This is a genomic window from Bacteroides sp. 1001136B_160425_E2 (assembly GCF_015559655.1).
Classification (GTDB): domain Bacteria; phylum Bacteroidota; class Bacteroidia; order Bacteroidales; family Bacteroidaceae; genus Bacteroides; species Bacteroides luhongzhouii.
The window spans coordinates 57,672-115,342 of record NZ_JADMQH010000018.1 but is presented as its reverse complement, the minus strand read 5'-3'; the positions used below and the strand labels follow the sequence as shown (position 1 = coordinate 115,342).

The window sequence follows — 57,671 nt, the reverse complement described above, 5'->3', positions numbered from 1 at the left end:
CCACAACTATACTTTTATCTGGGGAATGGGTGGTGAGAACCTCGACTATGGCGATCAGGACTTCTCGTTGATTACAGACTTGAAATAACAAAATCCAATAGTTTTCCTAATTTAATAATAAAAAGAATTATGAATCAGTATTTGAATTTTTCTTTGGAAGGTAAAGTAGCGCTCGTTACAGGTGCTTCTTATGGTATCGGTTTTGCTATTGCTTCTGCATTCGCGGAACAAGGTGCAACTGTTTGTTTTAACGACATCAATCAAGAGTTGGTAGACAAAGGAATGGCAGCTTATGCAGAAAAAGGTATCAAAGCTCACGGTTATGTATGTGACGTGACAGACGAACCGGCTGTTCAAGCTATGGTGGCTACGATTGCCAAAGAAGTAGGTACAATTGATATCCTTGTAAATAACGCAGGTATTATCCGTCGTGTTCCTATGCACGAGATGGATGCTGCTGATTTCCGTCGTGTAATCGACATCGACTTGAATGCTCCGTTCATCGTTGCTAAGGCTGTTCTGCCTGCTATGATGGAAAAACGTGCAGGTAAGATCATCAACATCTGCTCTATGATGTCCGAACTGGGTCGTGAAACTGTATCCGCTTATGCTGCCGCTAAGGGTGGTCTGAAGATGCTGACTCGCAATATCTGCTCTGAATATGGTGAATACAACATTCAGTGTAACGGTATCGGTCCGGGTTACATCGCTACTCCGCAAACTGCTCCTCTTCGTGAGAAACAAGCAGACGGAAGCCGTCACCCATTCGATTCATTCATCTGCGCCAAGACTCCTGCCGGTCGTTGGTTGGATCCTGAAGAACTGACAGGCCCTGCCGTGTTCCTTGCTTCTGAAGCTTCTAACGCTGTCAACGGCCACGTTCTTTATGTAGATGGTGGTATCCTTGCTTATATCGGAAAACAGCCGAAATAATGTAAGATAGAAGAGATTCCGATAAGGTGATAGAATGGCAAAGAGCATCCTCTTTTCATCTGTCACCTTATTTTTTATCATTCCCTTTGCAGGAGCTATAGGACCGACTTGCTGGATATATATACCCACCGTGGTGAATCTATATATCCAATACGGTGGACATATATGGCTGGCACGGTGGATCTATATATCCAACAGGTGCGGATATAATGGCCTCTATTTGCAAAATATATATTATTCATTCAATGTAGACTAATTATGAAAAAGATATTAATTCTGTTTGCTGTAGCCTTGATAGTGTTTGCTTCTTGTGCCGACAGTAAACAGTCAATGACAATCACAGTGACCAATCCGTTGGCTCTTGAACGGGTGGGAGAGATGGTTGAAGTGCCGATGAGCGATGTTGTTGCCAAGTTGAAACTGGCAGATACAGCGCAGATTGTAGTGCTTGATGTTGACGGTCAGCAAGTGCCTTATCAGGTGACGTATGACGAAAAGGTTGTTTTCCCCGTTGCAGTAGAAGCGAACGGGACGGCTATTTATACTATTCAACCGGGTACACCGGCACCTTTCGATGTCGTTGCTTGCGGTAAATATTATCCCGAACGTCTGGACGACGTTGCCTGGGAGAATGATCTTGGCGGATTCCGTGCGTATGGTCCTGCTTTGCAAGCCCGCGGAGAGCGTGGTTTCGGCTACGACCTTTTCACGAAGTACAACACAACAGAGCCGATTCTGGAATCTCTCTATGCTGAAGAACTGAATCCTGAAAAGCGTGCCAAGATAGCTGAATTGAAAAAGACAGATCCTAAAGCAGCTTCCGAACTGCAAAACGCTATCTCTTACCATATCGATCACGGATATGGCATGGATTGCTATGCCGTAGGACCTACGTTGGGTGCCGGTGTTGCTGCTCTGATGGCGGGTGACACTATTATTTATCCATATTGCTATCGTACACAGGAAATTCTTGATAATGGCCCGTTGCGTTTCACGGTGAAGCTGGAATTTAATCCGCTGGTAGTCCGTGGAGACTCAAATGTAGTGGAAACACGTGTGATCTCTCTGGATGCAGGTTCTTATCTCAACAAAACGATTGTTTCATATACCAATCTGAAAGAAGCAATGCCGGTGACTACCGGACTTGTGTTGCGTGAACCGGACGGTGCGACTGTGGCAGATGCTGCCAATGGTTATATCACTTACGTAGATCCTACAACAGATCGTAGTGGTGCAAACGGCAAGATATTTGTCGGTGCTGCATTTCCTGCACAGGTGAAAGAAGCGAAAGTGGTTCTTCTTTCTGAAAAGGAAAAGAAAGAACGCGGCGGAGCCGACGGTCACGTATTGGCTGTCAGCGAATATGAGCCGGGTTCTGAATATACTTATTACTGGGGTTCTGCCTGGGATAAGGCTGCTATCAAGACTCCGGATGCCTGGAATAAATATATGGCTGAATATGCGCAGAAGTTGCGCACTCCGCTGACGGTGGCATATTAATGTGCTGAATTGCTTATACGGTATACGGTTAAGAAAGAGGAGCGATCTCCCAATTTCGGGCACGAAACAGGCTTTAAACTACAAAAGCCGGGGCGCAAGACCTCGGCTTATATTTTTTTCTTCTTATCAGGGAGCTTTTTGGCTCATTGGAGACTTTCTTTTCAGGAGTCTCTGTTCTTTTCGAAGTTTCCGTTTCCTCAAAGGTTGTTATTATAACACCTTGAATTCATACCCTTCCTCTTTCAGGAATTCAATGGCACGAGGAAGTGCATATTGCAGGTTACCATTATTCCAGGACTTCAGTGAATCATGGAAAGTGATGATGGAACCGTTGCGTGCATAGCGCTTCACATTGTTCAATACTTGTTCCGGACGCATTCGCTTACTATAATCACGAGTCACGAGATCCCACATGATAATGCGGTAATGATAGCGCAAGGTATAATACTGCCGGAACCCCATGTGTCCGTGTGGCGGACGGAAGAGGTCGGAATGAATAATTTCGTCTACCTTTCTGGCGTTTGCGAGGTAATCCGGATTGGAATATTCAAATCCACGGATGTGGTTGAAGGTATGGTTGCCGATGCGGTGTCCGTGTTCTACCACCATCCGGTATTCATCCGGGTGCTTGCGTATATTGTCGCCTACCATAAAGAAGGTAGCTTTAATATGATGCTTTTCCAGTAGTTCCACTACCCAGGGAGTTACTTCGGGGATAGGTCCGTCATCGAAAGTCAGATAGACTGCCCGTTCGCTCGGGTCCATCCTGAAGATGGCTTGTGGATACAACGCCCGGAAAAGCCAAGGTGGTTGTTCTATAAACATGAGAGTCTGTGTTAAACAAGTATTAAGTAATAAGTATTAAGTATTATCCGTGTGGCAAACATATCGAAAGCTATGATAATACTTACTACTTACTACCTAAATATTTAATATTTATTTCCCTTTCATTCTCGTCACGTACTCGTTATAAAGTTGGTCGAGTTGTGTAGAGTAATGTTTTGCGAGTTCTTCTGATTTGTATTTTTCCATTAAGCGGACTTCGGCGTCAAGCAAGCTGGCGTTGTACACGAAGTTTTCGCTGGCGATGGCAAGCTGGCTGTCACTTAGGCTAAGATACCAGATCATGTATTCGAGCGATTTGTTGGCAAGCTCGTCGATGATCTTGTTGGCTTTTTCGTTCTGTCCCAGTTGGTAATAAGATTCTGCCATTTGGAAGGCGCCGTTTGCCCAGTCATACGGTACGTTGTATGATGGAATCATCTTTTCAGCGTAGTCGAGTGCGGCAAGTGCCTTATCCTTCTTGCCTTCTTTGATAAGCTGGCCTACGAGTTGTGTGAAGATACGGCGGTGCGTGTAGCACATACGCATCACGTTCTCGTCGATATAGATACCCGGCTTGTCGATACCACCGAACTTGAACTTGTTCATCAGGTTGTCGTACATCTTTTCGCTGTCAATCTTGCTGTCCAGTTTGTCTGTATCGAATGGCGTGAAACGGTAGGCAAGACCCTCTTGCATAAAGTGGTTACCCATACCCAGATGGTTTTCGCTTCCTACGGTGATTGCCATATAGATAGGACGTTCCCAGTTAGCGTTAGCAAGCATTTCGAGCATCATCAGTTCACTCTTGTAGAGGGCGCGTTTCGGGTTGCCGTTGGCGTCTCTAAGGGTGATTGTCATGTATTCGGGGATAGAGTCGCCCAAAGCTTCCGGTATCTTCATGCCGGAGCGGCGTACGGCTTCTTTGTCCACCTTCATTACGATGCTGTCCGTAGGGATCAGCGGCAGTTGGATATCTTTTCCTGTCTTTTTGAGAAGCTCTTTCAGTTGGTCGTTCTTGCCTAGCATCCAGCGGTTGATGATTTCCTTCAGTTCATAAGGATTCTCACCGAAGATGGAGTGAACGAGTGACAGTATAGTAGTGTCTCCCTGTGCAGCCAGTTCGTTTGCCTGTTTGAAATAGCTGTCGATGAAGGCTTTCATTTCCGTACGGATAGGGATATATTCGTTTTGTCCTTCCACATATTCCACACGGTCCCAAGTGATAGGAAGCGACGGAGAATCGTAGGCCGGACGTTTCATTTGGTCAATATACCAGTCTGTTTGCAAGTAACTTAGGTTACAGGTGCGGGCATCTGTACGGAAGCCTTCCGTTTCCTGGTTGTACCACAATGGGAAAGTATCATTATCACCATTGGTATAAATAATCGGATTCCCTTTCTCTTGTAAGGTCATCAGGTAGTTTTGTCCGAAGTCACGGGCAACGAAGCGTCCGCTACGGTCGTGGTCATCCCAGGTCTGTCCCGCCATCTGGATGGGGACGAACAAACAGAGCACTGAAGCCAGTACGGCTGCCGGAAGTTCCTGCATCTTGCAGTATTCTCGCAGCATACGGATGATACCTGCCACTCCCATACCTACCCAGATGGCAAAGGCGTAGAACGAACCGGCATACGCGTAATCTCGTTCACGGGGTTGTGCAGGGGTTTGGTTAAGGTAGAGCACGATGGCGATACCTGTCATAAAGAACAGGAAGAAGACCACCCAGAATTGCTGGATACCCCGCTGACTATGATAAGCCTGCCAGAAGAGTCCGATTAAGCCGAGAATCAGCGGCAGACAGTAGAATACATTGTGACCTTTATTGTTTTTGAGATCCTGCGGAAGCAGTTCCTGATTACCTACCAGCAGGTTATCGATAAACGGAATACCGGTGATCCAGTTACCGTGTTCAATTTCTCCGCTACCCTGTATGTCGTTCTGCCGTCCGGCAAAATTCCACATGAAGTAACGCCAGTACATGAAGTTCAACTGGTAAGAGAAGAAGAATTTGATATTTTCCCATTGGTTAGGCATATTCACCATCACCATTTCTCCACACTGGTCGTAAGGAACGTCATGCCCTTTGATGTCTACCCATTGCTTGTAGAGCGGTGCGTGTGACGAACTGTACATACGCGGGAAAAACATATTCTGTGCATATTCATATTCCACACGTCCGGGAAGTTCGATATAAGAGTCTTTTTCGTCGGGAGAAGTCTTTTCCTTACGGACAAACTTGCTTCCGGCTTCCGATTGGCGTGGAATACAATAACCGTCCTTCACGTCGAGTGCCACTTTCGAAGAGTAGGCAGGACCGTAGAAAAGCGGACGGGTTCCGTATTGTTCACGACCGAGGTATTCGCCCAGTGTGAATATATCTTCCGGTGAGTTTTGGTCCATCGGAGTGTTGGCAGTAGAACGGATAACGATCAGTGCGTAAGAAGAATACCCGATTACGATCATCATGGTGCACAGCAATGCCGTGTTCATGGTGCGGGCGGTGATACGCCATCTCTCTTTGATTTTAGCCTGTACACCCGGAGCAAGATAAAGTCCCAGTGCGGCGATAATCAGAATACCGATGATGATACTGCTGGCTCCGTGTCCGTAGAATGGGATACCCAGCAAAGCGATCGTCAGGATAAAGGAGATAGCCATGCGGGCTTTGTTCTTTTCGGTGTAACTTTCGTATACACCCCAGATCAGAGCGGCCGCAAGCAGAATGATATAAACCACTACGCCCGAGTTGAACGACATTCCGAGTCCGTTGACGAACAACAGTTCAAACCAGCCGCCTACTTTCACGATACCCGGTACGATGCCGTAAAGCACGGCTGCAACGAGCACCATTGAACCTAATAGCGCAATTAACGAACCTTTGGCGGTAGCATTCGGAGTTTTCTTGTAGTAATATACCAATACGATGGCAGGCAGACAAAGCAAGTTCAGCAAGTGCACACCGATACTCAATCCGGTCAGATAGGCGATGAGGATGATCCAACGGTCGCTATGAGGCTGGTCGGCTACATCTTCCCATTTCAGAATCAACCAGAAAACGACAGCGGTAAACAGGGAGGAGAAAGCGTATACTTCACCTTCTACAGCCGAGAACCAGAATGTGTCACTGAACGTATAGACCAGTGCGCCCACCAGTCCGCTACCCATAATTGTGATAAGCTGTCCTTTAGTGATATTGTTTTCGTCCGTGATAATCAGTTTGCGTACCAGGTGGGTGATGCTCCAGAAAAGGAACAGAATACAGGCGCCACTCATGAGGGCACTCATGTAATTCACCATTTTAGCAACAGTTGTTACGTCGGAAGCAAATTGAGAGAACAGATTCGCCACTAGCATGAAGAAAGGTGCGCCGGGCGGGTGTCCGACTTCCAGTTTATAGCCGGTGGTTATGAACTCCGGGCAATCCCAGAAACTTGCGGTCGGTTCTATTGTCAGGCAGTAGACGGTTGCCGCAATGATGAATGTAAGCCAACCCATAAGGTTGTTTACGGTTCTGTACTGTTTCATTAGCACTATCGTAGTTTATTCGTTAAAAACAAATTATGAGGTCGCAAAGATAGTGATTTGTAAGGATAATGAGGAAGAAAGTAAGAAATATTAAGTAACGGAGAGGTGATTTACTATCTCTTTCGATTTATTTTTCTACTTTTGCTTACTGACAATAAATGCTTGTGAAGTAATGGACAAGGACGTAAAGCTGGAACAAGAATTCGATCTGGTCTTCAAGGCACACTATTCACTAGTGAAGAAGTTTGCGTTGATGCTCCTCAAATCAGGGCAGGACGCGGATGACATCGCGCAGGAGGTTTTCACACGACTATGGGCCAAACCGCAGATTTGGCAGGACAACCCCGGGATAGACAAATATATCTATGCTATGACCAAACATGCCATTTTTGATTTTCTCAAGCATAAGCGCATAGAGCGGTCTTACCAACAGGCACAGATGGAAGAAAACCTTTTCAAGGACTTGTCTCCGTCGGATGACACGTTGGACGCCATCTATTATAAAGAAATACGATTGGCTCTGCAAATGGCCGTTGAACAGTTCCCCGAGCGCCGCCGGCTGATTTTCGAGATGAGTCGTCTTCATGGAATGAGTAATCTGGAAATAGCGGAAAAGCTTGATATTTCAGTGCGTACCGTAGAGCGTCAAATCTATCTTTCCTTGCTCGAACTAAAAAAAATCGTATATATTTTGTTTTTTCTTCATTTCATTTGAGTACTCTTCATAGTTGTGTCGTGCTATATATAGATTCACTACTAATAGCACAACGATATGAAGAATTATTTTCGGCAGATACTGACCTCGTTCACTAAGAATAATTATTCGGAAACCATCCGGCAGAATGTCTACGGATGGTTGACGGACAAGGAGCATGCCGTAGAAAAGGACAAAGCCTTAAAAGAAATCTGGGCGGCGGCGCACGCTATGGGCGAAGTGTCTCATGTGGAGAAAGAGCTCGAACGATGGAAGCGGAATAACGGCTTTCACACAGTCTCTACGCTTCCTGCAACTTCTAATCGTAAAATCCGGATATTGCGTCTTTGGCAGTCCGTAGCGGCTGTTCTGCTGTTGATTGCCGTTTCTCTTGGTTATCTGGTGATGCAGGCGGAGAGAACGCAGAATGACCTTATACAGGAATTCATTCCGGTGGCGGGAATGCGGCATCTTTCTCTTCCGGATGGCAGTCAGGTTCAGTTAAATTCAAAAAGTACTTTGTTATATCCGAAACAGTTTACCGGAAAAGAGCGGTGCGTTTACTTGGTTGGTGAAGCCAACTTTAAAGTAAAGCCCGACAAGAAACACCCTTTCATTGTAAAGTCGGATGATTTTCAGGTGACTGCTTTGGGAACGGAATTCAATGTCAGTGCCTATCCCGAGAATCCGGAAGTCAGCACAGCATTGCTGTCGGGCAGTGTATTGGTAGAGTGGGGAAATCTGACCCGGCGGACCGTATTGCGGCCTGACGAACAGTTGACGTATGACAAAGAGAATCGTCGGTTCCGGGTGGTGCATCCCGATATGGCAGATGTCACAGCCTGGCAGCGGGGTGAACTGGTATTCAACGAAATGACAGTGGAAGATATTATACGCGTACTGGAACGGAAATACGATTATACGTTTGTCTATAGTCTGAATCAATTGAAGAAAGACCGATTGAGTTTCCGGTTCAAGGATAAAGCACCTCTGGCGGAAGTCATGGATATCATTGTCGATGTGGCGGGCAATTTGAAATTCAAGATAGAAGGAGATAAATGTTACATCACACGGAAAATAAATCAATAACTTAAAAACACAATTACCGCCCATGAGAAAAAAGTATCCGGAACAGAGCGCCACTCCATCCCGGATATGAAATAATCAACTTTTCTGCATCAGAGTGTTATGCTCTGTTGATCTGATCTACGTGAATAACAACCTAGTTAACAAACTAATACTTAAAAGTTAATGCTACAAAATTACACATTTATAGCGGATAAGCGAGGTGTAAGAAGAAGTTTTCTACTCTTTTTCTGCTTATTTTTGCTACAAGTAACAGCTTTTGCTCAAAATGACGTGCGGATTACCATCCGTGAAAACAATATCACCGTCATTGAAGCATTGAAGAAAGTGGAAAAGCAGTCGGGACTGTCCATCGGATACAACAACTCGCTGCTGCGTGACAAACCTGCCCTCAATCTCAATCTGAATAAAGCCGGATTGGATTATTCTCTCTCTACTATCCTGAAAGGTACAGGCTGTACCTACGAATTGAAAGGGAAATACATCAAGATTATCCCTCAACCGGTACAAGAAAAACCATCTTCCGATAAACAAATCAAAGGAAAAGTGACGGACGAAACGGGTGAGCCGCTTATCGGTGTCAATATCCAGGTGCAAGGTTCTGCCAGCGGGGTCATTACGGACATTGACGGACACTATTCTATCGAAGCTCTGGCAGGCAGTATACTCAACTTTACCTATGTGGGTTATACTTCCCAAAGTGTAAAGGTCACGGACAAGAACGTGTACAATGTAGTACTTGCTGCCGCAGTAGAACAACTTAATGAAGTAGTTGTGACTGCTCTCGGCATCAAGCGCGAGCAGAAAGCCTTGAGCTACAATGTGCAACAGGTGGAAGCGGACGAAATCTCCGGCATTAAAGATGCTAATTTCATCAACAGCCTGAATGGTAAGGTGGCAGGTGTTACTATCAACAGCAGTTCTTCCGGTGTAGGTGGAGCCAGCAAGGTAGTGATGCGTGGTGCGAAATCTATCGAACAAAGCAGTAATGCGCTTTACGTCATCGACGGTATACCGATGTATAACTTTGGTGGCGGCGGTGGAATGGAGTTCGACTCACGGGGTGCTACGGAGAGCATTGCCGACATTAATCCGGACGATATCGAGAGCATCTCCGTATTGACGGGTGCCGCAGCAGCCGCACTCTACGGTAGTAATGCCGCCAATGGTGCGATTGTTATTACTACCAAGCGCGGGCAAGTAGGCAAGTTGCAAGTGACGGTGAACAGCAATACTGAATTTGCCCGTCCTTTCGTGCTTCCTGAATTCCAAAACCGCTACGGGACGGGAAGCCGTGGGAAAGACGGAGGTTCTACCATCCTAAGCTGGGGAGCGAAGTTGAATGACGCCTCCCGCACCAATTATGAACCGAAAGATTTCTTTGATACAGGACTGATCTTCACCAATTCTGTCACCCTTTCTACCGGTACGGAGAAGAACCAGACCTTCTTTTCGGTGGCGTCGGTCAACTCCGAGGGCATTGTTCCCAACAATCGTTATAACCGTTTTAATTTTACTTTCCGCAATACGACGAATTTCCTGAATGATCGAATGAAACTTGACATAGGAGCTAGCTACATTATTCAGAACGACCGCAACATGACGAATCAGGGGATTTATTCCAATCCCATTGTACCTGTTTATTTGTTCCCGCGTGGCGATGACTTCGGACTTGTCAAAGTGTTCGAACGTTGGGATCCGGCACGCAAAATCAATACGATGTTCTGGCCGCAGGGCGAAGGTGACTACCGTATGCAGAATCCTTACTGGATTGCTTACCGTAATCTGCGTCTGAATCAGAAGAAGCGTTATATGCTGTCTGCTCAATTGAGCTATGACATTACCGACTGGTTGAATATATCAGGACGTGTACGTGTGGATAACACACACACCAAGTATGAACAGAAACTCTACGCCAGCTCCAACCTTACGATTACGGAAGAGAGTACGCAGGGACACTATACCATCTCCAAGCCTGACGAAACACAGACGTATGCTGACGTGCTTGCCAACATCAACAAGCGTTTTGCCGACTTCTCGCTTGTAGCAAACGTGGGTGCCAGCATAGTGAACAACAGATACGAAGATTTAAGCTATCGTGGGCCGATTCGTGAAAAGGGAATACCGAACGTGTTTAATGTGTTCGACCTCGACAACACAAAGAAGAAAGCCCGTCAAGATGAATGGCAGGAGCAGACGCAATCTGTTTTCGCCAGTGTGGAAGTGGGTTGGAAGAGTATGCTCTATCTCACACTGACCGGGCGAAACGACTGGGCTTCGCAGCTTGCCAACTCTTCTACGTCTTGTTTCTTCTATCCGTCCGTAGGTCTTTCGGGTGTTATCTCCGAAATGCTGACTTTGCCGGAATTTATCGACTATATGAAGGTGCGCGGCTCTTTCAGTTCCGTTGGTATGCCTTATCCCCGTAACCTGACGTCGCCTACTTACGAATACGATGAGGCCAACCAGCAATGGAAACCCAAGACGCATTACCCTATCAAAGACCTGAAACCGGAGCGTACCAACTCATGGGAACTTGGGCTGGATATGCGTCTTTTCAAGGACTTTAGCCTCGGTTTCTCATGGTATTTGGCGAATACTTTAAACCAGACCTTCGACCCGAAAGTCTCCGTATCTTCCGGTTACAGCAAGATTTATCTCCAGACAGGATATGTGCGCAACTCCGGTGTGGAACTTTCATTGGGTTACGGACATACATGGAACAATAATTTTCATTGGGAGAGCAACTTCACCCTTTCCCACAACAAGAATAAGATAATAGACTTAGTGACCTATTATATCCATCCTGAAACGGGATTGCCTATCACACAAAATCGTTTGGATGTAGGAGGATTGGGCAGGGCACGCTTCATTTTGAAGAAAGGGGGAACATTGGGTGACCTCTATACGCAAAGTGACCTGAAACGGGATAATAGTGGCATGGTGGAGATTGACCCTTCCGGTGCGCTGACCACTGAAGACAACCTACCCGACATTAAGCTGGGCAGCGTATTCCCGAAAGCCAATCTGGCATGGAGCAATCGTTTCGAGTGGCGTGGAATCAGTCTAGGTGCACTCTTTACGGCACGTATCGGAGGTATTGCTTATTCTGCCACACAGGCGGCAATGGATCAGTATGGAGTCTCCGAACGTTCGGCACAGGCCCGTGATAATGGAGGTGTATTGCTTAACGGACGTACTTTGGTAGATGCGCAAACGTATTACAGCCTCATCGGTAACAGTAGCGGATTGCCGCAGTATTACACTTTTAGCGCCACTAACGTGCGTTTGCAAGAAGCTAGCGTGGGTTATACCATTCCACGCAAGTGGTTGGGAAATGTGTGTGACATCAATGTCTCTGTGGTAGGCCGTAATCTGTGGATGATTTATTGCCGTGCACCTTTCGACCCTGAAGCTGTAGCTAATACAGGCAATTACTATCAGGGCATCGATAACTTCATGCTGCCGAGTACCCGTAATATCGGCGTGAATGTGAAAATAAACTTTTAATCCATTAAATCGGATCGTATGAAACAAGTGAAATCTTTTTTAAAGATATTTTCCCTGGGACTTCTTCTGGTTGGCGGAGCAGCCTGCACGGCTAACTTCGATGAAATCAACCGCAAGGAATACGAAGTGACTAAGGGGGAGCAGGGACGTGAGAACTATAACATAGGTTCTACTTTGCGAGGTTTGCAAGGGCTGGTGGTTCCCACCGAAGAGCATCTCTATCAGTTTATCGAGGCGTTGGCGGCAGGTCCGTTTGCCGGATATTTCGGAACTACGCTCGCGCGTACAGATAAATTTGAAACTTATAATCCGTCTGTCGACTGGCAGGACAAGACGTTCGGTGATATTTTCACCCAGTCTTATCCGCTTTACCGTGCTTTGCAGGATCAGAGCGACGATCCTGTGGCGCTGGCACTTGCTAAACTGCTGCGGGTATCTATTATGCACCGTATGACGGATATGTATGGTCCCATTCCTTATAGCAAGGTAATAGATAAGCAGGGCGGTGTTTCGCTGAACGTGCCTTATGATTCGCAGGAGGAAGTCTATGCGCAGATGCTGAAAGATCTGAACGAAGTGACGGATGTATTGAAAGAAAATCTCTCACTGGGCACTGAAGCATTCCGCAAGTTCGACGACGTTTATTACGGCGACCTTGGCAAGTGGTACAAATACGCCAACTCTTTGAAGTTGCGTATGGCCATCCGCATGGCTTATGTCGATCCTACTACGGCACAACAGGTGGCACAGGATGCCGTAGATGCAGGAGTGCTCACTGCCAATACCGACAATGCCCAGATGACAGTGGAAGAAAATCGTGCCTCGATGGTGTTCAACGGTTGGTCCGACCATCGGGTAGGAGCCGATCTGCTTTGCTACATGAACGGTTATCAGGACCCTCGCAGGGATAAGATGTTCACTCAAGTGGAAATCACGGAAACAGTCGGTGGTAAGCCGATAAAAGTATCTGGTTTTGCTGGTATCCGTATAGGCATCGACGTGGCGAACAAGGAAAGCGTGATAGACCGTTATAGCAAACCGATTATTTCCACCTCCAGTCCTTATCTTTGGATGACGGCCGCCGAAGTCACGTTCCTGCGTGCTGAAGGCGCATTGCGCAACTGGTCGATGGGCGGCGACGCCAAAGAGCTGTATGAAGAAGCAATCGCTCTTTCTTTCGAGCAGTATGGGCTTCCCGCCACGGATGCCATTGCTTATGCTGCCAATGCCTCCAACACACCGCAAGCCTACACTGACCCTGTGGATGGAATCTATTCAGCCGGAGCCGTCAGCAGCATTACTGTTGCCTGGCAGGAGGGTGCCGAATATGCCGAGAAGAATCTGGAGCGTATCATTACCCAGAAATGGATTGCTATGTTTCCTTGTACGGTAGAGGCATGGAGCGAATATCGCCGTACAGATTATCCGCATTTGCTGCCCGTGGTGGTAAATAGCAGTGGTGGCACTATCGATGACAGTAAGGCTAAGATACGCCGCCTGTGGTACCCGCCTAGTGAATATTCCGGTAACCGCCAGTATATTCTGGAGGCCGTCGGCTTGCTGGGTGGCCCTGATAATGGCGCTACTTCTCTTTGGTGGGACAAGAAACCAAGACAGTAGAGGCACGAGACTGGATATGAGATTTAGAAAACAAGAAAATATAGAAACTAAAACAAGAAGATATGAATATGAGAATTTCCATTGCTAACATCTTCACTCATCTGTTCCTGCTGCTGGTATTGCTTATCACCGCTTCGTGCAGCGACTGGACCGATCAGAAAGCCGTTGATATTGACCCGCAGCATGCCAAAGAACAGAATCCAGAACTTTGGGCGCGTTACATGGAGGCGCTGCGTACGTATAGACAAAGCAAACACTTTGTCACTTACGGTAGTTTCGACAATAGTGCCGAAAAGTCGAAGAATGAAGGTGCTTACCTCCGTTCATTGCCCGATTCACTGGACATCGTAACGCCGGCACATCCTGAAAGACTGACTTCTTATGACTATGAGGATATTCTCCTGTTACAGGAAAAGAGTATCAAGGTGCTCTATTTAGTGGATTATACGGCTCAAATGCCTGCCTTGACCGATGCTGCCAAACTGGGTGCCTGGTTGGATAAGGCTGTTGCTGCCGCTTCCCAGTTGGGGATGAATGGGTTTGCCATTAAAGGTACTCCTCTTTATGGAGGAACGGAAGCTGAACAGGCTGCCCGTCGTGAAGCAGCCCAATTAATCGTCTCCAAACTCTCTGCCGCCGTAGGCGATGGCAAACTGTTGGCATTTGAAGGTGATCCCGCCTTTATTGATGCCGCTGACCTGAATAAGCTGGATTATGTAGTATTGAATACTGTTACGATTACTTCTGCTGTGGATTTAAAGCTCTATGTGGCAGGCGTGATAGAAAACTTCTCAATCCCTAAAGAGAAACTATTGCTCTCCGCCAAGATCAATGAGAAGCTAGTGGATGAAGAAGGTGAAAAATTGGATGCTGTTACCGAGATGACAAACCGTGTTGTTTCTCTGGGGCCTGTAGGCGGGCTTGCTATCTATGCTTTGGGTGATGATTACTATCATACGAAGATGAATTATGAAACTAGCCGGTTAGCCATCCAAATAATGAACCCATCCAAATAAGGGGGTGTAACTAAGAGATTATTTATTGTGAAACCTGTAAAACACTATAATGATATGAAAAATAACCCATTTAAATACTTCGTCTTTCTGATGCTGTCACTGCTGATGGCAACAATGGCGGGGTGTACTGAAGATGATATTTCTATGCCTGCCGGGCAGTTGCCGGATGAAACGCCGATGAATAGCGTCGGAGGGCAGTTGTACAGTGGAAAAACATTTTCTAATAAGATTACTGTCAGCATGTACGAAGATGATGGAGCTGTAACTGAAGAGATATGTTATGCACTGACAAAGCCTGCTACAACGGCTGTTACGGTAAAAGCCATCCCGTCTCCGGAGCTTGTGGCTAAATATAACAGTGACAACGAAACTGATATGAAAGAATTTCCTGCTGCTAACGTAACTTTGGGAAATGGCGGTTCGCTTACTGTGGCTGCTGGAAAGAAAGAGTCCGGGAATATTAGTATAACTCTTTCTCCTGATGGATTGGAGCCTGAAACACTTTATTTGTTAGCGATTGCTTTGACACAAAATCCGGTAGGAGTAGATGCACAAGAGAATAAACAAGTAATTTATTACAGAGTGAATTTCCGTGAAAAGACTACTATGTGTGAACCTGATAAAGAGGGACAAACACAAGAAATCCCGCCACTAATGTCTGGTGTAACTACAGTGTTTTATGTAAATACAGAAACATATAGTCCTTTAATAGCTGGCGTATTGGCAATTAGAGATGAGGGAGTATACCCTCTTCCTCCTTATAGTCGCTTGGGGCATATAGTAAACTTGAAAAGGGCAACGATAGGTTACGATGCTGTTAGCCAGCGTGCTTTGCTCGCATCAGGAAGTGACCTGTCTTACGTATTGGAACATAGAGATAAATACATTCGCCATCTTCAGGAAATTGGCAGTAAAGTTTGTATTTGTATTGAGAATGGTGGTAAAGGCATCGGCTTCTGTAATATGAATGATGCGCAGATTGCTGATTTTGTCTATCAAGTGAAAAGTATAATAGAACGTTACTATTTGGACGGTGTAAACTTATGGGATGATGATAGTAAATATGGTAAGGCAGGGATGCCTGCAATGAATACTACTTCATACCCCAAACTGATAAAAGCTCTTCGCGAGGCTTTACCGGACAAGTTGTTAACGCTGGTTGATAAAGGAGAGGCTACGGAATATTTCTACGATGTAAATAAATGTGGGGGAATCGAAGCTGGTAGATATCTTGATTATGCATGGCATGGTTACTTTTCGCCAACAGAAGTGGTAGAAGCTATTACCCCTAATCCGGAGGGTATCCAAGTTTATAGCAAATATTCACGTAAACCTATTGCCGAACTGGATCCTGCTTGTTATGGAAGTGTAAATATACCTTGTTATTCTGACAATAATCTCACTATAAGACAGCTTGCTGCAGAGAATATAGCAAAATGGAAGGCTGCAGGATATAAAAAGAGCAGCATTATAGTTTATGGAGGTGACCTTATCGGTACTGAATATGGGGGCTATGAACAAGCTGTTAAGGTTATGTTGACTGAGTATAGTTTTCAGTCATTTATGGATGAGGGTGATAGCTGGAATTTTGTAAATGATGAGCTTGTATGGGGAAATGCTTTTTATGGGGCAAATTTTCTGGATTATCAATTAAAGTTTGGTCCTGATAAGAATCCTTACAGAAAAGACTGGTAATTTTTCCTTTGAATATTATCAATAAATACTTTTTCCATAAATAAAGGAAAAACTCGTTCTTTGACATATTGAAATTACCGTTGATAGTTGTCATTTGCTGTGGATTCTTTTCGTAAAAATGTAACTGCAATCTAAACTTATTGATTACTTTTGACCCCGATATATAATATGAATAGTTTGAAGCTATTTATAACAGACATACAAGATGGAACAATTGCAGATAATTCAAAATAAAATATATGAGTTTAGAGGTCAGAAAGTGATGCTTGACCGTGATTTAGCAGAGATGTATGGAGTGCAGACAAAAGTGCTTAATCAGGCTGTCAAACGAAATATAGAACGTTTTCCTTCTGACTTCATGTTTCAGCTTTCGAGTGAAGAAACCCAAGATTGGAGGTCACAATTTGTGACCTCCAATGCTATAAAAATGGGACTAAGACGTAATCCGTATGTATTCACAGAGTTGGGTGTAGCCATGCTTAGCAGTGTATTGAACTCTAAAGTTGCCATTCAAATAAATATGGGGATTATGCGTGCCTTTGTTGCCGTTCGGCAAATGATAAATCTTCCGAAAAGAGATAAGCTTGCAGAACTTCAAGTCGAAGTTGAGGAGCTGAAAGGTTATATAGAAGAAGTATTTGCTGATTATAATGATATTAATGATGATACCCGTATGCAATTGGAACTTATAAATCAGACTTTAGCCGAATTGCAGGCGCAAAAGAAATTGAAAGAAAGACCAAGTAATCCTATTGGTTTTATTCAGCATAAGAAACTGAAAAATGATGATCAGGAATAGAGAATAGTATAGTAAAAGCTTTAATAGTATATCAGACGGTAATTTCGATATGTAAATTTGCCGTCTTTTTTTGTGTTCGGACGGCTATATAAATAGGGCACATAAGTGATTTATGTTTTTGATTAAACTTAATATACGAACTGGTATGAAAACAAAAAAAATACTTCGAGGTATGCTTACTGTCATTTCACCGGCTATCATAACTACGGCCCTGTTGTTATGTGCCACCGGCTGTGATAATAAAGACTATAGCAATGCTTCCCCTTTCGATAATGTCGTTTATCTGGATGCAGCCAAGCTAAAGGACGTGTCCAATTTTACTTTTAACCGTACCATAGAGACGGGACAAAAGGAAATTTCCGCTTTGTTGGCACGTCCTGTAGGCGAGGATATCAATGTAGGTATTAAAGTAGACGCCTCGCTGGTGAATACTTATAACGCCCGCCTTGGTGCTAATTATACCATGCTTGATGCCAAACATTATAAGCTGTCAGCAGGTCAGACTGTTATCCCGCAAGGTGAGATTAGTTCCAAACCTGTCACTATCGACTTCTCCGGTCTTACTGACCTTGAAATTGATGCAGGCTATTTGCTCCCCATCACTATCGACCAGGTGTCGGGTGGCATGGGTACACTAGGTGGTTCAAAGACTATTTGTTATGTGGTACGTCGTTCCAGTGCCATCACTACGGCTGTCAACTTGAAAAACAATTTCTTTGAAGTACCGGGCTTCGATAAAGATAGTCCTACGGCTGGTGTGGTGAACAACATGAAGCAACTTACTTATGAGGCTATTATCCGTGTAAATGACTTTAAGAATGGTACAATTGCAAGGGAAATATCCACTATTATGGGGATTGAACAATATTGCCTATTCCGTTTGGGTGACGCAGGCTTCCCGGCGCAACAACTGCAATTCTCGTGCAATGAGATTAAATTCCCGAACGCTGACAACAGTAAACTGTTGCAGGAAGGCGAATGGTATCATGTGGCTGTAACGTTCGATACAGAAAAGAAAGTGGCGGCTATCTACGTAGATGGTCGTGAACAGAGCCGTATTGAAGATTATGGTAAAGGAGAAGCTATTAATTTGGGTATGCAGAAGCAGGGTGACTTCAAGTTCAAGATCGGTCATTCTTATGGTGAGATGACGGACTTCTCCCGCCAGCTCGATGGTGAAATCTGCGAAGTACGCATTTGGAACGTAATGAGAACCCAACAGGAGATCTTCAACAATATGTATAACGTAGATCCTACTACTACCGGACTTTGTGCTTACTGGAAATTTAACGAAGGGCATGGTGACATTGCCGAGGATTACACCGGACATGGAAATGATGCTCATGTACATACATCGCCGGCTGTATGGCCGCAAGGCATTGAGGTGACGCAGAAGAACAAAGAATAGTTTTGGAATAAGAGAATAGAATGATAAAATGCCTCGCCAAGCAGAAATGTGAATTGCATTTCTATGACTTGACGGGGCATTTAGTTGCTTTTTTTTCATTAGTCATAAACTATAAACGTAACTTGCGTTTATAGTTTATCCTTACTCAAGCATAACTTTCCTGTTGGAGAAGAGCAAGTTTACTATTAAGACAACGGAAGTTTACTATTAATAGCTTGGCTGTTAGGTGTTAACACTTGTAATATCAGCTGTTAATGGTTGAGATTTCAGGTATTAATATTCGGGTTGCTGTATACATATGTTTGGGATATTGAGTATGTGTATCCCTAGATATACATACTACACTACAGAAATAATAAGGGGATAACCGTAAAAAGAGTAAATACTGATATCGAACGTTTAGTATTATTCAAAAGTGATTGGTTTATTTGTAGATGCAAAAAAGAACAACTATTTTTGTCTTACCTAATAAACAGTAACCTATGTCTGTTGATGTTATAAAGCAGGAACTATTGTCGAAATTGAAGCAGGAACATTGCTTCTGGTCGTACAATGAAGATTCAATCAAAGATATTCCGGATGATATGCTGATTGAAAAAACGTTGTTGCATCTTGATTTAGAGGAAATTAATCAGCTTTTTCTGGTTTATCCTTTCAAGAAAATCAAGCAGGTATGGCTGGATTATCTCATTCCACAAGAGGAATATCTCTATACGTTGAACCGTTTTTTTGCATGGTACTATTTTAAAGCAAAGAAACCGGACGCTTATATAAAATCTATGGCTACTCGTCACCTAAATAAAATACTTCTATGAAAGGATTAGCTCCACACACACTGCAGATTTTTGAAGCGGTTTCCCAATTGGATTGCATAAAACCTTATCTTCTGGTCGGTGGAACTGCCTTGTCTTTACAAATCGGAACTCGTCAGAGTGAGGATTTGGATTTTATGAAGTGGCGTACTTCCAAGATAGAGAAGATGGAAATAGCTTGGTATCAGATAGAGAAAGAACTAGCTACGATTGGAGAGATTCAGCATAAAGATATTCTGGATATAGATCATGTGGAATATCTTGTGTCAGGAGTGAAATTTTCGTTTTATGCTTGCCCTAAATATTCTCCGGTAAGTGAGCCGGTAAACTATCTTAAAATCCGGTGTGCCTGTCAATGATTTAATATCTTTGGCTTTAAGCTACTCCGGACACAAGCTGAAGTCCAAGAACCTTTTGGCAATGCTTACTAATAGCAACCGCTTTACGAGGGATTCCCATTTTGAGCAGCTTGAACCTGTTTATGATGTGACTGCACAAGAAATAGAGGACTATATAAAGAATTGTTTGCTCTAATTTGTTTGCACGAATCTACCAATGAACTTTTTTACATAAATAGATTCCTTTAATGATGGTGATGATGCTCTCCTAAAACCCGATGAGGCAATGTGCCGTGTCCCAATAGTTCGATGGGGCAGTTGAAGTTTCTTTCCAGCCATTCGGTAGTGACGCCCGTGTCCGGATGGTAATCCAGTGTTTCATTGACACAGGCGATGGATTTTACCTGTTGCAATACAGTGCCGATGTCGTGACTGACAAGGATAATGGCACATTCTTTATTGATTTCAGCCAATAACTCATAAAGGCGTGCTTCGAAACGCTTGTCGATATACGTGCTGGGTTCATCGAGAATCAATACTGCAGGGTCCGAGATGATGGCACGTCCTAACAGGGCACGTTGCAGTTGTCCGCCGCTTAATTGTCCGATAGAACGGCTCTCAAGCCCCTCAAGTCCCATGCGGGCGATAATCTGTTTGCCTTTCTCTCTTTGTTCGGGAGTGAACCGGGAGGTGAGTGACTTCTGTATGCTCAAGCCGGACAGGATCACTTCTTCCACGGAAATAGGGAACTTCCGGTCTATGGTGCTATATTGCGGTAGGTAACCGAGGAAAAGCTGGGATTTCGCGGAAGAACTTTGGTGGGAGTTTTTGGCAGATGTTTCTGTCGAAGTCCCTTCCGTAGATGTTCTTATGGGAGCCTTCTCGGGAGTATGGAATATAATTTCTCCTCCGGTTGGTTTCAACAGACCGAGGATGCACTTTATAAGTGTTGTTTTGCCGCCTCCGTTCGGACCTATAATACCTAGAAAATCCCGTTCGTAGATGCTTAGATTAACATCGTGGAGAACAGTGCGACCGTCATATCCGGCGGAAAGATTCTTTATTTCGATTATTGGTTTCATTATTGGAAGTGGCTTGATTGGTTCTTTCTTTATACGTTTATTTGGTGGCGGCTTGCGGCGCAAGGGCTTTGGCTACGTTCAGCATCTCTTCCTCCCAGTCATAACTTAGCGGGTTGATAGGGACCACTTTCGTCCCGGTTTGCTGTGCGATGGTTTCCGCATTGCGTTTGTCAAACTCCGGTTGGACGAAGATAACGCGTACGTTTTCCGCCTGACATAGGTCTATCAGGGCTTTCAGATGAGCGGGAGAAGGTTCTTTGCCTCCTTCTTCGATCGAAATCTGATGTAACTCATAGTCGCGGGCGAAGTAGGAGAGGGCCGGATGATAAATCATGAAGGCTTTGGCTGCTTCGGGGGTGGAGAGTTGATGGCGAATCAGGCTGTCGGTGTGCTGGATGCGCTGACAGAGAGAATCGTAACGGTTTCTGTAGTATGGTTCGTTTGCTTTATCCAGTTGGCTGAGGGCCTTGTAGGTATTTCCGGCGATGATTAAAGCATTACCGGTAGAATTCCATACGTGCGGTTCTACGGCGTGGATATGGCCGTCATGACTGTTATGTCCGTGGGCATGGTCATGCTCATCATTATTGAGTATGAGGTCGATTCCTTTGGAGGTGTCGAACACTTGGATATGGGGAGTATTGTTCATCAGGCGGTCCATCCAGGTTTGTTCGAAACCGATGTATCCGATGCGGAAATAGGCTTTGCTGTCTCCTAAAGAAACAAGTTGCTGGGGGATAGGATCGTATGTCTCAGGGCTGGAACCTTTGGGCACCATGCTGACTACTTTGAATTTATCTCCGGCAATAGCCTCGGTGAAATAACGTTGCGGTTCCAACGTGACGGTTATCACCGGCTTTGTCTCGTCATCGTTACTTGCTTGGGAGGAACGTCCTGTGCAGGCTGCCATCAGGAGGCAGGCACCAAGAAGGATAAGTGTTCTCATATCTTTTAGTTGTTGTTTCATGATTTTTTCTGTTTCGGGTTTTCAATCTTATCTTGTTTCTACTCTTGTTTTCGGGCCCGTAATATTTCCCGTTTACCACCCGGAGGTCCGGGAAGGCGTTCTACTATGAATCCGGCTGTCTGCAACATTCGGCGTACTACACCTTTGGCACAGTAGGTGGTCAGAATTCCGTCTTTATCTAATAAAACATAGAGGCGGTTGAATAGTTCTTGCGACCACATTTCCGGTTGCTTTTCCGGGGCGAAGGCGTCGAAATAGATTGTATTAAACGGAGAATTGAATGTTGAGTATTGAGGAATGACTGCATTGTTGTTGGTGCTGTTCATTTTTGACTCTTCCTGCTTTCCCATTATCCATTGATTGACGTCCGTTTCTATTTTCCGTAGGGTGAAGTGTGGCGTAAGCTGCACGTCTTTTTCCCAGGGCGATGTATGAAGCAGCTTAAACAATTCGATAGCCGATTGTTGTTCTTCTTCATCCGGGGTAAATTGCTCGTCGGTTGTTGTCTGCTTCCGATGTATGGTAAGCAGCTCATCGCTGGAGATATATTCTAGCTGTTCTACTGTCTGCCAGTCCAGCGGATAGAGTTCCAGTCCTGTATAGTGTATCTTTCGTCTGCTTCTTTCCGCTTCTTCAAGGGTGAGCCAAGCGTTGAGTCCTGTCCCGAAGCCGATCTCAAGAACACGTGGAGTAGCAGCAGGAGAGGCTTTCAGCCCCATATCGATGAAAATATGTTGAGACTCCGTGCGTGCCCCTTTCGTCGAATGATAATGCTCATTCAATTCCGGAACAAACAGAGTAGCGCTCCCGTCATCGGTTTTCTCAATTATTCTTTTCATCACCCAATCTTTAATACTTAATACCTAATACTTAATACTTTAAAAAAACACCTACCCTGCCATAGCATCCCAGGCACTTTCGAGCACATACAGGAGGAGGATATAACGTATCAGTTTGCCGACAAACATGGAAACGATAGTCAGCCATATATTGCTTCGCATAAATCCCAGTGCAATGGCTATCACTTCCCCAATGGCAGGAAGAAAGGTAAAGAATGCCATCAATGCCCCTTTTCCTTGCAGGAACTTCACCATTTTGTCTACCTTTTCTTTCTTTACCTTGAAATATTTCTCAATCCAGCTAATTTTGCCCAAACGTCCCATGTAGTAACAGGTCATTCCGCCCACTGTATTGCCGAGAGTGGCGGATATCAGACAGGCTATCGGGGGCAAACCGAGTTTCACCAGTGCCACCAGCACCAGTTCGGAACTGAAAGGCACAATGCTCCCGGCCAATAAAGCCGAAATGAATAATCCCGGCAGTCCCCATTCTATGAGGAGTTGTATCATTGAATTTACGAAAGTGTCCATATATTAAAAGCGAATAAGAGGATGAGGCCGACCAGTGAAATTATAAAGAACACATTCGAACTTTTACTATTGGTCAGTACAAAGAAATGTCCGATCAGGATGCTGTTGCTTATGATAAGCAAGGGCAACAGAGCACTGCAATATGTCGGTTGTAAGGCAATCAGCAGGAACAGGAAGAGCGTCAGGTCTATCAAAAACTGGAGATAGGCACGCGTGCGTATCTTATCCTCAAATCCGGCAGCGATGCAATGGACGGCACTGACGATAAACATCACGAGCAGATAGCCGAGTATAGCCAATTCCCAAGGCTGAAGGATTTGCAAATTGAAGACTTCTCCGAAGGCTAATAGCTGGTTGAAAGGGCGATAGAACAACTCCATCTCATGATAGAAGAAGGCGTGTCCGAACAGCATCCAGTAGGGTAGCATCCATCCGATCAGCGCACCGCAAAAACTACGTGGGGTGAGCGACTGGAAGCGGTAGGCTTCGAGCAACCAAAGTGCCGAGAGGATGGTGAGCTGTGGGAAAAGAATGCTTCCTGCTCCGATAAAGAAGAAGGAATAGAATAAATAGCCCGCAGCTTGTGCTTGCTGATAGCTTTTAAACAGAAAATAAATAGAAATGAGAGTGCCCAGCGCGACAATGTCTCCTGTGTATAGTAAATGCATTCCCGGACAGACGGTGACCAGCAGGAAATAAATAGCTGTCTGCATGGAGGCCCTCATACGGATAATGCTGAACTGGTTGTTCAGCTCTATCAGAAAGTAGCCGATGATTGCGTAAACCAGGAAGCTGGCAATTCGCTCTGCCCATCCCGAAAGTAGTAAATCGCGGGTGGATTGCAAGAAAGAAGAGCTGTTTTCGACTGCTGTTGAGGCTATGGAGCCGGGAAATAAAAAGTAAGTCAACACCCAGCATAAGGCGCAGATGAAGATAACGGCAGGCAGGGTCCACCGTCCTGCCGTCACTTGACTTTGTAGTCTTTTATTTCTCATTTGTCTGTCAGTTCTTTTGCCGTTCGGCGGGCATATATCATCGCTTTGTAGGATCTGTATACCGTGCAAATAGGAGATTTATACCTGCCGTGGCGTATCATTGTAGGTTGTTTTTTACAAATCGAATCCGATGTCGCGGCGGAAATACTTCTTGTTGAAGTCGATCATGTCTGCCACTTTGTAGCTCTGTGCCAGTGCTTCTTCTTTTGTTGCACCGTAAGAGCAGACGGCAATTACACGTCCTCCGTTTGTCACCACTTGTCCGTCTTTCATGGCTGTTCCGGCATGGAAGATGATGCTGTCGGTGGCGGCAGCCTGTTCCAGTCCACTGATAGGGAATCCTTTTTCGTATGCTTCGGGATAACCGCCGCTGACAAGAATGACGCAACCGGCCGAACGCGGGTCCATCACCAGTGTCTTCTCGTTCAGGTTGCCGGCTGCTGTGCCTTCAAGCAACTCTACGAGGTCGCTCTGGATGCGGAGCATCACGCTTTCTGTTTCCGGGTCGCCCATGCGGACGTTGTATTCGATAACCATCGGTTCACCTTTCACCTTGATAAGACCAAGGAAAATGAAACCTTTGTAGGTGATCTTTTCTTCTTTCAGACCATGGATGGTCGGTTCGATGATGCGTGTGCGTACTTTCTCCATAAATACTTCGTCAGCAAACGGAACCGGAGTCACGCTACCCATACCGCCTGTGTTCAGCCCTTTGTCGCCTTCACCAATACGTTTATAGTCTTTAGCTACGGGGAGGACTTTATAGTTTTCTCCGTCTGTCAGTACGAATACAGAGCATTCGATGCCGCTCAAGAACTCTTCAATCACAACGGTTGCCGATGCGGAACCGAACATGCCGCCGAGCATTTCTTTCAGTTCTTTTTTGGCTTCATCGAGCGTAGGAAGGATGAGGACTCCTTTTCCGGCACAAAGGCCATCAGCTTTCAATACGTAGGGAGCTTCCAACGTTTCGAGGAAGGCAAGACCTTCTTCGATGTTTTCGGAAGTGATGCTTTTGTAGCGGGCTGTCGGGATGTTGTGACGCATCATGAAGCCTTTGGCAAACTCCTTGCTGCCTTCCAGTTGTGCTCCTTGAGCCGAAGGACCGATCACGGCAATATGCTTTAGCTCCGGTCGGTTTTGGAAGTAGTCGTAGATTCCTTCTACCAACGGATCTTCGGGGCCTACCACTACCATTTGGATGTTCTCTTTCAGAGCAAAAGCACTGATTGCTTCAAAATCGGTTGCTTTGATGTTGACATTCTCGCCTACGGCAGTTGTTCCGGCATTTCCCGGAGCAATGTATAGTTTTTCAACTTTCGGACTTTGGGCAATTTTCCATGCCAGTGCATGTTCGCGGCCGCCCGAGCCTAGTAATAATATCTTCATCTTTGTATTGTTATAAATTTATACTGTTATCTATGATTTGTATGGATACGATGGGGTTTGTTAGTTTTATAAGTTCTGCTCAAAGTACCGGGTGATTTTCTCATGCAGATGTACACGGTCACGTCCTGCTACGTTGTGCTTGTGGCACGGGTAGATAAACAGATCAGGATAAGTGCGGGCATCTACACAGGCTTTCATGAACGACAGAGTGTGTTGTGGCACGCAGGTGTCGTCATGGTCGTCGTGAATAATCAGCAGGTGGCCTTTCAGTTGGCCGGCAAGGTTTTTCAGATTACATTCTTTGTAGCCTTCCGGATTGCTTTCCGGTGTATCCATATAGCGTTCGCCGTACATCACTTCATAATACCCCCAGTCGATTACCGGGCCTCCGGCAACGCCTACTTTGAATATTTCCGGGTAACGAAGCATCAGGGCGGTAGTCATGTGACCTCCGAAGCTCCATCCGTGTACGCCGATGCGCTCACTGTCTACGTAGGGGAGGGATTTCAGGAATTCAACGCCTTTTACCTGGTCCTTACCTTCTTCGATGCCGAGGCGGCGGAAAGTGGCATTTTCAAATGCCAGTCCACGGTTGCTGCTGCCACGATTGTCGATGGTGAACATGATATAGCCTTTGCCTGCCATGTATGTGTCCCATCCACGTGCGCCGTTCTGCCATCCTCCGGTGACGCATTGTGCGTGAGGACCTCCGTAGACGTATATGATGACGGGATATTTCTTGCTCGGGTCAAAGTTGGCCGGCTTCATCAGGCGGTAATGCAGGTCGGTGGTGCCGTCTGCCGCTTTGATTGTTCCGGTTTCGATGCTTGGCATCTGGTAGCCTTTGTAAGGGCTTTCAGCTGTCAGGAGGTTGACTGTTTCTTTGAAGTTTCTGGTGTCTACCAAGTTGATGACGCGAGGCTGGTCTTTTGTTGAATAACGGTCGATAAGATAAGTGCCGGAAGCGCTAAGCATACCGCTATGTTCGCTCTCCTTGCAGTTCTCGAATGGTTGGCTTATCTTTCCATTGCTCACGTTTACAGCGAAATGTCCGCTTTTCAAGCCTTCTACGGCTGTGAAGATGATTTCTTTACGCTTTGTGTTGAATCCCAGGACGTCGCTGACCAGCCAGTTGCCTTTGGTTAATTGTTTGGCTTTGCCGGTCTGGAAATAAGTACCACCGTTGGCGCTGCTATAAGTTTCACCTTTCATGTTGGCTGCATCGGCATCGAAGAGATAAAGATGGTTGTAGCCGTCACGCTGGCTTTGATAGATGAACTTGGTAGAATCCCACGGTAAAAACACGATTGCGTTCTGTGGTTCCACGTATTTAGGATGCATTTCTTCGTAGAGAACGCCCATCGGCTCTCCTGTCTCTGCGTTATACTGGCAAAGTTTGGCGTGATTCTGGTCACGGTTTATTTCAATCAGGTAGAGGCTTTTTTCATCCGGTGCCCAGCTGATATTGGTAAAATAACGGTCTGTGGGATCACCTGCGTTCAGATAAATGCTTTTGCCCGTAGCAGGGTTGTAAATGCCCACTTTTACCTGATGGCTCGTCATTCCTGCCATCGGATAACGTACATTGTTCACTTCACCTACGCGTGCAGTGATGTCTACAAGCGGATATTGTGTCACCATGCTCTCGTCCATACGGTAGAAAGCGAGCAGGTTGCCTTTCGGGCTCCAGAAAGTGCCTTTGTTGATACCGAATTCATTGCGGTGCACCGTTTGCCCACAAACGATACCTTCGGGTTCATTAGTTACCGCTTTTTCGTTCACATACAGATTGTTGCCTATCGTGTAAGCCACGTTTCCACTGGCTGCGCAATAGTCTTCATTAGCCGCTCCGTCTTTTGGCTTGAGAGTGCTGACAACTTGATTGTTCTTGAAGTCATATACAATGAACTTTCCTCCTATCATGAAAAGCATTTGTGTTTTGTCTGCCCATGGGAAACGGACGGAATACAAGTGTGATAACTTTCCTGCCTTGTTCTCTTCAAGCACTTTGTTGATCTGTTCACGAGTGATAACCATTGTTTCTTTCCCCGTTTTGGGTTGGATAGAATAAAGGGTATCTACGCCCGGCTTGATACATTCGTCACCCCACCATTGCAGTCCGTACAGGTTGTCTGCATAGCGGTAACTCTCGCCACCCGGAATCAATTCTTCCAGTGTCGGCTTTTTGGTTTCTTGTGCCATAACATTGAATCCGATTGGTAGTGCCAACAATAAAAGCATGGCTCTTTTTCCAATTTTACTCATTGCTCTTTTCTTTATTATTTGTTTTTAAATCCTTCTATTTTTACTCTGTCCAAGGGAGTCTGCTTGATTTGAATGGCAGCACTCAACTTGGCAAAAGCGGTGAATAGGTCGTCAAATTGCTTCTCGTAGCTTTCTCTGTCGGAGGATATGTCCTCTTCCAAGTATTCAATCCTTTTCCTCAATTCTTCCAATTCCTGTTTCGGAGCATGGGAGAGCAGGTATTGACGCATGTGGACGAAGGCATCCATAATATTAATACTGACTTCAATAGCACGGGGACTTTTCAGAACTCCAGATAACATTGCTACACCTTGTTCTGTAAAAGCGTAAGGCATTTTGCGAGTACCACCCCAACTTGATATTCCATTTTGGAATATCAAGTTGAACTCGTCTTTATTTAATTGAAACATGAATCTTGCAGGAAATCGTTCGATGTTTCGTTTAATGGCTTTATTGAAGTTACCTGTGGTAACTTCATACATCTCCGCCAAATCAAAGTCCAACATAACTTTTTGACCTCTGATCTCATAAATTTTATTTTCAATGATAACAATGTCGTTCATTTTTTCTTTAATTGGTTGCTATCATAGATAGCTTATTGGCGAAAATGTTATTTGAACTTGAGGTTGCAATTTGTGACCTTAAGTTGGTTATCAGGGTGTTAATGAGTGTGTGATGTTATAATGTGTCATTAACTATTGAATGGTTTATTCCTCTTCCTTCTTCGGAATCCTCGGCTCCCGGTTCCCCCTAAATTCTCTTGGCCCTCTTGAATCTCTTCCTCCGCGGAATTCTCCCCGTGGCTTTCTATCTCTGTCACCACCTTTGAACTCACCACCTTCTCTGCGCGGCTTGTATTCTCCCTCTCTGCGAGATTTGGATTCACCATCCCGACGCGGTTTGAACTCACCTTCGCGGCGTGGCTTAAATTCTTTTCTTTCTTTGAATCTTGGAGCCTGTTCTCCTTCAGCCTCTTTCTTTTCTTCTCCCTCTTCCTGGCTCTTGAACTCTTTGTATTTTCCGTCAAAAATCTCATATTTGCGGAACTCACACTCCAACGGTCCATTAAACAAAGGAACCTTCTGACTTGCTTTCAGACCAATCTGGTCGAAACACTCTTCCCGATAAGAAAGCACCCATGCCTCGTTTCCTACAAACGCATGTTTCAGACGTTCACCGATCATCTGATAAAGTCCAAGCAAATCATTAGTGGAAATACGTTCACCATAAGGCGGGTTAGTGATGATAATCGACTTCTCCTGCGGTTGCTCAAACTGCTGGAACGGTTGCAGCTTCAACACGATGTCTTTCGATACACCGGCAGCTTTTATATTGTGAGTCGCAATCTCATTAGCTTTCGGATTGTTATCGTATCCGTAAATCTTATGAGCAAATTCACGCTCCTGACTGTCATCATTGTAAATCTCATCGAACATATCCGCATCGAAATCTACCCATTTCTCAAAAGCAAACCCCTTACGGAATACTCCCGGAGCGATATTCTTGGCAATCAGTGCCGCTTCGATAGGGATAGTGCCCGAACCACACATCGGGTCGATCAGGTCACATTCTCCGCGCCATCCGGTCATTAGAATCATGCCGGCAGCCAATACCTCATTTAACGGGGCTTCTACTGCCTCTTGGCGATAACCGCGACGGTGAAGTGATTCTCCGGACGAGTCTAAAGACAACGTACAGGTAGTCTGTGCAATATGAATATTCAGAAGTACATCCGGATTGTTGATGCGTACCGACGGACGTTTTCCTGTTTTATCACGGAAATAATCCACAATCGCATCTTTCACCTTATACGAAACGAATTTCGAATGGCGGAACTCATCGCTGAATACTACTGCATCGATAGCGAACGTCTTGTTCACATCGAGATATTCTTCCCATGGAATAGCCTGTATTTGATTATAAACCTCATCGGCATCTTTGGCTGTAAAGTTTTTAATTGGTTTCAGGATACGGATGGCGGTGCGAAGGCAAAAATTCGCCTTATACATCATACGTTTATCTCCTGTGAATGAAACCATGCGACGTCCTATTTGAATATCGTTGGCTCCTAATGTTGTCAGTTCTTCTGCAAGTATCTCTTCCAGTCCCTGGAAAGTCTTGGCTATCATCTCGAATTGTTCGCTCATATAGATTCTTTTGATTTTATTTTTTTGCTTTAGTTTGTACGATTCTTGCTCCTGCAGGAACATTCTCCGTTACCCAGATATTACCGCCTACGGTTGCGTCACGCCCGATGGTGATTCTTCCCAAAATAGTGGCGTTGGAATAGACAATCACATTGTCTTCCAGGATCGGATGGCGGGGGATTCCCTTGATTGGTTTTCCGTCGGCATCCAGCGGGAAACTCTTGGCTCCCAGAGTGACGCCTTGATATAGCTTGACGTTATTTCCGATAATACTCGTGGCACCGATAACGACACCTGTACCGTGGTCGATAGTGAAGTGAGTGCCAATCTTTGCGGCCGGATGGATATCAATTCCCGTTTCGCTATGCGCCATTTCCGTGATGATGCGGGGAATCAAAGGAACACCCAGTTCCAGCAATTCATGCGCGATACGGTAATTGCTGATCGCTTTAATGGCCGGATAGCAGAAAATCACCTCTCCATAGCTTTCGGCAGCCGGGTCACCGTTATAGGCGGCTTCCACATCGGTTGCCAGTATTCTTCTCATGGCGGGTAACTTACTGATGAATTTAGCAGCAAGACGTGCAGCCTCTTCCCGTTTCGAGTCGGAGCAGACGTTACATTTTCCCTCTATGGAAGTGCTAAAACATAATCCGGCGAGGATTTGCTCACAAAGTAAATCAAACAATTTTTCAATGTTGACGCCGATGTGATAATTAATTGTCCGGCTGTTAATAGTAGAATTTCCGTAATATCCGGGGAAGAGAATAGAGCGTGAAAGCTCAATAATTTCATATAAGACTTTAGCAGAGGGCAGTGGTTCGCCATCTTTGTGCTGATGAAACAGTCCTTTATAAGATTCGCTTTCCGATAGCTCATCGACTGCCTGTGTCAAAATGTGGGTGAAGTTCAGTGGACTCATTAGGTCAGTTGCTCATATTTATATGGGCACAAAGGTATTAAAAAAATAATAAAATTCGCTGGGATTCAGGATAAATAATGTATTTTTGTCACATTCAAAACATGACATGAATAAGGGGGACTGATGAATCAGAGGACTGCTATGAAACTATTTGGGCTGTTAGGGCTGTTGATGTTGTTGAGTTGCGGATATGCTGATAGACACCGCAATAGCTCTTTGTGCGAACAGGTGTTGATTGATTCTCTGGAAGTTCGTGTACAGGACTCTTTGTTTTCCAATGTACATTATTCCCGCTCACAGGTGCTTGACGCACTGACACAAGCACAAGATTCCCAAGCTTATTATCGTCTGCTTGCCCTTTATGGGAAAACATTCTTTGTCTCTTCCGATTTTGATTCTATACTCTATTACAACTGCCGGGTAAAGGAATTTTCCCGGAAAGCTTCCGAATGTCCTCAATGGAATGATGTGTTATCCGATGTTTATAATATCGAAGGTAACGTGTGGATGCAACTGAACCGTCCTGATTCTGCAATTATCGATTATAAGAAAGCCTACGAATATCGCCTGAAAGGAAAGAAACTGCACCTGCTCCCGGATATTTGTATCAATACTGCTGATGCCTACCTGCATCGCAGTGACTTGGCACACACAGCTTCGTATTATCGTCGTGCCCTGTTTCTCTGTGATTCGCTGAACTTGTCCGAACACGCGAAATTCCCTGTCTACTACGGATTAGGGCAAACTTACATGGAACTGCGGGATTTCGATTTATCCAATTATTACTATGAATTGGCCGGACAGTATTTCGACGACATGAACGTGAGCGAACAATGGACTTATCTCAACAATCGCGGTAATCATTATTATTACCGGAAAGACTATCAGGAAGCTTTGAAGTATATGCGCAGAGCCAATGTGCTCGTCTCTTCTTATCCGCAGATGGTGTTTGAACAGAATTTTATCAAAGTAAACCTGGGAGAATTGTACTTGCTGACTGACAAACTGGACTCCGCACAGGTCTGTCTGGATGAGAGTTATCGGTTCTTCTCCGATATACAGCATAATTCGGCCGTACATTACATCGAAACCCAGATGATTGAACTGGCATTGAAGAAAGGAAATATAGCTCAAGCGAAAACAATGATCGCCCGGACTGCTCCTGTCGGGCATCTTGACGCCAATATGCTGACTATACGCAATCAGTATCTGCAACATTATTTTGAGCATATCGGTGATTACCGCCATGCCTATGAATATCTGAAACGTGATTGTCATCTGGATGATTCCATTCGTAGCGAACGAATACAGATGCGTGTTGCCGAACTGGATATGCGCTATAGGCAAGATACAATCGTACTTCGTAAAGAAATACAGATTCAGCGACAGGCAGGAGAGATGAGGGTGCTCAAATTGAGCGTATCTATTTGGGTGCTTGTCTGCGTGCTGCTTGTAGTGGGAGTAGTGGTGGTTGTCTGGTATATGCGTAAAAAGAGGGAGTTTCTTCGTCAGCGATTCTTCCAACAAATCAACCGTGTTCGCATGGAGAACTTGCGGAGCCGTATTTCTCCTCATTTCACTTTTAATGTATTGGGACGTGAAATCAACCAGTTTAACGGCTCGGAAGAGGTAAAACATAATCTGATGGAACTGGTGAAGTATCTTCGTCGAAGCCTCGAACTTACCGAGAAGTTGAGTGTATCCTTGCAAGATGAACTGGATTTCGTGCGTACATATATCGAATTGGAGCGCGGGCGTGTAGGGGAAGAGTTTGTAGCGACGGTCACAGTGGAGGACGGATTAGATGCAACCCGCATTATGATTCCTTCTATGATTGTACAAATTCCGGTAGAAAATGCGATTAAGCATGGACTGGCGGGAAAGGACGGAAAAAAGGAACTAAGTGTATATGTTTCCCGTGAAACAAATGGGATTCGCATGACGATTACTGACAACGGACGCGGATATCTTCCGCAAGTGGCTTCTGCCACACGGGGGACTGGCACAGGACTGAAAGTGCTTTATCAGACCATCCAATTACTGAATACAAAGAATAAAAGTGATAAAATACGTTTTGATATAACCAATAGAAGCGATGGACAAACCGGTACGCAAGTGTCGGTATATATCCCGTTTCGTTTTTCTTATGATTTATGATGGAGACAGAAGAAAAGTATAAGGTAGTCATCGTTGACGATGAACGGACAGCGATTGATGCTTTGCGCCGCGAGTTAGAGCCCTATCGTGAATTTGAAGTAAAAGGAATCGCAGGGAATGGTGCAAAGGGTAAAAAGATGATTATGGAGTTGCATCCGGATTTATTGTTTCTCGATGTGGAGCTTCCGGATATCTTGGGGCTTAACTTGCTAAGTGAAATTAGAGAGGATATTTTGTGGGATATGAAGGTGGTGTTTTACACTTCTTATGATAAATACTTGCTTCAGGCATTGCGTGAGTCGGCTTTCGACTTCTTGTTGAAGCCTTTTGAAGCGGAAGACCTGAAAGTGATTATGGAGCGTTACCGGAAGGCGATGACCTCTGCTTCGCTTCCTCTTTTGCCTTCTTTTGCCTCTTCTATCAGTGCATTAATGCCACAACAGGGCATGTTTATGATTAGTACAGTGACGGGTTTCAAGCTTTTACGCCTGGAAGAAATCGGCTTTTTTGAATATCTGAAAGACAAGCGTCAATGGCAGGTAGTCTTGTTTAATCAGACTCGTCTGAATTTGAAACGGAATACAAAAGCAGAAGATATTATCAGTTATTCACAAGCTTTTGTACAGATTAGTCAATCGGCTATTGTAAATGTTAATTATCTGGCAATGATTGATGGTAAATGTTGTCAACTCTATCCGCCTTTTCACGACAAAAACGATCTGATTATTTCCCGAAGTTATCTGAAAGAACTGCAAGAGCGTTTCTTTGTTTTGTAATGTAGACCTCATATAATGAAATACGCCACTTCTTCAGCAGAAGCGGCGTATCCTTTTGTTAGAATATTAGAATGAGAGAGAGAGTTTATGTTACATATTTGTATTATCCATCGTAACGGTCATTTCGGGTACCAGTACGTAGGCTTGTTTTTTAGCGTTCCATTTATAATAATTGGTAGTGACGGTCTTGCCTTCGTATGTATAGTTGATACGTAGGTCTTTTTCCCATTTGTCCTTGTTGCTGTTCCACTTCAAGGCTTCACTTTCAATCATACGTTTATTGTCATCGTACTTGTAGTTGTATTTCATGTAGTTGGCAAGTGTGTTTCCGTCCATTTTGTAAACGGTCTGTCCCACTGTCATACCATTCTCTTCGATTGGATTATAAATCAATTGATTATCGTAGCTACGTGCAGAAGTAGCAAGCGATACAACAAGAAGAGCTGCAGATAAAACGAACATTTTTAAAGATACTTTTGCTTTCATGGCTATTTAAATTTTTGAGTTATACTTTCATTTGTCTACCAAACGTGTAGGTTTTACGCTGCAAATCTACATATTAATTTGGTATTTATGCATATTTGGAGATAAAAGATTGTCAAAATGTCAATAGGTGAGGCTGGGAATAGGTTGCTTTTTGCCAAGATTGGTGACAAAAAAATATCCGGCAGTCAATCTGCCGGATATAGAATGAATCACTTCGTCGAAAAAGGAATCCTTTTTATAGCTTTCTGGATAATGAGTTAAATAATATTAATGTGCTTCAAGCCAGTTTTTACCCCATCCGCAATCTGCTTTCAAGGGGACGTGCATACGGTATGCTCTCTCCATTTCTTCAATGACAATTTCTTCTACGCGCTCTTTTTCGTTGACGGGAACGCTGAAGTTTAATTCGTCATGTACTTGCAGAATCATTTTGGCTTGTATTCCTTCGGCCTGGAAACGTTGATAGATACGTGCCATAGCTACTTTTATAATATCTGCCGCACTTCCCTGGATAGGGGCATTGATGGCATTTCGTTCCGCATATCCGCGTACAACGGCATTGCGGGAATTGATATCCGGCAAGAAGCGTTTTCGGTGGAAAATTGTTTCCACGTAGCCTTTTTCCTGGGCCACCTGAATACTTTTGTCCATATAGGCTTTTACTCCCGGATAAGTTTCAAAATAACCGTCGATTAGTTCTTTGGCTTCTTTGCGGTCTACATTCATCCGTTCGGCAAGGCCGAATACGGATATGCCATAGATAATACCAAAGTTGGCTGTCTTGGCTTTGCGGCGCATGTCGGAGCCTACATTTTTCAGGTCAATCTTATAGATTTTGGCAGCGGTGGCAGCATGAATATCGTGATTGCTAAGGAAAGCGTCGATCATATTTTTATCCTCGCTGAGGTGCGCCATGATACGCAATTCGATCTGCGAATAGTCGGCAGAGAAAAAGAGGCAGCCTTCATCGGGGATGAATGCTTTACGGATTTCTTTCCCATTCTCGTCGCGGATAGGGATATTCTGTAAGTTCGGGTTGCTTGAACTAAGGCGTCCCGTAGCGGTTACAGTCTGGTTGAAAGACGTATGTACCCTTCCTGTGCGTGGGTTGATAAGTAGGGGAAGCGCGTCGATGTACGTGCCCAATAGCTTTTTCAGTCCGCGATGTTCCAGAATCTTTTCTACCACAGGATGTTTATGCCGGAGGCTTTCGAGCACTTCTTCCGAGGTGACATACTGTCCGGTCTTGGTCTTTTTTGCCTTTTCTACAATCTTCAGCTTGTCAAACAAGACTTCGCCGACTTGCTTGGGGGAAGCGATGTTGAAGGTCTCACCGGCCAGTTCGTAAATCTCTTTTTCGATTTGCTCCATCTGGGCGGTGAAATGAGCGGATGATTGTTGCAGTGCTTCCGTGTCCAGCAATACTCCGTTTCGTTCGATATTGACCAATACCGGGACAAGCGGCATTTCTATATCATAGAATAAACGTTCGGCGTCATTCTCTTTCAGCTCTTTCTCCAATACGTTTTTCAGTTTTAGAGTGACGTCCGCATCTTCGCAAGCGTACAGATATACATCTTTCGGGTCGAGGTCGCGCATGTTCTTCTGATTCTTTCCTTTGGGACCTATCAGTTCGTCAATATGGATAGTCTGATAATGCAGATAAATTTCTGCCAGGTAATCCATTCCATGACGGAGTTCCGGTTGAAGAACATAGTGAGCGATCATCGTATCGAAAAGCGGACCTTTTACTACTGCACCATAATTTTGAAGAACGATCATATCGTACTTGATATTCTGTCCGACTTTTAACGAATTCTCATTTTCGAAGACAGGGCGGAACTCCTTTACGATTTTTAACGCTTCGTTCCGATCTGATGGAACAGGAACATAAAACGCTTCATTTTCGGCAATGGAAAAACTCATTCCGACCAATTCGGCATCCATTGGTTCGGTTCCGGTGGTTTCCGTATCTAACGAGAGAATTTTCGATGTAAGCAACTTTTGAATAATTTCTAGTCTTTTCTCCTCTGTATCAATAAGTTGATAGTTGTATGAATGCGATTCTAACGTCTCTAGATTCGATTTTTTTGCTTCATTCGGCTCATTGGACGTGAAATTCGCAAACAAATCGCCTTGTATTCCGCCTCCTTCTTCGGGAAAAAGTGGAAGAGGAGAGGGGGCGTTTTTTCCGGTGGCGACTTTACTTCCGGGAGCGGAGGTTATTCCATTTCCGGAAACCTCTTTTTTTAGTACCCGGTCGATGAGCGTTCTAAATTCCAGTTCTTCGAAAATATTTCGGAGTGAATCTTCATCTGCTTCTTCGCGGACGAGAGAGTCCATTTCAAGTTGGATGGGGACATCAATTTTAATCGTGGCGAGGAATTTCGAGAAAGTAATCATTTCCCGGTTCGTTTCCACTTTTGTTTTCAGTGCACCTTTCAGTTGGTCGGTATGCTCTAATAAGTTTTCGATGCTTCCGAATTCAGAAATTAGTTTTTGGGCAGTCTTTTCTCCTACTCCGGGACATCCGGGGATATTATCCGAAGAGTCGCCCATCAGTCCGAGCATGTCAATCACTTGTGCCGGAGACTGAATGTCAAACTTGGCTTTCACTTCCTCAACACCCATCACTTCGAAACCTCCTGTATGCTTGGGACGGTACATAAATACCTTGTCGCTTACCAGCTGCCCGTAATCCTTGTCGGGAGTCATCATATAAGTGGTGATGCCTTGACGGCCGGCTTCGGTGGCAAGTGTACCTATTACGTCGTCGGCCTCGTAGCCTGCAACTTCCAGAATAGGGATGCGGTAAGCACGTATAATATCCTTTATAATAGGTACGGAAAGGCGGATCGCTTCCGGAGTTTCCTCACGCTGTGCTTTATATTGTTCGAAAGCTTCGTGGCGGAAGGTAGGTCCTGCGGGGTCGAAGGCTACTCCTATATGAGTAGGATTCTCTTTTTTCAGCACTTCTTCGAGGGTGTTTACAAACCCCAGTATAGCTGAAGTGTTGAATCCTTTGGAATTGATTCTTGGGTTCTTAATAAAGGCATAATACGCCCGATATATCAGTGCATAAGCGTCTAAAAGAAATAATTTATTACTTGAATCCATAGATTTAATTAATTTTTCATGGTAAAAGTACAAAAAAATACGGTATTCAGCGTTTTATTATTACTTTTGTGCTCAAATTGTGTAATTAATGGACAGCATCTCACTCATCAGAACTCCGATTGAAGCAGAACTGAGAGACTTCAAAGAACTTTTTGATAGTTCTCTCTCCAGTTCAAATGCATTGCTCGATAGTGTCGTATCTCACATACGGCAGAGGAATGGTAAGATGATGCGTCCTATTCTTGTTTTGCTGGTGGCACGTCTTTATGGTGCTATATGTCCTTCCACTCTTCATGCAGCTGTTTCATTGGAGCTCCTTCATACAGCCAGTTTGGTACATGACGACGTCGTGGATGAAAGTACCGAACGTCGTGGACAACTCTCGGTGAATGCTATCTTTAATAATAAAGTAGCCGTGCTGACGGGCGACTATCTGTTGGCAACCAGTCTGGTACATGCCGAACGGACGAACAGTCACCGCATTATTCAATTGGTATCTACTCTTGGACAGGATCTTGCTGACGGTGAGTTGCTTCAGCTTTCAAATGTAAGTAATCATAGCTTTTCTGAGGAGGTTTACTTTGATGTAATCCGTAAGAAGACTGCCGCTCTTTTTGCCGCCTGTACGAAAGCTGCCGCTTTTTCGGTAGGTGTAGGGGAAGAAGAAGCCGAACGGGCCCGTTTGTTGGGCGAATATATTGGTATCTGCTTTCAGATAAAGGATGATATTTTCGATTACTTTGATAATAGAGAGATTGGCAAACCGACAGGTAATGATATGCTTGAAGGTAAACTGACATTGCCCGCTTTGTATGTATTAAACACGGCAAAAAACGATGAGGCGCAAGAATTGGCAATCAAGGTAAAGGAGGGTACGGCTACTCTCGATGAAATTGCCCATTTGATCTCATTTATCAAAGAAAACGGGGGTATTGAATATGCCGTTCAGATGATGAATGCCTATAAGCAAAAGGCTTTTGATTTACTGGCTTCTTTGCCGGAATCTGATATTTGTGTAGCTCTCCGGGCTTATTTGGATTACGTAGTAGACCGCGAAAAATAATTACTTACGGTACTTGCCCAAAAGTGAATAACACAACAGCAACCGGTCCCAATCTTCTATTTTTCCCGATTTCATCGCTTTTCCTAAAAGGAAGCTCTTGTCTATTTCTTCAGCTGTATGAAGATCCAGGGAACATAATTGGGCTGCTTGTCCTATGTACTTCCAAGCTTGTTCCTTGCTGATATGCCCGCATGTTTGGGAGGCGCGTGCCAAGCTGACAAGCAATCCCATGTCCCATCCGATGATCCCTTTTTCTAAGTCATTTATCCATATAATCGGATCCCTTCTTTCCTCTGTATATTTCACGAATTTGTATAGATTCTTTCCTTGCCGGATGAAGCGTTCTACTCCGAAAAAACGCTTTTGGATGATGCTTTCGAACTCGTTGATGTTCTCTGTGGAGAGTAAGTAGGGGAGCATAATCTGGTAGGAGACCCTGTCTCCTTCGTTAATCAGGAACTGGAATAATCCGGTGACGGACTCGGTGTCGGTGCAGTGGAACTCTTCTGTCAGTAGTCTGGATAGTTTCTGCGGATGAACTCCGGTTTCCATGGAGTTGAGATAGAAGCCTTGCAGTCCGGCCTCCATATACCCGATGCGTAGCCCCTTCTTTTTCTCTGTTCCGAGGATAAGGTTCCGAGGGTTGTGATTGAATCGTAAGGTTCTCGTGTAAGCGTCCATCCTTGATACCTCCATAAAGTTCATGAAAAGCGTGAGAACTGTTGCTATGTATTGTCCTGAGGCTTCGGCAAGCCGTTATGAGTACACAAGCAACAGTCCCACGCTCCATTCGATATATAACAGAATTATATACATGAAGGTGCGTGAGACCCGTTTGCTTATTACCATTCATAACTTTGAATTTTGCCGAATTCCAGGAACTGGTAATAAATGAAACGTTCTCTAATATAACTAATTAGCTATATTTTCATCGCTAAACCTTTTACAAAGATAATTATTTTTCCGGATTGTTCAGTAACTATCTTTAGATTTTCTTAAATAAAAAATACCGCGTCGATTCCCGTATATACGGGAGTCGCGCGGTAAGGCGTATTTGATTGCTAATGTAGCCTTTAACTTTTAGAAGAACTTGATTTCTTCACCTTTGATGTCCGATAGTAGGAGGTTGGCCAAACGGCTGGTTCCCAGGCGGAACAGTTGGTTGTCAAGCCATTCTTCGCCTAATAGTTCTTTTACAATAGTATAGTAAATAATTGCATCATTAACAGTGTTGATTCCACCTGCCGGTTTGAATCCAATCTTGTTTCCTGTCTTCTGGTAGTATTCTTTGATAGCTTCACACATCACATAAGCGGCTTCCGGCGTGGCGGCAGGCTGCTGCTTTCCGGTAGATGTCTTGATGAAATCTGCGCCCGAATACATGGATAGGATAGATGCTTTCTTGATGTTGGAAGCACTCTTTAATGCGCCTGTTTCGAGGATTACTTTGAGGTGTCGTTCCTTGCAAACTTCTTTTAGTTCCTGTATTTCTTCACACATTCCTTCGTAGTCTCCGCTAAGGAATTTGCCGATGGAAATCACAATGTCTATTTCATCTGCGCCGTCTGCAATAGCCAGTGCGGTTTCTGCTACTTTCACTTCAATGAATGTCTGTGAAGAGGGGAAACCTCCTGATACACAGGCAATATTGACTCCATCTACTTCCAGCGTGTTCTTTACGACGGCTGCAAAGTTGGGGTATACACAGATGGCAGCTACGTTTTTCAGATCAGGATATTCGTCGTCAAACTGATTGACTTTTTCGGTAAAGTGCATCACACTTTCATCGCTGTCCGTACTGTTCAGTGTGGTCAGATCAATGCAGTTGAACAGGAATTTCTTAACGTCTTCCGTGTTGTTTTCCGGCACTTTTTTCTCAATCAATTCAGCTACGCGAGCTTGAATATCTGCATCGCTCAGATTGGTATTATACTTTGCCAATGCGGCCTTGTACTTGTTGGGCTGTGAGTTATTCTCTTCCATGATCTTTCAGTTTTGGATTGTTGATATGTCTTTTATTATCTCGTTTTGTTTTTTTCTCCATGCTTTTCCGGAAAGCGTCAGTGATGTCTACTCCCGTCTGGTTGGCGATGCAGAGAAGCACCCATAAGACGTCTGCTATCTCTTCATCTATATTGTCTTTTTCTCCTTCCTTGAAGGATTGATCGCCATATTTGCGGGCCATGACACGGGCCAGTTCTCCTACTTCTTCCGTCAGGACTGCCATATTGGTCAACTCGCTGAAGTAACGGACACCGTATGTTTTCACCCACTGGTCCACTTGTTTCTGTGCTTCTTCCAGAGTCATTTTTTTATTGATTAATGATTAGTATAGAATATCTATTCCTTGTTTTTGGTATCCATGCATATAGTAACAGGACCGTCGTTTAAAAGTTCAACTTTCATGTCTGCTCCAAAGGTTCCTGTGCCTATTTCTTTTCCCAGTGCGTCGCTTAAATCTTTGCAGAATTGCTCGTAGAGTGGGATAGAGACATCCGGTTTGGCGGCTTTGATATAAGAGGGGCGATTTCCCTTTTTGGTAGAAGCGTGTAGAGTGAATTGGCTGATAACTAAAATCTCGCCTCCATCTTCTAGAATAGACTTGTTCATCACCCCATTTTCATCGTCGAAGATACGTAGATTCACTATCTTTTTGCAGAGCCAGTCGATGTCTTCCTGTCCGTCTGCTTCTTCGATGCCAACTAATATCAGCATCCCTTTTCCGATGGACGATTTGCAGTGTCCTTCGATTGTTACTGATGCATGGCTTACTCGTTGTATAACTATTCGCATTGTTATTTATTCTATTTCGTGGTTAGGAAAGGCAAATTTACAAAATTCGGAAGAGAAAACGGTGTATTGGCGGGAAAATATTATAGGGTTTTGCCGAAAGCTTTAATGGTTTATTGTTTAGGCGCAGATTACATGGATAACGCGGTTTGGTAATTTAACCGTGAAATCCGTGCAATCTGTGTAATCCGTGCCTGAAATGATAGAAAGATAACTCGCTCCACTCCGCCGGCTTCTTATTAATCTTCTGATGATTCGTTGCTTAATCCCGTTTTTACAGTCTTAGCTTTCGCTTCTCCGATGATAGCGGCAATCTCCTCAAAAGAGGCTTCTTTTATTCGTTTTACGCTCTTAAACTCTTTCAAAAGTGCTGTTTTTGTCTTTTCACCGATCCCTTTGATAGTATCCAATGCGGACGCAACTTGTCGTTTGCTGCGTTTGTCGCGATGAAAACTGATGGCAAAACGGTGAACTTCGTCCTGAATCTGTGTCAGCAGACGGAATAGTGGGCTTTGTTGTTTGATACCAATAGTCTGCGGAGGAAATCCAAAAAGCAGTTCCGATGTGCGGTGGCGGTTATCCTTTGCTAGTCCGGCAATAGGGATGGTCAGATTCAGCTCGTCTTCAATGACTTCTCTAACGACCTCCATTTGGCCTTTTCCACCATCGGTGATAATCAGGTCGGGTAGAGGGGAATTCTCTTCGATAGCGCGTTGATAACGCCTTCTGACAACCTCTTTCATGGAAGCATAGTCATCAGGCCCTACAACCGTCTTTATATTGTATTTCCGGTAATCTTTCTTTGATGGCTTGGCCTTTTTAAATACGACACAGGCTGCCACGGCGTCAGAACCTTGTATATTGGAGTTGTCAAAACACTCGATTTGCAGTGGTGGCCTTTCCAAATGTAACTCTTGCTGAATTTCTTTCATTAAACGCATGTTTCTTTGTTCCGGATTCAGCTTTTCTGCCTGTTTCAGGCGGTCGGCCTTGTACTGTTTCACGTTTAGAACCGAAAGATCCAGCAATTTCTTCTTATCTCCTCGCTGTGGAATGGTAAATACGACATTGTTTAACTCCAAATCGAGTTCAAAAGGCACTATAATCTCTCTGGACTGGCTTTTATAGCGTTCCCTCATTTCGATAATACCAAGCGTCAAAAGCTCCTCTTTTGATTCATTCAGCTTCTTTTTATATTCGAATGTGAAAGCCTGATTGATGGCGCCGTTTGTAATGTGCAGATAATTGATGAAAGCAGAATTCGACTCGTCTTCTTCGATTGAAAATACATCGATATTGTGCAATACAGCGCTTACTACCTCTGATTTGGAGCGGTAGTTCTCTATTAGAAGATATTTCTCTTTCACCTTCTGTGCCTCTTCAAACTTCATTTCGGCTGCCAACGTCTGCATCTTTTCCAGCAGCATACGACTGATGTCTTGTGTATTCCCTTTCAGGATTTCCTTGATTTCATCTATGTTTTTGAGATATTCTTCCTGTGATTGCAATCCGATGCATGGCCCGGCGCAGTTTTTTATATGATATTCCAGGCATACATTAAATTTGCCCGCCCGTATGTTTTCCGGACTTAGGTTTAAATTGCAAGTGCGCAAGGGATATAAATGCTTTATCAGGTCCAGCACCGCATACATCGATGGAATGTGGCTGTACGGGCCATAATAAGAAGAACCGTTTCTGATAACCTTCCTTGTTTTGAAGATTCTCGGGAAGTACTCATTCTGCACGCAGATAGAAGGGTAGGTCTTGTCGTCCTTTAATAGAACGTTGTAGCGTGGTTTATATTTCTTTATCAGATTATTCTCCAGCAATAGCGCATCTTCTTCCGTATTGACAACGATATAGCGGATGTCAGCGATTTTGCTGACTAGTACTCGTGTCTTTCCCGGCTGATGCTCTTTGCTGAAATAAGAATAGACTCTTTTCTTTAGATTTTTAGCCTTTCCAACGTATATAATCGTCCCTTCCGTATTCAGATATTGGTAAATACCCGGTTTCTCGGGAAGGTTGGCTACAATTCCTTTCAAATATTCATTGGTTCTGCTTTCCGGTTCTGCATTCATAATTGTTAGGTATGAGAGATCGCTAGCTGCTTACTTTTGACACATTCTCTGCAAATAGACGCAAATCCTTTATAAAGTCAATACCGATTCTACTTCTATGTCGTCTCCGAACATTGATTTTCCATTCAATTCTTTCAGCTCAATGATGAAGTTTACATATACCTTTTTAGGCTTTAGTCTTTTCACCAATTCGCAAGCCGCTTTCATCGTGCCTCCTGTTGCCAGCAAATCATCGTGTAATAGAATTACGTCATTCTCATCCAGTGCGTCTTTGTGAATTTGCACGGTGTCTTTTCCGTATTCCTTGTCATAGCTTTCTTCAATCGTCTCTGCCGGTAGCTTGCCGGGCTTGCGAATAGGAATGAAACCTGCGTTCAGGCGGGTGGCTAAAATCGGTCCCATGATGAAGCCTCTTGATTCTATTCCTACTACTTTGGTGATCCCTTTGTCCTTATACATATCAAACATGATGTTTGATAATTCCTGCAAGCACCAAGGGTCTTTGAATAGAGTGGTGACGTCGTAGAACAGGATTCCGGGAATCGGAAAATCGGGTATTTCCCGAATGCTTTTGATTAGTGTTTCTTTGCTCATAATCATTGAATTATATCGTTTCTTTAAATGTTTTGTTTCACGTGAAACGTTGCCGCCTATCGTCCCGAAAGTACGAGCAACACGTTGATGTCGCTTGGAGAAACTCCCGGGATTCTGCTCGCTTGCGCAATTGTTTCCGGATCTATCTTTACCAGCTTTTGCCGAGCTTCGGTGGATAGGGACTGAATGGTAGAATAATCAAACTTCCCTTTGATTTTTATACTTTCCAGTCGTGCCAGCTTTTCAGCAATCATTCGTTCTCTGTCAATGTATCCTTGATACTTGATTAAGATTTCGGCAGCTTCGAGAATCTCTTCTTTCCGATCCTGATCCGAACTTGTCGCTTTCTCCAGTTCCCGTTGAAACGCCGGAACGTGTTCTGCTATATTCTCAATTGTCACTTGCGGACGGTTTAAGATTTCTATCAACTTGCATCCCTGACGTAGGGGAGTTGTTCCTATCTTTACGAGAGCATCGTTAATTAATGCCGGTTTCATCGAATAGTTGCGCGCGAAAGAAACGATTTGTTCCACAGCTTCCTGCTTGCTTCTTACCAGTTGATAGCGATCTTCCTTGGCCAATCCAAGCTTAAATGCTTTTTCTGTCAGGCGCATATCTGCATCATCCATACGAAGCAAAATACGATATTCTGCACGGGAGGTAAACATACGGTAGGGCTCATCCACACCTTTGGTAACCAAATCGTCGATTAATACGCCAATATATGCTTCGTCGCGGGCCAAAGTAAATGCCTCTCCACCGTGGCAGTTGATATGCGCATTGATGCCGGCTACCAATCCTTGTCCTCCTGCTTCCTCGTATCCGGTAGTGCCGTTCACTTGTCCGGCAAAGAACAGGTTTTTGATAATCTTCGATTCCAACGTATGTTTTAATTGGGTCGGATCGAAGTAGTCATATTCGATAGCGTATCCCGGACGATAAATAACCAGATCTTTGAAAGCCGGGATCTGCTTCAGTGCTGCAATTTGTATTTCCATCGGAAGTGAAGAAGAGAATCCGTTAAGGTATAACTCTTGTGTGGTTTCTCCTTCCGGTTCCAGAAATAACTGGTGCTGGTCTTTATCGGGGAAAGTAACAATCTTGGTTTCGATGCTCGGGCAATAGCGTGGCCCGATACTTTGTATCTGTCCGTTGAACAGGGGAGAATCCGGCAAACCTTCACGCAAAATCCGGTGTACTTCTTCATTAGTGTAGCATGTCCAGCATTGAAGTTGCTTTAAGTGGTGCGTACTGGTATTCATGAAGGAGAATTTATGGAAGTCGCATTCGCCGGCTTGTGTTTCCATTTGGTCAAAATGAACGCTGCGCGCATCAATTCGTACCGGAGTACCGGTTTTCATTCTTCCGTAAGTGATACCGTGGCGGGCGATGGATTCGGTCAATTGGTAGGAAGCCGGTTCGGCCATTCTTCCTCCCGGTAATTGGTGGCGTCCTATATGCATTAATCCGTTGAGGAAAGTTCCTGCGGTGAGCACAATACATTTTGCTTTGAAGGTGACACCCCATGCAGTAACCAATCCGGTAACTTCACCGTTTTCAACGAGCAGTTCGCATACTGTATCTTGCCAGATATGAAGGTTGGGCGTATTTTCCAGTCTCTCTCTCCAGGACCAAATGAACTTAGCCCGGTCGCATTGGGCGCGGGGGCTCCACATGGCAGGGCCTTTCGAGCGGTTTAGAATTCGGAACTGAATGGCTGTTTCATCTGTCACCAATCCCATCTGTCCACCCAGTGCATCTATTTCACGTACAATTTGTCCTTTGGCGATTCCTCCTACAGCCGGGTTGCAACTCATCTGTCCAATCTTGTTCATGTCCATTGTGATGAGACAAGTTTTGGAACCTAAATTAGCTGCGGCTGCCGCTGCCTCACAACCAGCATGTCCGGCACCAATTACAATTACGTCGTACTTAAAATCCATTCCTATCTTATTTATTATCAAACGCTGCAAAGTTACGGAAAAGTTGCGAGACTTGTATCTTCAAGCTGTTTTTGCTTCTGAAAATCCGGGGAGGAATCCGGCTTGACTGAAAAAAACGCCGTAATTTTGGATTAGAAATATGCAGATTGTTCGAAAATAGGCTGTTTATTGCCTTTTGTGTTTTTATATTTTTGAATGGAATGGCAATATATTGTATTTTAAATCCCCTGTTTTGCTTTCTTTTTGTTAGTTGCACGTTTGCCCGATTATGAGTGCAACTAGAGAGTAAAAGGAACGATTTGTAGAAAATACGGATTGCTGTGGGAATAAACCTGAGATTTACATTCAAAATCTACCCTACGTCTTGACATAAGTCAAAAAAACAAGCCTAAATGTGTTTTTTTGTATAATGGCTTTTGTTGTTTTCGCAAACAGCTATACCTTTGCAGTGTAGTTGTGAAACTACTTATATTTTAGGTATTAGAAAAAGGTAATAATTAAAAGGTATTAGTTTATAAAATTGAGGTATTAGATTTTAAGATTAGTTTTTAGGAAAAAGATTGTTTTGATTAGGTATTAGGAAAAAGACGTTTTCAGGTAAAGAGTAAATGAAAGATGAAGAAAAAGAAGAATCCCATTTATGGGGATTCTTTAAAGGTGGGGCGGAATAATTCGCTCTTTTTTTGTACCCTTTGCTCTCGTGAATAATAGGTTCACCGGTAATAATATACATTCGGCTGTCTGATGAGATATGACGATGCAGGATATAGTTTTATGCCAATATATTTTCTTTACTGAATGTTTGTTCATTCTCTTCACATGAGGATAAGTATCAAGCTATCAACTCTTTCGTGTGATTACTCTAAGAAATATGCTTCTTTCACATCTTCACAGTCGTTAGCGTGAAGGATGTGCCGCATCTTTTCCATTCATGAAGATACGCGGATGCAACGCTGCTTCTTCTTCCGAAGAAGCATTAGGATTTTCATACCAATCAAACACAATAGCCATTACTTCTTATCAATTTAAATGTGTAACTTCATCATAGGACAACTTTAATCGGCTATTCGGACGACTGGAATCGGCTGTTCAGTCAACTATTGTCAGCCAACTGGACAACTCCAGTCGGCTTCTCCTAAACAAGTACTAAAGATACGACAAAGTAACGACTTATCCGCATAAGAAAGCTTGTTTTTCATTTCAGGAGAAAATAAACTTTTTCTTAGTTAAATACTTGCAAACCCCATATCCCATGTTATACCTTAGCAGCATCAACCGGTCGAAAAAACAACATTTATTCATTTAAAAAGAAGAAAAATATGAAGACATTAGAATATAACTCGAAACGTTTGGCAAAAAGAATACGAGCATTGATGAAAGAATCGTCAAACGTCATCGTTTCACCGAATACGTCAAAGGAAGAGCCAAAAATGCAAGAAGTGCATGAGCAGGAAGCACATAAGCAACCCGTCCTTCTGACACAACAAGTGATTGACTTCCTGAAAGCACAATATGACTTCCGCTACAACCTGCTCACCGAAGAAACCGAATTTCGGCCATCCGGCCAACGAGACGTTCCTTTCTGCCGCATAGACAAGCGAGAACTGAATACTTTCTGCCTGGAAGCCCACAAAGAAGGAATCAACTGCTGGGACAAGGATCTTCAAAGATATATCTACTCTACCCAAGTGGAAAGTTACCACCCTTTCCGACTTTATATGAACGAACTACCTACCTGGGACGGAACAGATCGGTTAAAGTCCTTAGCGAAGCGAGTATCCGACATTCCTCTATGGATAAAAAGCTTTCACACCTGGATGCTCGGACTTGCCGCCCAATGGCTGGGAGTGAATCAAGCACAAGCGAACAGCGTAGCCCCGATACTTATCAGCGAAGAACAGGGACGCCATAAATCCACTTTCTGTCGCATGCTGATGCCGCCACAACTGGCCCGTTATTATTCGGATAATCTGAAACTAACCGCACAAGGTAATCCCGAACGTCTCCTAGCCGAGATGGGATTACTAAACATGGACGAATTTGACAAATACGGAGCGCAAAAGATGCCGTTACTGAAAAATCTGATGCAAATGTCCAGCCTCAATATCTGCAAAGCCTATCAGAAAAATTTCCGGTCGCTTCCCCGTATCGCTTCTTTCATCGGAACGAGTAACCGGACGGACTTACTGTGTGACCCGACAGGCAGCCGCAGATTCATCTGCATTGTAGCGGAACATGATATTGACTGTACCGGAATTGAACATTCACAAATCTACGCCCAATTGAAAGAAGAATTGCTTGCAGGTGCCCGCCACTGGCTTAATAAGGAGGAAGAACATGCTTTGCAATATCATAACATGGCATACTATCATGTCAACCCTATAGAAGACATTGTACGCAACACATACGCACCTGCCACGTTGAACGAACCGGATTGCTTGTCACTCTCCGCTGTTATTATTCATCAGGAATTAAAAAAGAGATTTCCCGCCGTGCTTCGCAACTGTACACCTATCCAACTGGCGCAAATTCTGACCGCAGCAGGTATCAGCCGACAGCATACGAGATTGGGTAATGTGTATTTGGTGAAGAAGGTGAAAGGCTGTGAAGAGTGAGAATGATCCTGTTTGTTCACATTAGATATCTGTGAATAAGGTAGTTGTATCTTTGTGACGACTGTGAATAACAGCATATGTCATTATAATCAGAAAGTAATAAATAATCAAGCCTCGGACATATTTTGATTGGTAATGACTTTAGTTCCAATAATGTTGTTACTAATCGAAGTATTTCTTGTTTTATATTCTTCTTTAAAGCTAGTCTTTATACCTTGTTGCATTTTATTTTCTATTTTGTAAGCCGGCAAGGTCTGCGTTTCTGAAAAAAACAATATATTTGCATCCATAATTATCGCAAAAGTAAGTAGTTACGGCGGTTTTTGTGAATTCTGTTCTCTTTTTTCGCAGGTAATGTGACAGTATGAACGATAAAATTGACACCATAGTAGCGGGAGTAAACCGGAAGGATGAAAAGATGTGGGGCGATTTCTACGATCGTTTTTATGCTGCTTTATGTGTTTATGTTTCCAAGATATTGCCGGTTCCTGATGCGGTCGAAGATTTGGTACAGGAAGTCTTTATTTCTATATGGGAGGGGAAACGTACTTTTTCTGGTATTAAAGAGCTTACCAATTATCTTTATCGCGCCTGCTATAATAACACCTTATTATATATACGCAATAATCAAATCCATGATACCATATTGAGTTCTTTAGCTGAAGAAGAAAGCGTGGAGGACGAGGATATGATTTATGCATTGACGGTAAAAGAAGAAATTATCCGCCAACTGTATTGTTATATTGAAGAACTTCCTGCCGAACAGCGCCGGATTATTTTAATGAGAATCGAGGGATATACATGGGAGGAGATAGCGGAACGTTTAGAAATAAGTATCAATACTGTTAAAACTCAAAAGACACGCAGCTATAAATTCCTTCGTGAGAAGCTGGGCGACTCTGTTCATTCTATTATTCTTTGTTTATTTCTCTAAAAAGATAAAAAAGTCAATTTGATACATCTTTGTCTTTTTATTGATTACTTAAGATTTATTTCCTTTGTTAAAAACAAACGGATTCCTTTAATAACGTGACATAATGTTATATTTTCGCCCCTAAAATCCTCTCCTTTATATTCTTATCTCAAAAAAATATCATCTTTTTGTCACCCTTTTCTGTGAGTTATGTATATCTATAATAAAGCAAATTAAACAGTTGTTTAATTTAAAAAGGGAAAATAAGATGAAGAAGTTCGAAAATGTATATCAAGATGCCGTTTTAATGAAGAAAGCTCTTTTAGGAGAAGCTAATGAATCGGAACAGCAAGAGCTTGAAAAGCGATTGGCGGAATGCCCGGACTTGCAAAAAGTGTATGAACAATTGCAGAATGGCGAGACATTAGGAGTTGCATTTGAAGAATATAAAAATTATTCATCAAAGAAAGCCTATGAATCTTTCCTTCAGAAAATCGGACAAACGGAACAACCGGAGGTAATAAAGAAGCCCCGTATTTTCCGGATTTGGTGGTCTATTGCAGCAGCTGTTGTTTTTTTAGTAATCGGTTTATCTTTCTATATGTCGAATTATGTTTCGACTGAAGAGGAAAGCAGACCATTGATTCAGCCGGGAGTTCAACAGGCACAATTGACTTTACCCGATGGTAGCATTATTGATGTGCATAAGAAAGAAATTAACGTAATAGTAGACGGTGTCCAGGTAAAATATAAGGAAGGAGTGCTGTCATATAAACCGACCGCCACAACACAACACACACAGAAAAGCGTCGAAGAAAAGCCGGTAGAATCAAATGAACTAGTCATACCACGTGGAGGGGAAAATACTGTGGTCCTCGCCGATGGAACAACAGTTCATTTGAATGCTGGTTCCAAGCTGACTTATCCGGTACGCTTTATTGGCAAACGCAGGATTGTAGCTTTGGAAGGTGAGGCCTATTTTGATGTTGTGCAGGATGAATCTCATCCGTTTGTGGTACAAACTCATCTTGGAGAAGTGATGGTGCTTGGTACGGCATTCAATGTGAATGCTTATACCGATGCTTCCGTTTGTTACACTACATTGGTACATGGAAAAGTACAATTCTCTGCACCGAATGTCGGAACGGTAACTCTTCAGCCGGGTGAACAAGCAGTAGTCTCTGCCAATAGAACAGAGAAACGTACCGTTGATCTGGATGAATATATCGGTTGGGTAAACGGTGTGTACAACTTTAAAAATCGTTCTTTAGGGGAGATTATGGAGACATTTGAACGCTGGTATGATATACAGGTTTATTATGAAACGCCGGAACTGCGCGATATAACTTACAGTGGTAGTTTGAAACGTTATGGAGCGGTCAATTCTTTCTTGGATGCTTTGGAACTGACAGGCGATCTGACCTATAAAATCAGTGGCCGGAGAGTATTGATATACGATGGAATGAAAGAGTAAGAATAAATAGAATATTAGGTAAAGTTTAATCATTAATTTATGAGAGAAAAACGATGGCTACTATGTTTTTTAGTGGCAGTGTGTTGCACATTTAGCACATGGGCTCTACCGTCACAGGATAAGACGGTAACTTTGAATCTGCATAATGTCTCTATCGAGACAGTTTTGGATGCAGTGAAGAAACAAACAGGAGTGAATATGTTGTATAATTCACAAATGTTTAAAGGAGTTCCTCCCGTATCAATTAATGCGAAAAATGAGAAATGGGAAGTCGCTCTGAAGTTGATTTTAAATCCCCAGGGATTTGATTATGTGGTGAAAGACGGTATTGTTGTTGTTCGTAAATTGCAGACCGAGAAGCGTGACAATCGTATCCGTGGTACGGTTATTGATTCGAATAAGGAACCGATACCAGGTGCCAGCATCATTGTGAAAGGTACTCGTACAGGTACTTCTACAAAGATCGAAGGTGAGTTTACTTTGGATGTTAAGGATGATAAGGTGACTTTGGAAATCTCTTTTATTGGTATGAAAAAGCAGACTCTTCAGGTGGATGCTACCCGTCGGAAAAGTCTTGAAATTACTTTGGTTGATGATGTGAAAACACTGGAAGATGTGGTTGTGACCGGATATAACAATGTTCGTAAGACCAGTTTTACCGGTAGTTCTACACAGATATCAGGAGATGATCTGCGTAAGGTTTCTCAGACAAATATTCTGGGTGCTTTGCAATCATTCGATCCCTCTTTCCGTTTGATGACAAACAATCAATTTGGTTCCGACCCAAATGCTTTGCCGGAAATGTATATCCGCGGACGTTCAGGAATAGGAGTGAAAGAACTAGATAGAGACCAACTGTCTAAATCTAACTTGGAAAATAATCCGAATCTTCCCACCTTTATTATGGATGGCTTTGAGGTTAGTATAGAAAAAGTGTATGATTTGGATCCGACTCGTATTGAGAGTATGACTATACTAAAAGATGCTGCTGCTACGGCTATTTATGGTTCTCGTGCTGCCAATGGTGTCGTAGTAATTACTACTGTAGCTCCAAAACCAGGAGAAATACGAGTATCTTATAATTTCACAGGTACATTAGAATTGCCTGATTTACGTGATTATAATCTGGCTAATGCCTCTCAAAAATTAGAAATTGAGCGATTGGCAGGTTTGTTTGATAGAGAAAACAATATGAACACTTCTCAGGGAATGAATGCTTATTATAAAAAATACGCATTGATTCAAAAGGGGATTGACACGGATTGGATGTCATTGCCTTTACAGAATGCCTTTGATCATAAGCATAGTGTATATATAGAGGGAGGTACTCCTAATCTCCGGTATGGGGTAGATGCTTCTTATAATGGCGTGAATGGTGTGATGAAAGGCTCAATTCGCGATCGGTATTCTATTGGATTTTCGTTAGATTATCGGGTAAAACAATTACAAGTAAAGAATACAGTTTCTTTCGGACATACAAAGTCTAAAGAGTCACCTTATGGTTCATTTAGCGATTATACACGCATGCAACCTTATGAGGCTCCTTATGAAGATGATGGAACATTAAAGCAAAAAATGAGTTATTCAGTATCACCAAGCTCACGCACTTCGAATAACCCATTGTATGAAGCCACATTGCGGAATTATGAATGGAATGCTTACGATGAATTAGTGAATAATCTTAGCTTGAACTGGTATTTGAATGACTATTTGACGGTGAAAGGACAATTTAGTGTTACTAAAAAGTATGCTAGCAGTGAGAAGTTTTATGATCCGCTTTCATCAAAGGTAAGTGTCTATGGTGAGAGTGATGATGCATATTTGGCAGGTGATTTATATACGGAAAAGGGTGGAAGTTTAGCTTGGAATACAAATGCCTTTTTGTATTATACTCGCTCGTTTCATAGCAAACATAATATAAATGTTTCTGTGGGATGGGAAGCTGCTTCAGACAATATGGATAATACAATAGCTCACTATCGGGGATTCCCTTCTGGTGAATTCAATTCATTGAATTACGCTGCTGAGATTTATAAAAAACCTACCCGTACAGAAAATACGACTCGCCGTATTAGTACATTGGCTACTGCGAATTATACATGGAATGATATTTATTTGGCGGATGCTTCAGTTCGTTTTGATGGCTCTTCTGAGTTTGGAGCAAATCAGAAGTGGGCTCCGTTCTTTTCAGGTGGTCTGGGAGTCAACATTCATAATTATGCATTTTTAAAAGGAAATAAAGATATTAATAAATTGAAAGTCAGAGCATCTTATGGGCGTACAGGTAAAGTGAATTTTCCAGCCTATGCTGCAACGACAATGTATCAGTCGTTATTCGACGAATGGTATATAACGGGATATGGCGCTGTTCTTAAAGCATTGGGTAATAAAGATCTGACTTGGGAAAAAACAGATAAATACAATGTAGGTATAGAGACATTATTCTTTAACCAACGCTTAACAGTTGAGGCTGAATATTATTATGAAAAGACGATTGATTTGATCAATGACTTTGGCTTGTCTAGCACTTCAGGTTTCTCTTCCTATAAAAATAATATGGGTGAGATTCTAAATAAAGGATTTGAATTGCAATTACGAGCAGATGTTTTTCGTGATCGTAACTGGACAGTGTCTTTATGGGGAAATATGGCCCATAATACGAATGAAATACTCAAGATTTCAGACTCTCAAAAAAAATACAATGAGCGTGTAACTGCATTTTATCAAAAAGAGATAAATAACCAGTTGAGTATTAATAGTTCATTGTCGGATGCCAATTATTCAGTTCCTATTCCACAATATGCTGAGGGCGAGTCGTTAACCTCTATTTGGGCAGTGCGTTCTTTGGGCATTGATCCTACTACAGGTAAGGAAATATTCCTTAATCGTGACGGCAGCGTGACGGACAGATGGGATGCAAGCCAAGAAGTTGTGGTCGGAAATACAGAGCCTAAATTTAATGGTTCATTCGGTCTAAATGTTACTTATAAAAATTGGAGTTTATTTGCATCCTTCTTGTATGAATGGGGCGGACAAGAGTATAATCAGACTTTGGTGGATAATGTGGAAAATGCAAATATTAAGACAGGAAATGTCGACCTGCGTGTGTTGACAGATCGTTGGCAAAAGCCTGGAGATATAGCACAATTCAAGAATATTAAAGACAGCAATCTGACTACTTTACCAACTTCTCGTTTTGTACAAGACAAAGCTTTGTTGCATTTAAACTCATTAACGGTTAGTTATGATTTTGATCGGGAGTGGATTAAAAAGCACTTGCGGATGAATATGCTTCGTTTGGAGGCAAATACGAGTGATTTGATTAACTGGAACTCGATACGTCAGGAACGAGGTTTAAGCTATCCGCGTTCATGGAAAGTGAGTTTCTCTTTAAAAGCACAATTTTAAGGAAAGAAGAAGATGAGAAAGATATATTATACATTATTTTCATTAGGGATAGTAGCTATGGTGTTTTCTTCCTGTAGCGATTGGTTAGATGTTCGTCCGTCGGATGAAATCAAAGAAGAATTCTTGTTTGAAACCGGAAACGGATATCGTACAGCTTTAAATGGTATTTATCGTAAATTGTCTACACAGGATCTATATGGACAGAATCTTAGTTGGGGGATTGTCGATGCACTGGGCGAAGTATATGATTATGACATAGTGTCAGATGTAGGAGGAGGTAAAGCCATGAAGAAAGTATCGAAGCGTCTTTTTAAAGATATAGAATTGGTACCTACCACCGATGCTATGTGGGAAGCTGCATGGAATGTTGTTGCCAATTGTAATAATTTGGCCCAACAAGTGGAGGGGGCAGATACGACTCTTTTCTATAAAGGAGAAGAGGAGCGTAATATGATTTTGGGAGAGGCTATTGGTTTACGTGCATATATACAGTTTGATTTATTACGTTTGTATGCTCCTGCTCCGTCTACTAATCCTGGTGAACGTACATTTATTCCTTATGTTGAAGAATATCCCGCGTACGTGAATAATAAGCAAACTGTTGCGTATTGTCTTGACCATGTAATTAAAGATTTGCAAAGAGCGCAAGAGCTTTTGAAGTCCATTGATGAGGCAAAATCATTTAGAGTTTATGAACGTTTAGAGTATATTAACGATGGTGAAGACCGATTTTTGGCAGAACGTGGTTACCGCTTGAATTATTATGCAATTACTGCATTATTGGCTCGTGTTTATTTGTATGCCGGTAATTTGGATATGGCATATAATGAAGCTATGAAAATAATTAAAGTACAAAAGGATGAGGGCTTTTTTGATTTTACTGATGAATATTATATCCCGAAAAATAGCAACATTAAATTTTATGATGACATCATTTTCACGTTGTATACAACGGAGTTAACTGATTGGGAACTAGAAATAAATTATAGTTCAGAGGCACAGGCCGAGTATAATCAGAGTTATTTGTGTTGGCCTACGGAAAAAGTCAAAGATATTTTTGGAAACGAGCAGAATGATGATTATCGTCTGTTATATCAGTTTGAAAAAAAGTATCGTGGATACCGTACATTAAAATATCATAAGCAGGAAGAAAAAAGTTCCGGTGGAAGATGGGGGAATCCTATGATACCGATGATACGTATGTCTGAAATATATTATATTGCGGCCGAAGCTATTTGTGATAAGAATCTAGCTGAGGCACGAGGCTATGTTAAGACAGTAAAAGAAGGTCGTGGTTTGACTGTTGATTTGTCAAGTCTGGATAAGAATGGACTCATAAGTCTGATTCTGAATGATGTACAACGTGAATTATTGGGGGAAGGGCAAGTCTTTTTTATGTTTAAACGTTTGAATCGCCAAGTTTTAAGATATTCGGGCACTGGCTCATCGTCTAAGAAAACCCCTATTCTTCCGACAGAGGAAAACTTTGTTCTTCCATTGCCGGATTCAGAAAGTAATATAAAATAAAGTATAGCATTATGAACAGTAGAAATATATTTTTGATTATAATAGGATGTTTGATTATTACATTCTTCTCTTGTGAAGAAAAAGGACTTTTGGTTAATGCCAATGATGTGTCCTATATCATCTTTGAAAAGGACATGATGACAGATACAACGACCACTTCCTTTACATTTTACGAGGAAGGTGAGGATGCGAAAGTTGATTTGGATGTACAGATTTATGGGAAGTTAAGGGAAGTAGATACTAAATTTACTGTTGCTGTGGATGAAAAAGGCACTACAATTCCCAAGGGATATTATGTCTTGCCTTCTGAATGTATGATTGAGGCAGGAAAATTGAAGGGTACAATTACAGTAACTTTGAAAAATTTTCCAGATTTGAAAACATCTACTAAATTATTGGCTATAAAAATAAATGAAAGTGGAGATATTAGACCTGGAACTTATAGATATTCAAAAGCTATCATATCTGTAACGGATCGTTTGTTTAAACCGGATTGGTGGTCGGTGAATGACAGAGGAAATGAAACTCGTTTTGAAAACACAATTGAGAAGTATTATTTGGGAACATATTCGGAAAAGAAATATAAGATGTTCTTGGAAGAGTTAATAAAAGATGATGTTGTCTTTAATGGAAAAGATATGCAGGTAATGCGAAAATATGCTTTACGATTAAAGAATACATTGAAAGAACTTAAGGCAGCAGGTACTCCGGCTTTGGATGAGAATGAAAATGAAATAACTGTAGTTGTTGCTGGATAAAATAATAGAAATAGACGAAATATGAAAAAACTAATAATATTCAGTTTGTTACTGTCTATAGTAGCAGGATTTTACAGTTGCTTGGATGACAAGAATAATTTTGATTATAAACAGGTGAATGAATTGGACGGTGCAATATCTAATATGGATGAGTATGGATATGAAGTTACCGTAGGGGAAGAACTAACTTTTTCTCCAACGTTTAAGTTTACCATAGATAAAGAAAATCCGGATGTCAGTTATGAATGGTATTTGGACGGTAAGAAGTTAGATGTAACTACTCCTTCATACACTTTCTCCTCGGATAAATATGGAATTTATGAGCTTACGTACTCGGTTGTCGATAATAAAACAGGTGTTAAATTCTCGAAATCTACAAAGATAACAGTAACATCAGCTTATCTGCAGGGATGGGCGATATTATCTGATATAGACGGGCGTTCTGCACTTTCTTTTATTAAAGTGAAGACAGTGAAGAAGCTGTATTATAATTTGTATGGAGAGGAAGCTTATAAAGATTCTGTTGTGTATGAAGAAGTAGAAAAGGACATTGTTCCTAACTTAGGAACAGAACCTTATTGCTTACTTGAAAGTACAGGATATTGGGATTTGGCATTTCAGGAGGTAAACAGTGGTGAAGAAGTACTGTATGATGAGCTTGTTGTAATGCAAGGTAGTAAATGGGTGGAGTTAAACGGCAATTCGTTGATGAGGTCTGTATATACAGAAGAGGAATTTAATGAGAGCATTCCTGATGATTTTTCTCCAGTGAATGCTGTTATGACTTATTCTTCTAAATTCTTGTTTAATAAGAATGGTTATATATACTATAACCAAAGAGCTGTTGCAAATGATTTTCATGCAGGATTTTATTTGTCAGATCCAATATGGGGCGGCACTCGTTTTAAGGCAATGTATGGTATTCAGAAATTTAATGACCTAATGTGTACGGTTCCTGTATTGACTCTTGATAATTCATTACAGTACATTTGGGATGGTGGTATGACAAACAACTTCCCGGCGATATCTATGAGTTCTTTGATATATAGTGGTAATGTATACGAAATATTA

General features: G+C 43.1%; 43 protein-coding genes and 2 pseudogenes (2 of these 45 cut by a window edge). 23 read left to right on the top strand and 22 right to left on the bottom strand.

Annotated features, from left to right (window positions below; translation table 11 throughout):
* The 3 genes from kduI to I2I04_RS18055 form a co-directional block, all read left to right on the top strand.
* A protein-coding gene (kduI, locus tag I2I04_RS18065) for a 5-dehydro-4-deoxy-D-glucuronate isomerase (protein WP_143256605.1) crosses the window boundary here: on the top strand, positions 1–88 show its final stretch. The gene continues 755 nt to the left of window position 1, outside the view; the window shows 88 of its 843 coding nt (coding positions 756–843); its start codon lies off the left edge, out of view; its stop codon occupies positions 86–88.
* A 41-nt stretch (positions 89–129) separates the two neighbouring features.
* A complete protein-coding gene (locus I2I04_RS18060) occupies positions 130–933 on the top strand; it encodes a gluconate 5-dehydrogenase (RefSeq protein WP_143256606.1) in 804 nt (267 codons plus the stop codon).
* A 258-nt stretch (positions 934–1,191) separates the two neighbouring features.
* Positions 1,192–2,433: a DUF4861 domain-containing protein gene (locus I2I04_RS18055; RefSeq protein ID WP_195655566.1), complete on the top strand. Its 1,242-nt coding sequence runs from the start codon at positions 1,192–1,194 to the stop codon at positions 2,431–2,433.
* Between the two features lie 210 nt (positions 2,434–2,643).
* Here the strand turns inward: I2I04_RS18055 and I2I04_RS18050 are convergent, their stop codons facing one another.
* Together I2I04_RS18050 and I2I04_RS18045 are read right to left on the bottom strand one after the other, a co-directional pair.
* Complete coding sequence (locus I2I04_RS18050; RefSeq protein WP_143256610.1) at positions 2,644–3,258, bottom strand: polysaccharide deacetylase family protein; 615 nt, start codon at positions 3,256–3,258, stop codon at positions 2,644–2,646.
* A gap of 111 nt (positions 3,259–3,369) precedes the next feature.
* Positions 3,370–6,783 (bottom strand): DUF2723 domain-containing protein, encoded by a 3,414-nt coding sequence (locus tag I2I04_RS18045; RefSeq protein WP_195655565.1) that lies wholly within the window; start codon positions 6,781–6,783, stop codon positions 3,370–3,372.
* Between the two features lie 172 nt (positions 6,784–6,955).
* On the opposite strand from I2I04_RS18045, the gene I2I04_RS18040 reads away from it, so the two are divergent.
* The 10 genes and pseudogenes from I2I04_RS18040 to I2I04_RS17995 all read left to right on the top strand — a co-directional run bounded on the left by I2I04_RS18040 (position 6,956) and on the right by I2I04_RS17995 (position 19,957).
* Positions 6,956–7,498 (top strand): RNA polymerase sigma-70 factor, encoded by a 543-nt coding sequence (locus tag I2I04_RS18040; protein ID WP_195472391.1) that lies wholly within the window; start codon positions 6,956–6,958, stop codon positions 7,496–7,498.
* 57 nt (positions 7,499–7,555) lie between these two features.
* Entirely contained in the window at positions 7,556–8,566 is a 1,011-nt protein-coding gene (locus I2I04_RS18035) for a FecR family protein (RefSeq protein ID WP_195472389.1), read from the top strand.
* A gap of 162 nt (positions 8,567–8,728) precedes the next feature.
* Positions 8,729–12,073 (top strand): TonB-dependent receptor, encoded by a 3,345-nt coding sequence (locus I2I04_RS18030; RefSeq protein ID WP_195655564.1) that lies wholly within the window; start codon positions 8,729–8,731, stop codon positions 12,071–12,073.
* An 18-nt stretch (positions 12,074–12,091) separates the two neighbouring features.
* Complete coding sequence (locus tag I2I04_RS18025) at positions 12,092–13,693, top strand: RagB/SusD family nutrient uptake outer membrane protein (protein WP_195655563.1); 1,602 nt, start codon at positions 12,092–12,094, stop codon at positions 13,691–13,693.
* 62 nt (positions 13,694–13,755) lie between these two features.
* Positions 13,756–14,709: a glycoside hydrolase family 18 gene (locus tag I2I04_RS18020; protein ID WP_195655562.1), complete on the top strand. Its 954-nt coding sequence runs from the start codon at positions 13,756–13,758 to the stop codon at positions 14,707–14,709.
* Positions 14,710–14,763: 54 nt separating this feature from the next.
* Positions 14,764–16,404: a BT_3987 domain-containing protein gene (locus I2I04_RS18015; RefSeq protein ID WP_195655561.1), complete on the top strand. Its 1,641-nt coding sequence runs from the start codon at positions 14,764–14,766 to the stop codon at positions 16,402–16,404.
* A gap of 205 nt (positions 16,405–16,609) precedes the next feature.
* Entirely contained in the window at positions 16,610–17,203 is a 594-nt protein-coding gene (locus tag I2I04_RS18010; protein WP_195655560.1) for an ORF6N domain-containing protein, read from the top strand.
* A gap of 145 nt (positions 17,204–17,348) precedes the next feature.
* On the top strand, positions 17,349–18,611 hold the full coding sequence (locus tag I2I04_RS18005; RefSeq protein WP_143256619.1) for a DUF1735 and LamG domain-containing protein: 1,263 nt from the start codon (positions 17,349–17,351) through the stop codon (positions 18,609–18,611).
* A gap of 482 nt (positions 18,612–19,093) precedes the next feature.
* Positions 19,094–19,426, top strand: coding sequence for a hypothetical protein (locus I2I04_RS18000; protein ID WP_195655559.1), 333 nt, complete (start codon positions 19,094–19,096; stop codon positions 19,424–19,426).
* Positions 19,423–19,957 (top strand): annotated as a pseudogene (locus I2I04_RS17995) (nucleotidyl transferase AbiEii/AbiGii toxin family protein). The gene I2I04_RS18000 and the pseudogene I2I04_RS17995 overlap by 4 nt, the downstream one beginning before the upstream one ends.
* Before the next feature lie 49 nt (positions 19,958–20,006).
* Here the strand turns inward: I2I04_RS17995 and I2I04_RS17990 are convergent.
* From I2I04_RS17990 to I2I04_RS17945, 10 genes are all read right to left on the bottom strand, one after another.
* Positions 20,007–20,843, bottom strand: a complete 837-nt coding sequence (locus tag I2I04_RS17990) for a metal ABC transporter ATP-binding protein (RefSeq protein WP_008770478.1) — start codon at positions 20,841–20,843, stop codon at positions 20,007–20,009.
* Positions 20,844–20,880: 37 nt separating this feature from the next.
* Positions 20,881–21,810, bottom strand: a complete 930-nt coding sequence (locus I2I04_RS17985) for a metal ABC transporter solute-binding protein, Zn/Mn family (RefSeq protein ID WP_195655558.1) — start codon at positions 21,808–21,810, stop codon at positions 20,881–20,883.
* Positions 21,811–21,848: 38 nt separating this feature from the next.
* On the bottom strand, positions 21,849–22,649 hold the full coding sequence (gene mnmD, locus I2I04_RS17980) for a tRNA (5-methylaminomethyl-2-thiouridine)(34)-methyltransferase MnmD (protein WP_195655557.1): 801 nt from the start codon (positions 22,647–22,649) through the stop codon (positions 21,849–21,851).
* 51 nt (positions 22,650–22,700) lie between these two features.
* The gene (locus I2I04_RS17975; protein ID WP_195655556.1) at positions 22,701–23,180 is read right to left on the bottom strand and encodes a YqaA family protein; all 480 of its coding nucleotides are present in this window, start codon (positions 23,178–23,180) and stop codon (positions 22,701–22,703) included.
* A complete protein-coding gene (locus I2I04_RS17970; protein ID WP_143256624.1) occupies positions 23,165–24,175 on the bottom strand; it encodes a hypothetical protein in 1,011 nt (336 codons plus the stop codon). The genes I2I04_RS17975 and I2I04_RS17970 overlap by 16 nt, the downstream gene beginning before the upstream one ends.
* A gap of 114 nt (positions 24,176–24,289) precedes the next feature.
* On the bottom strand, positions 24,290–25,564 hold the full coding sequence (purD, locus tag I2I04_RS17965; RefSeq protein ID WP_143256625.1) for a phosphoribosylamine--glycine ligase: 1,275 nt from the start codon (positions 25,562–25,564) through the stop codon (positions 24,290–24,292).
* A gap of 66 nt (positions 25,565–25,630) precedes the next feature.
* Positions 25,631–27,829, bottom strand: a complete 2,199-nt coding sequence (locus I2I04_RS17960) for a S9 family peptidase (protein ID WP_195655555.1) — start codon at positions 27,827–27,829, stop codon at positions 25,631–25,633.
* A 14-nt stretch (positions 27,830–27,843) separates the two neighbouring features.
* The gene (locus I2I04_RS17955; protein WP_004313721.1) at positions 27,844–28,392 is read right to left on the bottom strand and encodes an ORF6N domain-containing protein; all 549 of its coding nucleotides are present in this window, start codon (positions 28,390–28,392) and stop codon (positions 27,844–27,846) included.
* 144 nt (positions 28,393–28,536) lie between these two features.
* Positions 28,537–29,976: a class I SAM-dependent RNA methyltransferase gene (locus I2I04_RS17950; protein ID WP_143256627.1), complete on the bottom strand. Its 1,440-nt coding sequence runs from the start codon at positions 29,974–29,976 to the stop codon at positions 28,537–28,539.
* A 16-nt stretch (positions 29,977–29,992) separates the two neighbouring features.
* A complete protein-coding gene (locus I2I04_RS17945) occupies positions 29,993–30,898 on the bottom strand; it encodes a serine O-acetyltransferase (RefSeq protein ID WP_004296704.1) in 906 nt (301 codons plus the stop codon).
* Between the two features lie 123 nt (positions 30,899–31,021).
* On the opposite strand from I2I04_RS17945, the gene I2I04_RS17940 reads away from it, so the two are divergent.
* Both I2I04_RS17940 and I2I04_RS17935 read left to right on the top strand, forming a co-directional pair.
* Positions 31,022–33,055, top strand: coding sequence for a histidine kinase (locus I2I04_RS17940; protein ID WP_195655554.1), 2,034 nt, complete (start codon positions 31,022–31,024; stop codon positions 33,053–33,055).
* The gene (locus tag I2I04_RS17935; RefSeq protein ID WP_143256629.1) at positions 33,052–33,831 is read left to right on the top strand and encodes a LytR/AlgR family response regulator transcription factor; all 780 of its coding nucleotides are present in this window, start codon (positions 33,052–33,054) and stop codon (positions 33,829–33,831) included. The genes I2I04_RS17940 and I2I04_RS17935 overlap by 4 nt, the downstream gene beginning before the upstream one ends.
* 90 nt (positions 33,832–33,921) lie before the next feature.
* On the opposite strand, the gene I2I04_RS17930 is transcribed toward I2I04_RS17935, so the two are convergent.
* Both I2I04_RS17930 and polA read right to left on the bottom strand, forming a co-directional pair.
* Entirely contained in the window at positions 33,922–34,317 is a 396-nt protein-coding gene (locus tag I2I04_RS17930; RefSeq protein WP_143256630.1) for a DUF3836 domain-containing protein, read from the bottom strand.
* Between the two features lie 267 nt (positions 34,318–34,584).
* Positions 34,585–37,434 (bottom strand): DNA polymerase I, encoded by a 2,850-nt coding sequence (polA, locus tag I2I04_RS17925; protein ID WP_195655553.1) that lies wholly within the window; start codon positions 37,432–37,434, stop codon positions 34,585–34,587.
* Positions 37,435–37,522: 88 nt separating this feature from the next.
* Between polA and I2I04_RS17920 the strand changes: the two genes are divergently transcribed.
* On the top strand, positions 37,523–38,497 hold the full coding sequence (locus I2I04_RS17920) for a polyprenyl synthetase family protein (protein WP_195472367.1): 975 nt from the start codon (positions 37,523–37,525) through the stop codon (positions 38,495–38,497).
* Here I2I04_RS17920 and I2I04_RS17915 read toward each other — a convergent pair whose 3' ends face one another.
* From I2I04_RS17915 to I2I04_RS23535, 8 genes and pseudogenes are all read right to left on the bottom strand, one after another.
* Positions 38,498–39,178 carry a DUF1266 domain-containing protein gene (locus tag I2I04_RS17915; RefSeq protein WP_143257067.1) on the bottom strand — a complete coding sequence of 227 codons (681 nt, stop codon included), beginning with the start codon at positions 39,176–39,178 and terminating at the stop codon, positions 38,498–38,500.
* 399 nt (positions 39,179–39,577) lie between these two features.
* Positions 39,578–40,480 (bottom strand): deoxyribose-phosphate aldolase, encoded by a 903-nt coding sequence (gene deoC / locus I2I04_RS17910; protein ID WP_143256634.1) that lies wholly within the window; start codon positions 40,478–40,480, stop codon positions 39,578–39,580.
* Complete coding sequence (locus I2I04_RS17905; protein ID WP_009041169.1) at positions 40,467–40,805, bottom strand: nucleotide pyrophosphohydrolase; 339 nt, start codon at positions 40,803–40,805, stop codon at positions 40,467–40,469. The genes deoC and I2I04_RS17905 overlap by 14 nt, the downstream gene beginning before the upstream one ends.
* Before the next feature lie 32 nt (positions 40,806–40,837).
* Positions 40,838–41,290: a D-aminoacyl-tRNA deacylase gene (gene dtd, locus I2I04_RS17900; RefSeq protein WP_143256635.1), complete on the bottom strand. Its 453-nt coding sequence runs from the start codon at positions 41,288–41,290 to the stop codon at positions 40,838–40,840.
* A gap of 236 nt (positions 41,291–41,526) precedes the next feature.
* Positions 41,527–43,368 (bottom strand): excinuclease ABC subunit UvrC, encoded by a 1,842-nt coding sequence (gene uvrC, locus I2I04_RS17895; protein ID WP_143256637.1) that lies wholly within the window; start codon positions 43,366–43,368, stop codon positions 41,527–41,529.
* Positions 43,369–43,437: 69 nt separating this feature from the next.
* Positions 43,438–43,968, bottom strand: coding sequence for an adenine phosphoribosyltransferase (locus I2I04_RS17890; protein WP_195655552.1), 531 nt, complete (start codon positions 43,966–43,968; stop codon positions 43,438–43,440).
* A gap of 50 nt (positions 43,969–44,018) precedes the next feature.
* The gene (gene mnmG, locus I2I04_RS17885; protein WP_195655551.1) at positions 44,019–45,905 is read right to left on the bottom strand and encodes a tRNA uridine-5-carboxymethylaminomethyl(34) synthesis enzyme MnmG; all 1,887 of its coding nucleotides are present in this window, start codon (positions 45,903–45,905) and stop codon (positions 44,019–44,021) included.
* Positions 45,906–46,826: 921 nt separating this feature from the next.
* Positions 46,827–46,916 (bottom strand): annotated as a pseudogene (locus I2I04_RS23535) (DNA-binding protein); the annotation flags it as partial.
* Between the two features lie 308 nt (positions 46,917–47,224).
* Between I2I04_RS23535 and I2I04_RS17875 the strand changes: the two are divergent.
* The 7 genes from I2I04_RS17875 to I2I04_RS17845 form a co-directional block, all read left to right on the top strand.
* A complete protein-coding gene (locus tag I2I04_RS17875; protein ID WP_195655550.1) occupies positions 47,225–48,520 on the top strand; it encodes a VapE domain-containing protein in 1,296 nt (431 codons plus the stop codon).
* 364 nt (positions 48,521–48,884) lie between these two features.
* Entirely contained in the window at positions 48,885–49,454 is a 570-nt protein-coding gene (locus I2I04_RS17870) for an RNA polymerase sigma-70 factor (RefSeq protein ID WP_143256642.1), read from the top strand.
* A 247-nt stretch (positions 49,455–49,701) separates the two neighbouring features.
* The gene (locus tag I2I04_RS17865; protein ID WP_195655549.1) at positions 49,702–50,907 is read left to right on the top strand and encodes a FecR domain-containing protein; all 1,206 of its coding nucleotides are present in this window, start codon (positions 49,702–49,704) and stop codon (positions 50,905–50,907) included.
* Positions 50,908–50,946: 39 nt separating this feature from the next.
* The gene (locus I2I04_RS17860; RefSeq protein WP_195655548.1) at positions 50,947–54,315 is read left to right on the top strand and encodes a SusC/RagA family TonB-linked outer membrane protein; all 3,369 of its coding nucleotides are present in this window, start codon (positions 50,947–50,949) and stop codon (positions 54,313–54,315) included.
* A gap of 12 nt (positions 54,316–54,327) precedes the next feature.
* A complete protein-coding gene (locus tag I2I04_RS17855) occupies positions 54,328–55,842 on the top strand; it encodes a RagB/SusD family nutrient uptake outer membrane protein (protein ID WP_195655547.1) in 1,515 nt (504 codons plus the stop codon).
* A gap of 11 nt (positions 55,843–55,853) precedes the next feature.
* Complete coding sequence (locus I2I04_RS17850) at positions 55,854–56,600, top strand: DUF4843 domain-containing protein (RefSeq protein WP_195655546.1); 747 nt, start codon at positions 55,854–55,856, stop codon at positions 56,598–56,600.
* A 21-nt stretch (positions 56,601–56,621) separates the two neighbouring features.
* Positions 56,622–57,671, top strand: the 5' portion of a protein-coding gene (locus I2I04_RS17845; protein WP_195655545.1) for a PKD-like family lipoprotein. Its footprint extends 645 nt past the window's final position; only the first 1,050 of its 1,695 coding nucleotides appear in the window; it begins with the start codon at positions 56,622–56,624; the stop codon falls past the right edge of the window.

Excerpts from the sequence above, each read along its gene's own strand:
- I2I04_RS17915 (WP_143257067.1), bottom strand. The coding sequence starts at position 39,178 with ATGGACGCTTACACGAGAACCTTACGATTCAATCACAACCCTCGGAAC.
- mnmD (WP_195655557.1), bottom strand. The coding sequence starts at position 22,649 with ATGAAAAGAATAATTGAGAAAACCGATGACGGGAGCGCTACTCTGTTT.
- I2I04_RS17975 (WP_195655556.1), bottom strand. The coding sequence starts at position 23,180 with ATGGACACTTTCGTAAATTCAATGATACAACTCCTCATAGAATGGGGA.
- I2I04_RS17860 (WP_195655548.1), top strand. The coding sequence starts at position 50,947 with ATGAGAGAAAAACGATGGCTACTATGTTTTTTAGTGGCAGTGTGTTGC.
- I2I04_RS18060 (WP_143256606.1), top strand. The coding sequence starts at position 130 with ATGAATCAGTATTTGAATTTTTCTTTGGAAGGTAAAGTAGCGCTCGTT.
- I2I04_RS18005 (WP_143256619.1), top strand. The coding sequence starts at position 17,349 with ATGAAAACAAAAAAAATACTTCGAGGTATGCTTACTGTCATTTCACCG.
- polA (WP_195655553.1), bottom strand. The coding sequence starts at position 37,434 with ATGGATTCAAGTAATAAATTATTTCTTTTAGACGCTTATGCACTGATA.
- purD (WP_143256625.1), bottom strand. The coding sequence starts at position 25,564 with ATGAAGATATTATTACTAGGCTCGGGCGGCCGCGAACATGCACTGGCA.
- I2I04_RS17850 (WP_195655546.1), top strand. The coding sequence starts at position 55,854 with ATGAACAGTAGAAATATATTTTTGATTATAATAGGATGTTTGATTATT.
- deoC (WP_143256634.1), bottom strand. The coding sequence starts at position 40,480 with ATGGAAGAGAATAACTCACAGCCCAACAAGTACAAGGCCGCATTGGCA.
- I2I04_RS18025 (WP_195655563.1), top strand. The coding sequence starts at position 12,092 with ATGAAACAAGTGAAATCTTTTTTAAAGATATTTTCCCTGGGACTTCTT.
- I2I04_RS18045 (WP_195655565.1), bottom strand. The coding sequence starts at position 6,783 with ATGAAACAGTACAGAACCGTAAACAACCTTATGGGTTGGCTTACATTC.
- I2I04_RS17920 (WP_195472367.1), top strand. The coding sequence starts at position 37,523 with ATGGACAGCATCTCACTCATCAGAACTCCGATTGAAGCAGAACTGAGA.
- I2I04_RS18040 (WP_195472391.1), top strand. The coding sequence starts at position 6,956 with ATGGACAAGGACGTAAAGCTGGAACAAGAATTCGATCTGGTCTTCAAG.
- I2I04_RS17955 (WP_004313721.1), bottom strand. The coding sequence starts at position 28,392 with ATGAACGACATTGTTATCATTGAAAATAAAATTTATGAGATCAGAGGT.
- I2I04_RS17875 (WP_195655550.1), top strand. The coding sequence starts at position 47,225 with ATGAAGACATTAGAATATAACTCGAAACGTTTGGCAAAAAGAATACGA.
- I2I04_RS17905 (WP_009041169.1), bottom strand. The coding sequence starts at position 40,805 with ATGACTCTGGAAGAAGCACAGAAACAAGTGGACCAGTGGGTGAAAACA.
- I2I04_RS18050 (WP_143256610.1), bottom strand. The coding sequence starts at position 3,258 with ATGTTTATAGAACAACCACCTTGGCTTTTCCGGGCGTTGTATCCACAA.
- I2I04_RS17950 (WP_143256627.1), bottom strand. The coding sequence starts at position 29,976 with ATGAGCGAACAATTCGAGATGATAGCCAAGACTTTCCAGGGACTGGAA.
- dtd (WP_143256635.1), bottom strand. The coding sequence starts at position 41,290 with ATGCGAATAGTTATACAACGAGTAAGCCATGCATCAGTAACAATCGAA.
- I2I04_RS18000 (WP_195655559.1), top strand. The coding sequence starts at position 19,094 with ATGTCTGTTGATGTTATAAAGCAGGAACTATTGTCGAAATTGAAGCAG.
- I2I04_RS18020 (WP_195655562.1), top strand. The coding sequence starts at position 13,756 with ATGAATATGAGAATTTCCATTGCTAACATCTTCACTCATCTGTTCCTG.
- I2I04_RS18010 (WP_195655560.1), top strand. The coding sequence starts at position 16,610 with ATGGAACAATTGCAGATAATTCAAAATAAAATATATGAGTTTAGAGGT.
- I2I04_RS17945 (WP_004296704.1), bottom strand. The coding sequence starts at position 30,898 with ATGAGTCCACTGAACTTCACCCACATTTTGACACAGGCAGTCGATGAG.
- mnmG (WP_195655551.1), bottom strand. The coding sequence starts at position 45,905 with ATGGATTTTAAGTACGACGTAATTGTAATTGGTGCCGGACATGCTGGT.
- I2I04_RS18035 (WP_195472389.1), top strand. The coding sequence starts at position 7,556 with ATGAAGAATTATTTTCGGCAGATACTGACCTCGTTCACTAAGAATAAT.
- I2I04_RS17935 (WP_143256629.1), top strand. The coding sequence starts at position 33,052 with ATGATGGAGACAGAAGAAAAGTATAAGGTAGTCATCGTTGACGATGAA.
- I2I04_RS17930 (WP_143256630.1), bottom strand. The coding sequence starts at position 34,317 with ATGAAAGCAAAAGTATCTTTAAAAATGTTCGTTTTATCTGCAGCTCTT.
- I2I04_RS17940 (WP_195655554.1), top strand. The coding sequence starts at position 31,022 with ATGAATCAGAGGACTGCTATGAAACTATTTGGGCTGTTAGGGCTGTTG.
- I2I04_RS17970 (WP_143256624.1), bottom strand. The coding sequence starts at position 24,175 with ATGAGAAATAAAAGACTACAAAGTCAAGTGACGGCAGGACGGTGGACC.
- I2I04_RS17990 (WP_008770478.1), bottom strand. The coding sequence starts at position 20,843 with ATGAAACCAATAATCGAAATAAAGAATCTTTCCGCCGGATATGACGGT.
- I2I04_RS18055 (WP_195655566.1), top strand. The coding sequence starts at position 1,192 with ATGAAAAAGATATTAATTCTGTTTGCTGTAGCCTTGATAGTGTTTGCT.
- uvrC (WP_143256637.1), bottom strand. The coding sequence starts at position 43,368 with ATGAATGCAGAACCGGAAAGCAGAACCAATGAATATTTGAAAGGAATT.
- I2I04_RS18030 (WP_195655564.1), top strand. The coding sequence starts at position 8,729 with ATGCTACAAAATTACACATTTATAGCGGATAAGCGAGGTGTAAGAAGA.
- I2I04_RS17865 (WP_195655549.1), top strand. The coding sequence starts at position 49,702 with ATGAAGAAGTTCGAAAATGTATATCAAGATGCCGTTTTAATGAAGAAA.
- I2I04_RS17960 (WP_195655555.1), bottom strand. The coding sequence starts at position 27,829 with ATGAGTAAAATTGGAAAAAGAGCCATGCTTTTATTGTTGGCACTACCA.
- I2I04_RS17890 (WP_195655552.1), bottom strand. The coding sequence starts at position 43,968 with ATGATTATGAGCAAAGAAACACTAATCAAAAGCATTCGGGAAATACCC.
- I2I04_RS17870 (WP_143256642.1), top strand. The coding sequence starts at position 48,885 with ATGAACGATAAAATTGACACCATAGTAGCGGGAGTAAACCGGAAGGAT.
- I2I04_RS18015 (WP_195655561.1), top strand. The coding sequence starts at position 14,764 with ATGAAAAATAACCCATTTAAATACTTCGTCTTTCTGATGCTGTCACTG.
- I2I04_RS17855 (WP_195655547.1), top strand. The coding sequence starts at position 54,328 with ATGAGAAAGATATATTATACATTATTTTCATTAGGGATAGTAGCTATG.
- I2I04_RS17985 (WP_195655558.1), bottom strand. The coding sequence starts at position 21,810 with ATGAAACAACAACTAAAAGATATGAGAACACTTATCCTTCTTGGTGCC.